This window comes from Kribbella yunnanensis (genome assembly GCF_039529655.1).
Lineage (GTDB): Bacteria > Actinomycetota > Actinomycetes > Propionibacteriales > Kribbellaceae > Kribbella > Kribbella yunnanensis.
In genome coordinates this window covers 240556-298226 of sequence record NZ_BAAANF010000020.1, presented here as the reverse complement: position 1 = coordinate 298226, position 57671 = coordinate 240556, and the positions used below count along the sequence as shown (strand labels likewise).

The following is a 57671-nucleotide window of genomic DNA, read 5'->3' as shown; positions in this document are numbered from 1 at the left end:
CGCGAGTGGGGGCTGGATTGTGGTGGCGAAACCGCCTAGCTGGGCGGCTGGGATTGCCCAGATCTCCACTTCGATCTCGGATCCTGAAGCGGCTGGGGTTAGCGCCGGGCGGGGGCCGGGGACGAGATACATGCGGTACGTCGATGCGGTGCGGGCCGGCTCGACGAGTCGGGCACCGCGTCGTACCAGCTCGGGGTTGAGGGGCTGGCCGGTGAGGTGGGCGCCGGCGACTGCCAGCAGGACCTCGTCGGTCCACTGGGCCGCGAGGTCGATGAGGACGTGATCGTGACCGGCAGGGGCGATCAGTTGGACGCCGAAGGGCAGGCCGTCGGCGCGGTCCGGTCCGGGGAAGGCGACAGCGCAGAGGTCGAGCAGGTTGACCATGTTCGTGAAGCGGCCGAGCCGGCTGTTCGTACCGATCGGATCGGCGGCGACCTCCGCGAGGGTCGGGTGATTAGGTGTCACCGGCAACAACAATGCGTCCAGCGACGTCCACATCTGCTCGCTCGCCCGGGCCAGGGAGGCGAGCCGGTCGAACCCGGCAAAGGCGGCTGCTGCGGTCAACTCCGAGCCGCCGCGGACGATCGCTCGTACGGTCGGATCGACCTCGGGAACGTCGTCGAGCTTGTCACCGAAGGCCAGCCAGCGTTCGGCCAGCCACGGGCCGGAGTACAGGAGGTCTGCGGCCTCGAGCAACGGCTGGATGTCAACCGCGACGACTTGCCCGAGCCGATGCGCCTCGGCGAGCATCTGCTGCCAGGCCTTCTCGTGCAGCGGATCGAGATCCAGATCGACATCCGGTACGCCGATCACCGGAGGACCGACACGGCCTGGACGACTGTGCGGCAGCGACTCGAATCGCCGCGACCACGCGTCGTCCGGATCGAAGCCGACCATCACCTCGAACGCGCGGCGCGCAGTCTCGACCGACCGCGCCATCACGGTCACGCAGTCGAGCGATCGACAGGCCGGTACGACGCCACGCGCCGACACCAGACCGCGGGACGGCTTGATCCCGACGAGGCGGTTGAAGGCGGCCGGCACTCGACCACTCCCGGCCGTATCCGTACCGAGGGCGAAGTCGACCTGCCCGCTCGCGACCGCCACCGCGCTCCCCGAGCTCGATCCACCCGAGATGTGGTCGGCCGAGAAGACCGAGTGACAGGCACCGTACGGCGATCGGGTGCCGACCAGGCCGGTCGCGTACTGATCCAGGTTCGTCTTCCCCAGCGGTACGGCGCCGGCCGCGATCAAGCGGTCGACCACGAAAGCGTTCGACGCGGCCGGTTCGGTCGTCCGCGGATCACCGGCGGTGGTCGGGACACCGGCCAGGTCGATGTTGTCCTTGAGCGCCATCGTGAGTCCACGCAACGGTCCCGGCTGCGGTTCGACCGGGTCCACCCGGGTGATCCATTCCGCGTTGCTCATGCTCCCCACCTTGCCCGTTCCGCATCGAACGCCGCCCGGCGCCGTGCCCTCAGAGTTGCGATGTCCACCGGTGCTTCGCGCTCGATCCGCCGTACGTCGGCGATCGAGAACGTGGCCGGGAACACGGCGAGGTCCGCCCGACCGGCCGCGATCTCAGCCCGCTCGTGCGCCAACTGCTCAACACTCACCGGCGTGAAGCGGAGCAGATCGAACTGCCGCAGCAACCACGGCCGCTCGTCACCGAGTCTCCACACCGGCACGGTCCGCCCGACGAGTTGATACCCACCAGGCCCCTCCATGCCGTACACACACAGGTAGATCCCGCCGATCCCGACCGCGTTCTGCGGTGTCCAGGTCCGGGCCGGGTTGTACTTCGTCGTCACCAGCCGATGCCGTGGATCGATCGGAACCGCGACCGGCGCACCGAGGTAGACATCCCCCAGCCCGACCACCAGGTACGTCGCCTGCTGGACGATCTCGAACACCTCATCGCGCTCGTCCAGATCGTTGACCCGCCGGATGAACTCGACGTTGTCCGGACACCACGGCGCATCCGGCCGGACCGAGGTCGCATACCGGCGCATCGCCTCGTGCGCTTCCGGATGGTCGAACGCGATCGGCAGCGTCACCTCACGAGCCGGCAGTACGACGGTCTCCGGATCTGCCAGGTCTGACGCCAGTTCCGCCAGGTGGTCGGCCAGCTGGATCGGTCCGAGCCGGGTGGTGTCGATGGCGATCAACAGCGACCGCACACCCTCGACGATCTCGGTCACCCCGGCGGGCCGGTGTTCGCGCAATGCCTGGGCGAGCAGATGGATCCACACCCGGACGGTGAGGTCGAGTTCCGCGGATCCGGCTTCGACGAGCAGATGCCGTTCACCGGCACAACGGATCGTGTACGGCGGTTGGCCGTCCGCCTCACGCAGTACGCCGGGCCGGGCCGCCGTACCGGGGTTTGTTGCAGCAGGCAACGGCTCCTGCCGCAGGTCGGCCAGCCAGCTTCGGCGGGCCTCGATCGCCGCGGTCGCGACCTCGATGGTCACCGGAACCAATCGGACGTTGTCCCCGGCTTGCAGTTGGCCGAGCATCCAGCGGTCGGCCTCGATCACGACAGCCGGTACGACGAACCCGCCGAGCGACGGACCGTCCTTGCCGACGATCACCGGGGTGTCGCCGGCCAGCATGATCCCGCCGACCGGGTACGCCGAGTCGTGCACGTTCGACGGATGCAGGCCGGCCTCGCCACCGTCGCTCCGGGCCCATCCCGGCAGCGGCCCTTCCAGCCGGACACCGGTCCGATCGGAACGGTGGTCGACGGTCCACTCGGTCTCGAAGAACGCGTCAACACCTGTCGTGGTCAGGTGTTCGGGCGCGCCGTGCGGGCCAGGGATGACCCGCAGCTGCCAGCTGTCGGTAATGACCGGCAACTCGACGTTGATCGGGCTGAGCAGATTCTCGCGCCGGCCCAGCGGTAGCTGGTCAGCCGCAGCGAGCGGGCGTCCGTGCTGACCGCCGAAACCGCCGAGCACGAAGGTGGATCGGCTACCCAGCACAGGCGGTACGTCGATCCCGCCTTCGATCGCGAGATAGCCGCGCATCCCGTCGAGCGGACCGAGGTCCAGTACGGCGCCGGCCGGCAGCATGACCACCAGACCAGGCCGCACCCGCCATCCGTCGATCGTCGCCTGCTTGGCCGCACCTCCGACGCAGATCAGCCTCTCCTCGTCGAAGGTTAGGACTGGTCCGGTCTGGACGAACTCCAGCCCGGCTGCGGTGGACGGATTGCCGACTGCCGCGTTCACCAGTGCGAAGGTGAGTTCGTCGGCCGCGCCGGACGGCGGTACGCCGACATCCCACAGGCCGGGGCGGCCGGCCAGGTCCTGCACGGTTGTTTGCAGCCCAGGGCTGATCACGGTGACTGCCGCCATCCGTCACCACCAGCCCAGGAGCTGTACCGGGGTCGGGTTCCAGCCGTTGCAGGGGTTGTTGATCTGCGGGCAGTTGCTGATCAGTACCAACAGATCACGGCTCGCCGTCACCTCGACGTACCGGCCGGGCGCCGACAGACCGTCGTCGAACTTCAGATCGCCTGCTGGGGTGACGGGGACGTTCATGAAGAAGTTGACGTTGTGCGTGAGCTGCCGCTGGCCGATGCCAGCGTGGGCGCCGAGGGTGAGGAACGTTTGCCGGCAGGCGTGCTGGTGCCGGGTGTGGTGGCCGTACCGGATGACGTTGCTCTCCTGGGAGCACGCACCCCCGACCGTGTCATGCCGACCGCAGGTGTCGTCGGAGATGACCCCGAGCTCGTCACCACGCGTCGAGATCAGCCGCGATCCGGTGGTCAGGTAGACGGCTCGCTGAGCCCGGATCGTGTCGAATGCCGAGTAGCGGTTGTTGATGTCGTGCGCGTCGTAGAACAACGTGTCGACGGCTTGGTTGCCGTGCAGATCGACGATCCGCAACCGCCCACCCGCGGGGACAGTCAGCAGCGCGCCCTCACCTGGTTGCACAACCTGATCCAGCGCACTCATCGAACCAACTCCAACGCGCGCAACGCTTCCGGCCGCAACCCATCCGGATCATCAGCCTCCGCAGGACCAACCTGTACGCCGACCGCTCCAGCCGGGCTGGTGGCAAATGGGTGCGGTGCCGTGGAGATGAACACCAGCAAGTCCTGCTCAGCCCGAATCGTCACACTGTCGCCAACAGTCGCGTGACCAGGAACGAACGCGAGCCCAGCTTGCGTATCGATTCCAATTTTCGTGAAGAAGTTGATGGGGCCGTGGAGGTCGGCTTCGCCTAAGCCGTGTTTCCTCAGTTCCAGCAGTAGAAGGTGGCTGGAGATGAAGCCCGTCAGGCAGTCGTGCCAGTCGAGGGTGGAGGCGGTGACTGTGGCGAGGGCTAGGCCGCGGTCGGACATCAAGACCAACCCAGCGTGGATGCGGGCTGTCATCTGGGACTTGAGGGTGTCGGGGATATTCAGACGATCTAGGCGGTCGGGGCCGATGATCAGGACCGAGGCGTTGGCGTTGTCGGCCAGTGCGGTCAGGGTGAGCGCGCGGCCGGTCCGGACCGGGATTGAAAGTGCCGCGTCGCCGGGGATCTCGTGCTTCATGCGCGTACCTCCGCAAGGTAGGCCGTGCGCTGGGCACGGTAGGCGATCAGACCGCCGATCCCGACGATCGCCAACGTGATCAATGGAAGGTAGTGCAGGTACCAGCCCTCACCTGCCGGGTCATACACATCAGCGCGCGGCCAACCGAGGTTGATTGTCATGGCCAGTCCGTAGCCGACGGCAACTATGTTGACGACTACTCCGAAGCGGCCGAGCGAGAACAGCGGGCGGCCGTTCTCGTCGGTTCCGCCGGACAGGCCGTTGCCGGTGAGGCGTCGTACCAGCAGGGGTGTGGTGACCATCAGGTACGCGATGTAGAGCAGCATGATGCAGACGCTGGCGAGGCCTAGGAACAGACCCGCGTTGCCCACGTTCACGACCAGGCAGACAGCGGCCAGAACTCCCGGTACGACGGTCGCGGCGACCGGCGTACCGGTTCGTGGCGAGACGCGGCGCAGCCACGGCGAGGCGGGCAGGACGTTGTCGCGGGCCATCGAGAAGATCATCCGCGCGGCCGCGGTCTGGATCGCCAACGTACACACGCAAACCGCGAGCGCGACGTCGAGCAGCAGCAGCTTGCCCGTCGTCGTACCGAGCCGACTCGTCAGCACATAAGGCAGCCCCTGTGTCGCCAGATCGCCGTCGGTCACGGACGGCGCGGCCATCAGCGCGGCGATGATCAAGAACGCGCCACCGATACCGGACGCGATGACAGCCCGGAGGATCGTCCGCGGGGTGGTCGCGCGCGGCTTGTGCGTCTCCTCGGCCAGCTCGCCGGCGCTGTCGAAACCGACCAGCACGTACGCCGCCATCAACGCCGAGATGAGCAACGGAACGACGTACCCGGTGCTGTTGTCGAGGTTGGTGGTGTGCAGGACGACGGACGGTCCGCGCTCGGCCTTGCTGGTGAGGAGGATGACGATCAGCACGACACCGACGAGTTCGCAGGTCACGCCGATCGAGTTCACCACGGCCACGATCCGCACGCTGGTCGCGTTCAGGATCGTGGTCACGGCGAGCAGGATGCAGCCCAGTACGACGGCGTTCGCGGCGCCGTCCTTCGTCGACAGCGCGGGGTCGGTTCCGATCAGCTGGAACCCGGACCAGACCGCGGGCAGCACGACCTGCAGCGCGATCGCCGCGGCCGCGAGGGTGATGATCTGCGCGATGACCATCGTCCAGCCCGCGAACCAGCCGACAACCGCACCGCCGAGACGCCGCGCCCACTGGTAGATCGCGCCGGAGAGCGGGTAGCGCGCGGCCAGTTCGGCGAAGCACAGCGCGACCATCAACTGGCCGGCCAACACCGCGGGCCAGGTCCAGAAGAACGCCGTACCGCCGAAGCTGAAGCCGAGCCCGAACAACTGGAAAACAGTGGTCAGGATCGAGACAAAAGAGAAGCCGGCAGCGAATGACGCATAGCTGCCGACTCGACGAGAAAGTTGTTGCGCGTAACCGAACCTGCTGAGGTCCGTCGCGCCGGGATCGATGGTGGATGCGTCAGGAGCAGCTGACATTCCGGCCTCCCTCGGTTGGCCCGGAATGCTACGGCAGCCCGGGGCCTCTGCGGCCTCCCGGGCTTTTGTCCCGCCGTGGAACGGAGCCAAGGCTCCGTCTCCCCTCTCGGACCAGACCCACCGGATGGCAGCGGAACCCTAGGGGCGCCCCGCCGTTCCGGCGGGTCTGTTCCAGTTCAGGACCCAACGGTTTCAGTCACGCTCTTCAGTTGTTGCGAGCAGGTAAACGACTTCTCTCACTGCTTGTTGAGATCAGAGAGGGTCTTGGGAGCTTTGCCCTGCTCGACCCACTTCACCAGTGCGCCCAGCGGATCGGTCGGGGTGTTGGCACCGACGCAGTGGCCGGCACCGGGTACGAGGAACAGGCGGTAGAAGCTGTCGACGCGGCCCAGCTCGCGCTCGACGCGCTTGCGGTAGTCGACCGTGCCCTGAGCCGGAATGAGGGTGTCCGCGAGTCCGTGCCAGGAGAGCAGCTTGCCGCCGGAGCGCTTGAACGCGGACAGGTCGGGGTTGTCGCTGCCGATCACCTTGTTGTACTGCGCCTGGGATTGCCGGAACAGCTTGTAGTACTGGGCATACGTGAGCTTGCCGGTGTCGAAGCTCGGGTCGAGCTTCAGGAAGTTCCGCACCCAGCTGTCCGGTACGACGAACGGTGTCGCATGCTGCCCGTCACTGACCGCGAGCCCGTCGAACGGCGTCCCGCGGGTGAGCCCGTACCAAGGACCGCCGTCCCAGATCTTGCGGACCACGCGCGCATCCGCGGCGGTGATCGTCACCGGCTTGCCCTCACACAGGATCGTCTTGCCGATCAACCGCTCCGGCGCCCAGTGGCACTTCTGCGGCGCGTCGATACCGCAGGCCTGGATCGCGGCCTTGGTGAACTCGTCGAACTCACACTTCGTCGGGTAGGTGTGCTCGTTGTTCATCACCACGGCCGGCCAGATCGCGGCGACCGTCCAGCGGTCCCAGTTGATCGCGGGTGAGGCGGCGAGGATGCCGTCGAAGTCGTCCGGGTGCTGCTGCGCCTCGACATACCCCTGACGACCACCGGTCGAGCAGCCGTTCCAGTATGAGTACGACGCCGCGCGACCGTAGTACTGGTTGGTGACCGCCTTGCCGACCTCGGCCAGGTCGTGCAGCGATCGGGAGGCGAAGTTCTTCAGCAAGCCCTGGTTGACCTGGCCGTCCTTGAGCGCCCAGTTGTCCGCGGTGAACGGCGACGGGCCGACACCCGCGTCGGTCGAGGCGACGGCGTACCCGGCCTTGACCGCGTTCGCCCACGGCGCGCCGAACTCACCGGCCCAGTAGCCGCTGCCGCCGAGGGCCTGGAAGCGACCGTTCCAGCCGGTCTTGGGCAGCCAGACCACGGTCTTCACGTGGTCCCCGGCGCCCGGATGGCTGAGCTGGACGGTGACCTCGCAGTACGCCGGTACGTCGGCGACCGGGTCGTTCGGGAACGGCGGGGTGGGCGGGAAGGTGACCGTGCCACCGGGCTGGTCGACCGCCGTGACGGAGTCGACGTGGGCACCCTGCGGCGCCTTGACGGAGAAGTTGGTGCAGGCGCTCGGCTCAGCGGCCTCGCTGCTCGAGAGCGGGACCAGCGCGGCGAGTGGGACGATCGCTGCCGCCACCAGGGTCAGGATTCGTTTCATGGTCCCTACCGAACCAAGACCGCTCAGAGGCAACCAGGGATACTTTGTCCTGTGATCCAGGGCACAGGACTGAATCGGGCGATGCTCGCCGACTTCCTCCGCAGCCGGCGCGCGCAGCTGCAGCCGGAGGATGTGGGCCTGCCGCGGGCCCCGCGCCGCCGGTCGGACGGCCTGCGCCGCGAGGAGATCGCGGAACTGGCCGGAGTCTCGGCCGACTACTACAGCCGGATCGAGCAGCAGCGCGGTCCGCGACCGTCAGAGCCGATCCTGAACGCGCTCGCCGACGGTCTGCGGCTGACCTCTGATGAGCGCAACCATCTCTTCCGGTTGGCCGGCTATCCCAATCCGCCGCGGCACCTGCATGACCGGCCGGCTCAGCACCTGCTCCGGGTCATGCATCAACTGGAGAACACACCCGCTCAGATCTGCAGCCACCTCGGCGAGACCCTGCGGCAGAACGAGCTTTCGATCGCGGTCTTTGGTGATCATTCGATCTTCGAGGGGATCGAACGATACTGGGCGTACCGCTGGTTCCTGATCGCTTCTGAGCGTTCGCTCTACGCCGAACAGGATCACGACCGAATCTCGCGAGCGATCGTCGCGGAGGTGCTCGCCACGCACGCCGGGTCGGACCCGCAGGCTGCCGTCCTGGTCGAGACCTTGCTCAGCCAGAGCCCCGAGTTCGCCGAAGTCTGGGCCGAGCATCCGGTGTTCGAGCAGGACTGGCCGCGCCTGCACCTGAACCATCCGACCGCTGGATGGCTCGAGCTGAACAGCGACTATGTGCTGGACTCCGACCGCTCCCAGTTCCTCGCCATCTTCACTGCCGATCCGGGGAGTGAAGATGAGGAGAAACTGCGGACGCTGGCGCAGCCGGCAGACGACTTCGTCTGGTAGTTAGAGAGCGGTCGCCTTGGCGTTGCGCTCGAACTTGGACCAGATCGCCGAAGTGCAGTTCGTGCACGACGGGCCGAAGAACTCGCCTCGGGCCTGCTCGTCACCCAGTAGCCAGTACCGGAACCAGGCGGTGATCGCACCACGGAACTGCCCACCGTCGGGGCTCACCACGAAGTGGTCGGCACCCTTCAGTTCGGCGTAGATCGCGGGCACGTGACTGCTCTGCGCGTACCGGTCGTGCACCACCGACGGCCACACGACGATGTCTGCAGAACCCGCGAAGTACAGGGCCGGACCGTGCAGCTTCGCCGGGTCGTTGAACGGACCACCTTCGAGCGGCGCCACCGTGTCCACCCGCGGATCCGCCCCCGCGCCGACGGCTGCGCCACCACCTAGCGAGTGACCGGTCGCCCCGACATGCGCCAGATCGACCTTGCCCGCGAACACGCTGCCCGCCGTACCGTTCTGGGTCGTGAGGTAGTCGAGCCCAGCCAGCAGCGGCGCCGCAGAGCTCGACCGCCCCTCGCCCGCGGCCACGATGAACCCGTGTGAGGCGAAGTGCTCCAACAACGGCTGGTACGTCGAAACTGTCGCGGCCGCGCCGTTGCTCCACAGGATCACGGGGTGCTTGGCGCATCCGAGCGTCCCGAGCTGAGCCGGCCGGATGATCGTCGTGCCCTGCCCGTTGGATGCCGACGTCACGGCGAACGGACCGGGGCCGGCCCAGTTCTTGTTGACCGACGGGCAACCGGCCGCCTGGGCGACGGGCGTCAGGTTGACGACCAGAGCAGCGGCTGTGACGACAATCGCGAGCAGACGTTTCACTGCGTCTCCTTCGAGGCGTAATTCGAGGCGTACAGAGTGTCCAGGGAGTGGGCGTACTTTTCCCGCACCACGGATCGCTTGAGCTTCAGCGTAGGCGTCAGCTCGCCGGAATCCGTGCCCCAAAGGGCATCAAGCAGAGTCCAGCGTTTCACCTGTTCGACCCGCGACAACCGCTCGTTCCCGCTGCGGACCGCTCGCTCGATCTCGGCCCGTACGGCGGGATGCGTGGCGGCGTCGGTCGGACCGGTCACCTCGATGTTGCGTGCCGTGCACCACTGCCGCCAGCCGGAGTCGAGAGTGATCAGGGCAACCAGATAAGGCCGGTTGTCGCCGTGGACGTAGACGGAACCGATCAGGTCGGAGGCCGAGGAGAGGGCCTGTTCGACGTTGGCCGCGGAGATGTTCTTGCCGGCCGCGTTGATGATGAGTTCCTTCTTGCGACCGACGATCGAAAGGTAGCCATCGGCATCGATCCGGCCGAGATCGCCGGTGTGCAGCCAGCCGTCGACGAACGTGTCGGCGGTCGCGTCCGGTCGGTTCAGGTAGCCCGGCGAGATGATCCGACCTCGGGCGAGCAGTTCGCCGTCGTCGGCCAGGCGTAGTTCGACCCCGGGCAATGCGCGGCCAACCGTGCCGAGTCGTGGTTCGCTGAGAGAGTTGAGCGTGAGGACAGCGGAGGTTTCGGTCATCCCGTACGCCTCGACGATCGTCACGCCGATCCCACGGAAGAAGATCAGCACCTCCTGCGCGATCGGCGCTGCGCCGCTGACCGCGACCATCATCTGGTTCAACCCGAGCGCGAGGCGGATGCGCCGGAAGACAAGTCGCTCGAAAATCGCGTGCTGCAACCGCAGGGCCAGTCCGGCGCCCGTGCCCGCGCCCGGACCGGCGCCCATGCCCGCGCCGGCTCCCGTGTCGGCTCCTGCGCCGAACCGGGCTCGGCCGACTTGCCTTGCGACGACAATTGCGCGTCGGAGCAGCGCACGTCGTACTGGGGATTGTTCGGTGACGGTTCGTTCGGTGACGGCACCTAGCAGCTTCTCCCAGACGCGCGGTACTGCTAGGAACACGTGCGGCTGGATGTCGGGCAGGGTGTCGGCGAGCGCGTCCAGGTCGCGGACATACGTGACCGTCGAGACGAGCGCCGTACCGAGGTAGTGGGTGATCATCCGCTCGGCCAGGTGGGCGAGCGGTAGGTAGGAGACCTGGGTTCGGCCTGGCTCGGGGAGCTCGCCGAGATCCTCGACCACGCGGGTGAGGATGCCGGACAACACCGTGCAGATTCCGGCGTGGGTGACGAGCGTGCCCTTCGGTGGACCCGTCGTACCGGAGGTGTAGATGATCGTCGCCGGATCGTCTGGCTGCACCTTGGCCGCGGCCTCGTGAACCTCGGCAATGCGCTCCGGGAGCGACGCTCGGGCGGCTGCGGTGAGTACCTCGAATGACAGAACACCGGCCGGTGCCGGGCCGGGGCCGATCACGACGAGCGTCCGGAGCTCGGGCAATCCGTCCCGAATCGCCAACCAGGTAGGGAGAAACTCCATGTCGACGATGCACACCTTGCACGCCGAGTCGGCCGCGACGTAGGCGAGCTGCTCGGCGGCAAGCGTGTTGTAGTACGACGACGGGGTCGCGCCGGCGAGCATTGCGCCGACGTCGGCGAGGACGTGTTCGGCCCGGTTCACCAGTTGCAGGCCGACCACGTCACCGGGTTCGATCCCCAGATCCAGCAGGACGAGGGCGATCGCCTGGGCCTCGCGTTCGTGCTCGGCCCAGGTCAGCCGCCGGTCGCCGTCGACGATCGCCGGCACGTCACCGTGCTCGGCCGCGTTCCGGCGTACCAGATCGAGGATCGTGTCGTGCATCAGCAGGATGTTCTCGCGGGCCGGTTCTGGAAGCGGTCGCCCAACCAGTTGAGCGCATTCGTGCCCCAGAGGGAGACCGTCACGACATGCCCGCCGCCGGGGATCACATGCCACTCGAGAGTCGTCCCGGCTGCGCAGTAGCGGTCCTTCAACTGCTGGGCTCCCTGGTACGGGATGAGCTCGTCGAGTGTGCCGTGGTAGAGGTACACCGGAGCGGACGGCTTGACGTTGCCGAGCAGGTTCTCGGTGAGCCGCTTCTGCCAGCGCGGATCCTTGATCACATTGGGAACCGTGGTGAAGTCGTTGAGCCTGCGGCCCGGCGCCAGCAACGCGATCTCGGCGACACAAGCCTGCTTGATCTTCGCGAACAGCTCCTTGCCCTGCGCTGTCAGCACCTCGTCGAGCGGCACCTCCGGGTACGCCGTCGCCAAGCCCGCTGCGGCAGCGGCCACCAGGCCGAATCCGATGCCGCCATCGTTGCTTGCGGCAACCAGTGCGAGGTCGGCGGGCACCCCTCCGGTCGCCGTACCCACAACTTTGAGATCCGGCGCGTACGACGCCGCCTGCTCGGCCGCCGCGGCCGCTGCCTGACCGCCTTGGGAGTAGCCGAAGACGCCGATCGGCGCGGTCGGATCCAACCCGGCGGCCGGAAGACGAGTCGCCGCGCGGGCGACATCGAGGAGCGCAAGGCCCTCCGACTTGGCAGTCGCGTAGGTGTGCGTTCCAGGCGTACCGAGCCCTTCGTAGTCGGTCAGCGCGACCACCCAGCCCTTGGTGATCGCCTGCGCGATGAAGGCGACCTCGACCTCGGTACCGGTCCGGATCTGGTACGACGGGGCGCACTGGTCACCGAGTCCTTGCGTACCCATCGCGTAGGCCACGACTGGGCGTTTCCCCGGGCCCGGCCAGGCGGTGAGCGGCGTGATCACCGTGCCGGAGACGGCATTCGGCGTACCGGTGGCGGAGGTCGAGCGGTAGAGGACCTGATCTGCGCGGGTCGGGACGGGGAAGAGGCGGAGGATGTCGACGTACAGGTCGACGTTCCGGGTCTTGAGGACATCGCCGGCCTTTCCGGCGGGCAGGGGCGACGGCGCGGTGTAGAAGGGGTCGTTCTGGGGTGTCGGCGGGCGGGTGTCAGCCGCGGCCGGCGCGACGAACGCGCAGGTCAGGGCGGTGACGGTGAGCCCGGTGACGAGTCTTCGGAGCACGATGGTTACCTCCGTGGGGCGGATAGTGGTAACGAGGATTACCCGAATATAGGGGCCGGGATAGGCTGTGACAATCCCTCGATCCCTGGAGGTTCTGTTGTCTGCAGGGCGCAGCTATGGCGGTGTGCCGTTGGCCCGGCGCCGGGAGGACCGCCGTGCGCGGCTGTTGGCGGCGGGGGTCGAACTGTTCACCTCGACCGGTTATCAGCAGACGAAGATCACCGAACTGTGCGCCGCGGCGGGGATGTCGAACCGCGGCTTCTACCAGGAGTTCGACACCAAGGAAGCCTTGCTGCTCGAGCTGTACGTCCGGACGAATCAGCTCGCCTTTGACCACGTCAGCCAGACTCTGACCACTCTGGAGACCAGCGATCCGGCTGGGCGGATCGACGTACTGATCGACGTTTACCTGGCCGCGGTCACGTCGGATCCACGGCTCGCTCGGTTGAACTACGTTGAGGCAATCGGTGTCAGTCCAGCGGTCGAGGCGCTGCATGTGGAGTGGGTCGGCCGGTGGAGCGAGCTGATCGAGGGCGAGGCCGACCGGGCCGCCGAGGCCGGGTTCGCACCGCGCCGGGACTTCCGGCTGACCGCGATCATGATCGTTGGCGCCATCACCGGCCTACTCCGCGAGTGGCAGAACCACGCGGCCCGCTACCCCACCACCGAGATCGCCGCCGAGGCCAAGGCCCTGATCCTGGCCTCGATCACGCGTCGGGTTTGACTTTGAACGTGGCGGCGAAGAGGTAGGGCAGGGTGTAGACGCTGCCGAGCACGACGGGCAGCGCGAGCAGCCGCCGTACACCCCGTTCCCGGTAGGCGATCCAGGCCATGATCAGCAACAGGTGCAGGCCGAAGTCACCGTTGATCTGCGCCCGCCACGGATGGGAGAAGTCGGTGATGAACACGCTGCCGGCCGACAGCCCTTGCGTGCTGATCGCACGCACAGTCAGGGCCATAATCGCCAGCCAGGCAAGGATCAGCGCGCTCCTGACAACCAGGATCGTCCTCATGAGGCGAACTCGACGATCCGGCGCATCAGCTCCTCGGGTTGATCCTCGGGGATGAACGACCACGAGTCTTCAATCGTCGCGATCGTTGCATTGGGCAACGTCGCGGCCAGACGGTCGAAGAGATGTGGTTTGAAGATGCGGTCGTCGGCCGCCCGCACCAGAAGCACCGGCTTGGTGAAGTCGGCCAGCTTTGTCGCCGCGGCCAGCGTGTATTTGTTGTCGACGGCACCGATGAAGCGGGTGGCGTCCCGACGAATCTCGGCGCTGTCACGCATCGGCTGCACGTAGGCCTTGAGTACATCGGCCGGGATCCCGCGCTTGGCTAACCACCCGAAGGCGTTCGGCTGCTGTTGAACGGCCGGGAGCTGGAGGAGGTAGCTGGCGAGCCAGATCGCGCCCGGGATGCGCGCCAGCTTGGGCATCCGATCGAAGGGCTTCGGGAAGAACTCCTCGAACGCGTCACACGGGGTGAGTACTACTCGCCCGATGCGCTCGGGATGGTTCACCATCAGGATCTGCGTGAGCGCGCCACCGGTGTCGTTCGCGACGATGGTGACGTCGGTCAACTCGAGTGCTTCAAGGAACTCGGCGATCAGCCTGGCAACACCCGGCGGAGTCAGATCAGCATCAGCCGACATCGGTATGCGGTGGGCGCCGAGCGGCCAATCCGGAGCTATACAACGAAACCCGGCCGCCGCCACCTCGGGCAGGACCTTTCGCCACAGCGCGCCGTTGACCAGCAGTCCATGGACGAAGACGACCGCCGGCCCGGTTCCTTGTTCGACATAGCTGATCTCGCCACTCGACAACTGTGCTGTGCTCATACGTGCCGCCAGCTCTCGACGCCCAGCGACAGCGCCTCCATCGCGACCTGCCGACCAGTCTGTACGGCGGCGCGCAGCGGCTGCGGTCGGCGCTCGGTTCGGCCGATGCTCAGACTGTCAGCGGGCGGGCGGATCTGGATCGTCGCCGGATGCTCGGCCAGCAAGGCCTCCTCTTCAGCCCGGATCTCGACGCGACGCAACCACGGGTCGAGCGCGCCCGGTGCGAATCGGGCGAACCACCGGTTCAGGAACAGGCGCTCCGCACGGGACGGCGCGGACTGCTTCTCATTCAGCCGTCGGGTGCGCAGGGCGACGACATGGGTCGCGTTCTGGGCGAGCGCCGTACGGATGGGGGTGCCTTCGGTGACGCCGGCGTCGACGTACGCGCGGCCGTCGAGCTCGACCGGCGGTCCGGCCAGGAGTGGCATCGCTGCGGATGCGCGCAGGGCGGTTTGCAGGCTGGCCTGGTCGTGGAGATGCGGATGCAGGTCGGTGGACTTGCCGGTCTGCGCGTCGGTGGCGACCGGGTGGAACTCGACCGGGTTGTCGAGGACCTCTTGGAACCCCATCGGCATCACCTCGGTGTAGACGGTGTTGACCAGATAGTGCGTGTCGACGACCGGTTGGCGACTCAGCAGTCGGCGCGGGCTGATCGTCGTACCCATGATCGTCCGGTCCCACCAGGCATGTTTGGTGCTGTCGGCGCGACCGCACAGCAGCCAGGCGCCGTTGAGCGAACCGGCCGAGCTGCCGTAGACCGCGTCGAACAGCGGCAGCAGGCCGAGCTGCTCGATGGCGACCGTCATCCCGCTGGAGAAGGCGCCGCGGGAGCTCCCGCCCTCGATCAGCAGAACCAGGCGGGCATCGTCCGTCCGGCGCCCGGGCAGGCTGCCTTGGTCTCGGCGATCCAGGAGCAGTTGACGCACTGAGTCGTTCACGATCCGAATCGTATCATCGTTCCGTATCAGCGTTACATAACGCCGATCTGCTACCGTCGTCCGGTGCCTCGAGTGAAACAACGGACCGACTCCCTCCAGGAGCGCGGCCTCGCCAGCGCCCTGGCCGTACTCGACGAGGAGGGCGTCGCAGGCCTCACCACCCGCGCCGTCGCCCGGCGCGCGGAAGCGTCCGTCCCGGCGATCTACGAGGTCTTCGGCGACAAAGCCGGCATCGTCCGCGAGGTCTTCTTCGAGGGCTTCCGAGTCCTGGCCGAGCGTCTCGAAGCAGTCCCGGCAACCCCGGATCCGTTGGAAGGTCTGCGCCAGCTCGCCGAAGCCTTCCGCCGCTTCATCCTCGACCACCCAGTCCTCGCCGAGGTCATGTTCGCCCGCCCCTTCGCCGACTTCGACCCCTCCCAAGAGGAGATCCGAGCCGGCCTCCAGGTCCGCAAAATCTTCGTCACCCACGCCCGCAACGCCGTAAACAGCGGCCACCTCACCGGCGACCCCACCGACATCGCCCTCGTCTTCTTCACCATCACCGAGGGCCTGGCCACCGCCGAAAAAGCCCACCGCCTAGGCAACTCCCCCCAATCCACCAACCGCCGCTTCCGCCTAGGCATAAACACCCTAATAACCGGCTTCACCCAGCCCTAACTCGTGGAGTCGCGCCACCCGGAGCCCATCTCATGGGTCCCCCCAAGGCCGGTCGATCAAGGCCTCACCACGAGCCGGTACGACGTTGTGCACGGATCAACCATGTCCGCGCGTCGAAGGTGGTTGACGGGTGCTCAAGGTGCGCTGGTCGGGGCGACCTTGAGCACGGTTCAACCGTTTCGGCGGGTCCCGGATGGCTGGTGGGTGCTCAAGGTGATCACCGGCCCGCGATCTCGAGCCCCGGGGGATATCTGGCGCGTTGATCGGAACATTTTCGGCGCCTGGACCCGAAAATGCTCCGACTAACGCAAGACCTCGTGCCGCACGCACCTCAGCCACAGCCCGTCAGCCCAAGACGACGCGCAGCCGCGGTCGCCGGGCCTCGCCAACCAGCCCAGCCACCCGCTTGGCCCGCCCTCTTGCTCTGTCGGCCGCCTTTGGTGGTCGAGTCCGGGGTACAGGTCCGAAAGGACTCGGCCGGGGTCGTTCGCTCTGGCTGATCGCCGCCTCCGGCCGACTAAAAAGACAGCGTGGCTGAGCGCCGCGGTGGCTCAGGTGGATGGCGAGGCCGGTGACCGCGGCTCCCGTCGCCTGGGGTTGCCGGGCTGTGGTTGCCGTGCGGGACAGAGGCCTGCTGGCAGCTGACCCACCCCGCACCTCACCAAACCGCGCCTCGCCAAACCACCCCACGCCTCACCAACCACCGCACGCCTCGCCAAACCGCGCCGCACCTCACCACCCCGCACCTCACCAAACAGCACCTCACCAACCGCGCCGCGCCAAACCACCCCGCGCCTCGCATCGCCAACCACCGCACGCCTCGCCGCGCCAAACCACCGCACGCCTCACCACCCGCGCCGCGCCTCACCACCCGCGCCACACCAAACCACCCCGCGTTTCATCAACCACCCTGCGCCTCACCTGACCGCGCCTCACCAAACCACGTTGCGCCTCGTCGTGTGTGCAGTGCGGTGATGCGTTGGACGGTACTTTTTTCGCAAATAGCCCCCAAAGTTACCGAACAACGCAATCTCCGCGGCTAACGTCCGATGGTCCGGAGACGGGGGCTGCGTGTTATGTCTCAGGACATCGGTAACAGTTGATGTCTCAGGACATGGGTGACAGTTGTGGGGTCAGGTGGGGTGTGGTTGGTAGCGGCGGGTTCGGTCGATGGTGAGGTCGCGGACGAGGTGGTCGCCGTGGAAGACCACGACGTGGTCGCCGGTACGGAACACGGTGACGGTGGCACCGGCGTAGCGGCGGCTGAGCCCGATTTCGGTGTTGTCGACACCGATCGCGCCGCGAGGGCTGACCGTAGGGTTGGACATGATCGGCGGGGCAGTTAGAGGCTGCCCCGCCGGTCCGGTCTTTTCGGCCAGGTCGTATTTTTGTTGCGGGGTGAGTCCGTGCAGGCCTTGGTGGCGGCGGTTGTTGTAACCGAGACGGTATTCCTCCAGCAAGGCCTGAAGCTGGCTCAAGGTGGCGGCCGGGGGCCGGGCTGCCAGCCATTGCCGGGCGGTGCGGTGACTGCGTTCGTTCTTCCCGCAGGTTTGCGGGTGGGCCACCGACGAGGCGATCTGGTGGACGCCCAGCGCCAGGAGGCTGGTCTCGAACGCGGTCGTGAAGCCGCGGCGTTTCCCGGTGAACGCGGTGCCGTTATCGCTGACCAGCTCGGCCGGCAAACCGTAGCGGCTGGTGGCCAGGCAGAAGCATTTCCAGGTGTCTGCACCGTTCTCGCTGACCGCGGCGTAGTCGGCCAGATCAAGACGGGAATGGTCATCACTCAACGACAACACCACCACAACCGTACGGTCGGCCAACGCGTACTCCCACCCGTCCAGCTGCCACAACTCGTTGGCCCGGGACCGCTCGAACCGGCGCATGGCCCGCCGCGGACGCTTAGCGGGCTGTGGCACCACCAGCCCCCGCCGGACCAAGATCCGGTGGATCGTGGCCCGCGACGGCACCCTCGACAGATCGCCGAGGACCTCTTCCAGCCGGTACCCGATCGAGATCGCGCCATAATCCCAGCCGGCACCCGCGAGCTCCTTACGAGCGAGCACGATCTCGTCCTCGACCTCGGCTGGGGTCCGTGCCGGGCTGTGATGAGGCCGACGCGATTGCGGGAACAATCCATCCAGCCCCAACACCTCGAACTGGGCCAAGTACTTATAGAACGTCTTCCGGCTCAGCCCGGCTTCCCGACACACCTCGCTGACGTTGACCTTCTCGCCACGCGACCTGGCAAACACCGCCGCCGCCAACACGGGGTGAACCGCTACCCCATCTCTGCTCATCCACCACAGTCAGACGCCTCACCCAGGCCAACCGTTACCCCTGTCCTGAGACTTCGGACTGTTACCTATCTGATGAGACTTAAGAGGAGACGGGGGCTGCGGGTTCTTCGGACGTTGTGGCATCGCGGATCCCGGATGCGGCAGAGGCGAGCGTTGACTGACCGGCATTGGGTTCACCCACCGAATGGGGTTCGCCTGCGGACGGACAGGACGTATGGGGGTGTTGGGGTCGAACGGGTGCGGGTGGTGAGCGGGGCGGTGGCGGGTGGTGGGGGTATACGTCCTGTTCGTTGGAGGATGGGTGGGCGTGGGAGCATCGGGCGAGGGTCGAGGAGGGGCGATGGAGTGGAGAGATCTGCCGTTGGCTGAGTGCTTGCGCGGGGGTGAGGCGGAGATGCTGCAGTTCGCGGTTGACCGGGCGCGGCGGCAGTTTGCGTGGAAGACGGGTGGCTTGACTGCTTCGCAGCTCCGGCAGGAGCATCTGCCGTCGACGATGACCTTGGCTGGTCTCGTGAAGCACATGTCGTTTGTCGAGGCTGGGTTCACGGCTCGGGCGGCTCAACGGCCGATCGGTAGGCCGTGGGATGTGCGGGACTGGGTTGCGAACGATAGGTGGGGCTGGGAATCCGCGGTCAGCGACGAACCGGAGGAGTTGTACGCGCTCTGGTACGGGAGTGTGGAGCGGTCGCGGGCTACCTGGGTTGAGTTGGCGGCTGACCTCGATGTGGAGGTCGACGAGGGGGACCCCGACTGGATTACCAGTCGGCGGCGGATCCTCGTCGACCTGCTGGAGGAATACCTCAAGCACACGGGGCATGCCGACGTACTGCGGGAGGCGGTTGACGGGCTGCGGGGGAACGACCCGGACTAGTAGGTCTGGTAGTAGATGAGTTGGCCGGATTCGCCTGCGGCTGCGCCTTCGCTGGGGATGAAGAGGGTGATGACGAAGGCGTTCTGGCCGTTGGGGGCTTTGAGTGCGGTGATGGTCGGGTTGGCGAACGCTGTGCTGCCGCCGTTGGTGCGGATGGTGGTTCGGTCGGCGTTGCCGGTTTGGTAGTCATAGACGAACGTGCGCCAGGAACCGAAGTCGCCCTTGGTGTACTGGCCTTCGATCAGGCCGAAGGTGTATCCGCGGAAGGTGGTTTGGTCGCGGTCGCCGATGTTGCCGCCGACACCCCAGTGCAGCAAGGCGTTGTCGAAGTTCGGCTGGGCTGCGGTGGACCAGGAGTTGAAGTTCTTCAGGGTGCCGCGTTGCTGGCGGTCGCGGTCGCAGTTCCACCAGTAGTGTCCGCCTAGGTCGATCGTCGAGTGGTCGATGTCGGGTGACAGCGTGACGCTGTAGATATTCGGCGTACCCTCCGCGCAGGTCGACAGCCGGCGGGGTGCGTCGAAGGAGCGATTCACCTTGCCTGCCAGGAGATCCGCACGATTGGCGAAGTACCGGAAGGCGAGGTGGTTGTTGCCACCGCCCGCCTGTTCCTGCTCCCACGCGAGTACGAAACCGCCGTTCGACGCCTGCGCGATCGTCGGCTGCGAGGCCGGGCCGGTGTTGCTTCCGGCAAGCTCACGAACCCAGTGCCAGTTGAGCAGATCGGTTGACGTCGCGAGATTGACCCGGAAGTGCCCGTCGGAGCCCAAGTGATGCGAGACGGCGAGATACCCGCCGGTCGAGTCCTGGATGATCTTCACCGTATCCATCACATGGCCGGCATCGTCCTTGGTGTTGTAGCGCTTCCCGGTCGCACCGGAGACGTTCTCGACGATCGCCCGCAACTCGGCCCGGGCCGGATCGGAGGCCGCGGTGGTCGTCGCGGAAGCAGTACCGGCACTCAACGCGGCAAGTGTGGTGACAAGCAGGACAGCAAGAGCTCTGGGCATGGGCGGCACCCCTCGCAGTCAGTTGTTCAAGGCCCTCAGGCTAGCGAGGTCCCGGCCGACCCGCCCAGATCAGCGTGTGCCCACTGTCCCCCTCAGGCACGAACTCCTCGTGATCGATCACCAGCCCGGCGTTCTCGATCCATGTGCGGGTGGTCGCGGTGTCCGCCTGACTCCACCACATGGGTACGTCGCCGCCCAACCAGTGCTGCTCTGACCCGGTCCACGCGGCCGCCCCGATCGTCGCCACGAAGGTACCGCCCGGGCGCAACCAGGTGCCGATGCGTTGAAGGAGCGCTTCCTGCTCGTCCAGCGGGATGTGGATGAGCGCGTAGAACGACAGGATCGCGTCGAAGGAGTCCGCCGGTAGGTCGAGCGTGGTCGCGTCCGCCTGCAGGAAGGTCGCCGCGGGCACCCGCTCGCTCGCCCGGGCGACCTGCACCTCGCTGATATCGACGCCGGTCACGATATGCCCGGCCTCGGCCAGGACCTTCGCCACCGGTACCCCGGAACCGCACCCGAGGTCGAGGACCTGGGCGCGGTCCGGGAGTTCGGTCAGGAGCAACTGCAGCCAGTCGGCGTACTTCGTCTCGCCGCCGAACGCCTCGTCGTACCGGGACGACAGTTCGTCGTAGCCGCGTCGTACGAGGTCCTTGGCCTCGTCGTTGTCCATATAACTGAGGTTAGGCGGATCTGTGCCACTCACCAACCTCCTTTTGGGGCGCTCCGAGGGCGTGCGCTGAGCGTGAATCGCAGCGGTCGCGCGGAGTTGGTGAGTGGCTGGGGTCCGCTATTGGCGGTCGCGGGCGTGATGGAGGGTTGCGGCGGCGGCTAGGCAGACTGCGGCGGGGACGGTGAGGGCGGCGGCGGGGGTGTGGAGGGTGGCTACGCCGGTGGCGGCGGCGAGGGTGAGGGTTTCGACGGTCATGCGGGTGGTGCTGAAGAGGGCGGCTCCGGCGCCGCCGCGGTGGTAGGGGACGTGTTTGAGGGCTTGGCCGTCGGGGACGCCTTCGGTGAGGCCCAGGCAGATGCCGAGGATGGCGGCGCTGGCGAAGAGAGCGATCGGGGACTTGGTGAGTTGGAGGGCGAGCGCGGTTACGGCGCAGATGATGAGTGCGTGGGTGACCAGGGGTGCCGCCCAGCGGCGAGCGATGCGGGCGGCTAGGAGCGGGAGCACGGTCGAGGGGATCGTAAGCAGGCTGAGCAGGAGGCCGACCTTGCCTGCGCCGAGGTGTGCGCCGAGTTGCGGCAGGGCGGTCAGGCCGACGACCAGGATTCCCATGAAGGCACCGGTACCGAGGGCATAGGCCCGGTACGTCGGGATGCGCAGGAGGTCGAGTGGGATCGCAGGATCCGTCGTACGGCGTTCCACCCGGATCAGCAGCGCGGTTCCGCCGGCGGCGGTGAGCAGCAACCCGACAGTCGCCCAGACCGGCAGGGCGAACCCGAAGGCGGTCACCGCGGCTGCGATCGTCAGCCCGAAGATGACCGCACCGGCTAGGTCGAACTCCTTCGGCAGGTTGTTGGTGCGGAGGCTCGGGAGGCCGATCGAGGTCAGGACCGCGATACCGGCGACGGCCGCTGGTACGACGAACACCATCGGCCAGCCGCCGACCGCCATCAGGCCTTGGGCGGCGAAGGGACCGAGCGCGAGACTCGTGCCTAGTACGGCGCCGACGTACCCGTAGACGCGGTGTCGATCCTCAGGCGGGTAGACGGCCAGCACCATCGCCGAACCACCGGCCGCACACATCGCCGCGCCGACACCCGCCAGCACGCGGAGTGCGACGAGGGTGCCGAGGTCTGGTGCGAACGCGGAGAGTATTCCGGCTACCGCGACCACGATGTTGCCTAGAGCAAAGAATTTCGTGCGTGAGGTGCGATCGGCGAGAACGCCGGCCAGCAACAGCGCAGCGGCGAACAGACCGTTGTATCCGACAACGATCCAGGGGCCGAGGCCATCGGCCCCGGACAGGTCCGCGGTCGCCGCGGGGACGACGGCGGTCGAGCCGGTGATCGCGAGTGGGAAGACCGCGGTGGAGATGAGGTTGGCGACGAGTACGCGCCGACGGTGACGTACAGACAGGTGAAACACGGTATGCGCTCCGGAGTCAGCAGATTCCGAGCGCCACGAGGGCGCTCCTGACGGAAGGCCAGGAGCGACGGCGAGTTCTAGGTGTTATGCGCCGCCGCTCTTAGCGTCGGCGCACCGTGTCTGTCTTGGGCACGGGCCGAGGGTAGCAACGGGCCCGCCCCGGAAGCACGGGGTTTACCAGAGTGAGCCGGTGGCGTCCCAGTGCCCGTGCGGACGCTCATCGGTGAACGGCACCAGCCACTCGACCGGCACCGTCAACGTCTGCACCCGCGGCAGCACGATCGGCGTACCGTCCGCGGTCCGCAGGTTCCCGATGATCTCGTACTCCCCGTCCGGCAACCCGAGTTCCAGGCACTGCTCAGCCGTCAACGCAACCGCTGTAGTAGGACTCAGCACCGACCGAACCCCCTCGGCCGCCGACCCCTCCACCCCTGTCACAGTCAACGGAAAGGTCGCCCCTCGCAGCGCCCCGAACGTCAGCCGCTGGTCCCCCTCCAACACATGCGGGACCTCGACCAAATACGTCGTACCGACCTCGACCTCGCCGCTGAGCACCCCACCAGGCTCCGCGTTCCCCACCCCCTTTGTCCAGCAAAAGATCAGCAGTCGAGCTGGAAGAGGAGGAGCTTGCCGCCGCTCGAGTCACTCCAGAGGTACGAGAGGTGTGGACGGATCAGCCTGCAGCACCTGCTCCACCTCGTCGGCGGTGAGCCATTCGTCGGTCGCCTCGGTGTAGACGCGGGTTTTGTCGACGACCAGCTCGTCACCGTGGAGTTTGTTCGGGCGGTAGCTCAGCTCCGGGGCGGCCACCAGCAGATGCCTGATCACGTCTGGAGATTAGCGGCCGGGGAGGCGGGTGGTGATTTCTTGGAGGATCCAGGTGTTGTTGTCGGGGTCGGTGAAGGTCGCTCGGGTGCTGTAGGTGCGGCGTTCTGGGTCCAGGCCGGGGGTGAAGCCTTCGGCGGTGCGGTGGAAGTAGTCGGTGACGGGGGCGCCGGCGGCTACCAGGGCCTCGCGGGCGGTGACGATGTCTTCTACGACGAGGTAGGCGGTGGAGGAACCGGGGGCGGCGGGGGTGATGCCGGCGCCGAACTGGACTGAGGTGGCTGAGCCGGGCGGGGTCAGCTGGACCACGCCGGGCGGGGTGACGTCGAGACGCCAGCCGAGGCCGACGTAGAAGTCGCGTGCGACGTCGACGTCGGTGACCGGGATGATCAGGGCCTCGATGCGTTGTTCAAAAGTGCTCATGACCCCACGATCACGGGTACGGCGGGGTGTTCGCACCAGGGAAAGTCACTGGCGCGCAACTGCTGACGGGACGGGATGCCGACTTCGGCGAAAGTTTCTCTCCTGGGCGCTTGTGGCGAGCGCGACGACCGACCGGCAGTGTGGCCGGGACCACGATAGTTGCGTTTTGCCACGAACTCCGGAAGGGTCAAAAGGCAGTCCAGTCCGAATCTAGCGAAAAGTGGAGGCGCGCCGAAGCGAGGCGTGATTCAGCTGTGGCGATCGATTTCGACAGCCAGCAAGCAACTTCTGACCACGCAAACGAGCATCCCGCGCTCGCGGCACCACCACCTCCCGGCAGCCGAAGTTCCGGCTCAGGGCTCGACAGAATTGTGTTCGGCATCACGGCTGTCATCGCATTGGCCTTTGTGGCTTGGGGATTCGCCAATGCCACCAGCCTCGGTACGGCGTCCACTTCGGCGCTGACCTGGGTTGAGACGAACACCGGCTGGCTGTTCGTACTGCTGGCCTCGGGTTTTGTCGTGTACGTGTTGTGGCTGGCCGCGGGCCGGTACGGGCGGATCCCGCTCGGCGCGGACGACGAGGAGCCCGAGTTCAAGACCGTGTCCTGGGTCGCGATGATGTTCAGCGCCGGGATGGGGATCGGGCTGATGTTCTACGGCGTGAGCGAGCCGTTGTCGCACTTCATGGCTCCGCCGCCGGGCACGGTGCAAGGCGGCACGGACGCGGCACTGCAGACGGCGATGGCCACCACGCTATTCCACTGGACGTTGCACCCGTGGGCGATCTACGCGGTCGTCGGCATTGCGATTGCCTATGGCACCTTTCGGCGCGGGCGTTCGCAGTTGATCAGTTCGGCCTTCGCGCCACTACTCGGCAAGCGGACCGAAGGACCGATCGGCAAAGTGATCGACAGTCTGGCGATCTTCGCGACACTGTTCGGTTCGGCGGCATCGCTCGGGCTCGGTGCGCTGCAGATCGGGTCCGGCGTGCGGATCCTCGGCTGGCTCGACAAGACCGGAAACGCCGTGCTGGTCGGAGTGATCGCCGTACTGACTGCTGCGTTTGTGGCGTCGGCGGTGTCGGGTGTTGCCAAGGGCATCCAATGGCTGTCGAACATCAACATGGTGCTCGCGGTGGTGCTGGCGGCCTTCGTGTTCGTGGTCGGGCCGACCGTGCTGATCCTCAACCTCGTGCCGACCGCGATCGGTGACTACCTGCGGGACATCGCCGACATGGCCGCCCGGACCGAGGCCAGTGGCGGCGATTCGATGGCGACCTGGCTGTCCAGTTGGACGGTCTTCTACTGGGCATGGTGGATCTCGTGGACGCCGTTCGTCGGCATGTTCATCGCGCGGATCAGCCGCGGGCGGACCATCCGGCAGTTCGTCACCGGCGTACTGCTCGTTCCGTCGCTGGTCAGCCTGGTCTGGTTCTGCGTGTTCGGCGGCGCCGCGATCGACACCCAGCGGCACGGCGTCGACATCGCCGGCCAGTCGACCACCGAGGGGCAGCTCTTCGGTCTCCTCGAGCACTTCCCGCTCGCGTCGCTGACCACGATCCTGGTCGTCGTACTGGTGGCGATCTTCTTCGTCTCCGGCGCGGACGCGGCCTCCATCGTGATGGGCACGCTGTCGTCGCGGGGAGCGCTCACGCCCCGCAAGTCGGTCGTCGTGTTCTGGGGTGTACTCACCGGCGCGGTCGCCGCGGTGATGCTGCTGGTCGGCGGCGGAGGCGCGAAAGCCCTTCAGGGCTTACAGAATCTCACCATCGTTGCCGCGCTCCCCTTCGCCATCGTCATGGTCGGCCTGGCCGTTGCCCTTGCCAAGGACCTGCGCACCGATCCACTGATGCTGCGCAAGGCCATGGGCACCGAGGCGATGGAAGCCGCCGTCATCGAAGGCGTCACCGCCCATGGCGACGACTTCTCACTGGTTGTCTGCGGCAACGGTGACGACTCGCAGTCAGTCGGTAGGGCCACGCCATCCGACGATGCGAAGTGAGTACGTCGCGTAGGTGGTCTTGAGGTCCTCGATCGTGCGATCGGGGCCCATCCAGGTCTGGACCTCGGCGGCGAAACCGGCCGTCGGGTCCGTGGTGTGACCCTGCGGCCGGTACCAGACCGCTAGCCGGATGCCGAAGCCGGCGATGGCGGCGATCGCGGTCCAGGGGTCCGCACAGTCGAAGGCGCCGAGGTCGTTGCCGCGGTCGATGACCGCCCGCATCAGGTCGATCGCCTCCTTGCGACTGGCGGCGACGCGGTGCAGCGCGGACTCGGTGAGACTAGCGAAATCGTTGTGGGCGATCGTCGCGAACAGCGGGTACGTCGTGTGGAACTCGACGTTCGCATGTGTCAGAGCGGCCAACTGCGCCGCGGGATCCGGCCCGGCCTCCAGCAGCCCGGCGCGCATCCGGTCCCGGATCTCCTCGTTGGCGAGGAACACCAGCTCGCTGAACAGCTCGGCCTTCGACGCGTACTTCGCGTAGAGCGAGCTCGGCTGCACACCGAGATGCGCGGTCAGGTCGCGGACCGAGACGCCGTGATACCCCCGCGCGGCGAACAGTTCGACCGCCGCCGCCAGCAGCCGGCCCTTGGCGCCGTCCGCCGCAAGCTGAGGCGGCAGCAGCGCGGGCACATCTGAAGACATCTCACCTTCCTTAGAACGATCGATCCATAAGTTATCAGAATTTGCGCTTGACACCAGCTTCGTGGATGCTCAGAGTAATGTAACAAGCGTTCCACTGGAGGGGTTGGATGCGCACAGCAGCAGGGATCTGGTGGGAGAGCACCGGCGCAGGTGAGCCGGTGCTCCTGATCAATGGATTGGGGACAGCATCAACGTCATGGTTCCGCTTGCTCCCGGGCCTTCGCGGCTACCGGGTGATCACGTTCGACAACCGCGGTGTGGGGCGTACCGGGTCCTCCCCGGAACCGTTCGACCTCGCCACGATGGCGACCGACGCAGTCGCCGTCCTCGATGCAGCCGACGTCGACCGGGCACACATCCTCGGCCTTAGCATGGGCGGCCTGATCGCCCAGGAACTGGCGCTCAGCCACCCCGGCCGCGCCAGTTCCCTGATCCTGGTCAGCACCCACTCCGGCGTACCGCACCTGACCGTCGCGGCCTCCGCCGTAGCCACCACCCTCAAACAGATCGCCGGCCTCCCGCCGGCCGAACGCAGCCAGGCCCTGGCCCCGATCCTCTACGTTGACCAGACACCGGCCGCCGAACGAGCCCGCGACGACGAGATCGGCGACACCATCCCCACCACCCCCGAAGGCATGCGCAGCCAACTCCTGGCCGCCACCCCCTGGGACCGCCACACCGACCTACACCAGCTAACGGTCCCCACCCTCGTCCTCCACGGCCGAGAAGACCGCTTGGTCCCCCTGTCAGCCGGCGAAACCCTGGCCGCCGCCATCCCCAACGCCGACCTCGTAGTAATCCCCAACGCCGGCCACCGAATCTTCACCGACCAAACCACCCCCTCAACCCAAGCCATCACCACCTTCCTCCACCGGGTAGCCCACCAATCCCCCCAACGACAGGACGTATAGCTGTGCTGGGCGGCTCCGCCACGCCCACCACCGCCTGCCGGGCAGGGCGACACGCATATACGTCCTGTCCATCGGAAGATCCAACCGGCCGGCGTCCATCGTGGGCGGTCGCGGTCGGGAAGGACATGTGGTGGTCGGGTCCGACGGCCTCGGTCACGCTTGGGACCACGTGCGAGATCGTGTTCGGCGGGACTATGGCGACGAGACGAACTGGCGACCACCTGACCGCAGCCGGTCGCCAGTACGTCCGCGACCGCGGTTGACGCCAACACTTCCCATCACCACAGTTCCTCGCCGAATGCGTTGGGCGGGACCGCGCGAGGCGGTTGCGCCAAGGCGCCAAAGGGCTGTCGCCGCCGGAGGCGGTGTCCTTTCTCGCCAGGTATCCCACCAATCCCCCGAACGACAGGACGTATAACCCACCAACCACCCCCGCCCCGTTCACCACCGCCTGCCGGGCACGGCGACACGCATATACGTCCTGTCCGTTGGAGGATCCAACCGACCGGTGTCCTCCCGTGTCGGTGCAGAGATGGTCGGCAACGACATGGGGTAGTCCGACCACGCGCGCTCAGCCACGCCTGCGCCCCGCCGCAAGGTCACCGCCAACGCCACCACGTCATGTGCTTACCGACAAGACGAGGCGCACAGGCGAGGTGGCCGGTCGGCTGGCGGTCAGACGACGCGCCGAGGTGAGTTGGTGGGTGGACCGCGGCTGCCCAACACTCCCCTCGACCACGGTTGCTCGCCGAATGCGTTGGGCGGGACCGCGCGAGGCGGTTGCGCCTGAGGCGCCAAAGGGCTGTCGCCGCCGGAGGCGGTGTCGTTTCTCGCCGGAGGCGACTGGAAGTTCCGGAACCGGGGAGGGGGTGTGCATGCGCATTCCGGCGCGTAGGGTCGCGGAGAGTAAGCGCTTTCCGGGATGATGGTGGGAGGAATTTGTGAGGCGAAGTGTTGGGGTGGGTGTGACGGTGGTGGCTTTGGGGGTGGGGCTGCTTACTGGTGGGGCGCCGGCTAGTGCGGGGCGGGCAGCGGTGACCGGGACGTATTCGAGTGGGTCGGCGCAGCAGTGGCAGGCGTTGCCTTCGGCGTACGTGGGGAACGATCGGGGTACGACGCCGGACGCGACTGTGGTGGTTGATCCGAGCACGTTGCGGCAGAAGTACAGCGGGGTGGGGTTTTCGCTGGACGAGACGAGTGTTTCGAACCTGTGGAAGCTCACGCCGACTGAGCGAGACCGGGCGATTCGGTTGCTGGCGGATCCGAAGAGTGGGGCTGGGTTCGATCGGTTCCGGTTGACGATCGGGAGTCCGGATCTGATCGAGCATCTGCCGTTCTGGTCGTACGACGAGCTCCCGGCGGGCGTGACCGAGGACTTCGGGCTCAAGTACTTCTCGATCAAGCGTGACCTGGACACGCATATCGTCGAAACCGCCAAGCTGATTCAGCGGTACAACCCGAAGGCGACGTTCTTCGCTTCCGCGTGGAGTGCGCCGGCCTGGATGAAGACCAACAACCGGTTCACCGGTGAGGTTGCGCTCAAGCCGGGCAGTACGTCGTACTACCAGGTGGGCAAGCTTCGCGACGACTGTATCGACGTCTTCGCGCAGTACTACGTGAAGTACATTCAGGCGTTCGCCAAGCACGGGATCAACGTCGACGCGCTCACGCTGCTCAACGAGCCGGGGATCGACGTCGTCTACCCCGCGATGGACATCAGCGTCGAGCAGCAGCAGAAGCTGGCCGTCGCGATCAAGCGGGAGGTACGGCGGGCCGGGCTGCGGACCGAGCTCTATGTCCACGACTTCAATTTCTGGGACTGGCGCGACCCGAACAGCACCGCGACCAAGAACTACTACCGGATCTTCAACGACCCGGCCACGAAGAACGCGAGTGACGCGATCGCGTTCCACCCGTACTGGGGTGATCCGACCGTCATGCGGGACGCCTACGAGCAGACCGGTAAGCCGGTGCACATGACCGAGACCAGCAACCTGTCACCGGACACGATTCTCAGCTACTTCCGGCTGGACGCTTCGTCGTACGTGATGTGGGCGCAGACGACCGATCAGGACGGCGGCACGCTGCACTGGACGCCGGCGCGCGACAACAACATCGACTGGGCCGAGGTCGGTCGCACCACCAAGTGGCCGAACCGGCTGGTCAAGGTCGACACCACCGCTCGCACCTTCACGGTCCGGGACGAGCTGTACGCGATGGGCCAGTTCGCCAAGTACCTCGGCCCGGAGCACACCCGCGTCGAGTCGAGTACGACGACCAACGGGATCAGCAACGTGGTCTTCAAGGACCGCGGCGACAACTTCGTCGCGATCGTCGGCAACGCGAACGCCACGTCGAGCCAGGTCCGGGTGTCGATGGCCGGAAAGACGTTCACCGTCACGGTTCCCGCGAAGTCGTTCGCGACCTACCGCTGGCACGGCGAGGTCCCGTCGCAGCACGGAAATCACGCGCCCGTGCTGAACGACGTACCGGATGTCGTCGCCGACCAGTACGGCGCCACTCAGGTTCAGCTCGCGGCGACGGACCGGGATCGGGACAAGCCCGCGTACTACGCGACCGAGCTTCCGGCCGGTGTCAGCCTGGATGCGCAGACCGGTCTGCTCACGCTCCGCCCGACCGTCGCCGGCACGCAAACGGTGAAGGTCCGCGTCACCGACGGCGCCGCCAAGGACGAGGTGACGATCAACGTCACCGTGAGACCGCACGGTACGCCGGTCGGTCAGAACATCGAGGCGGAGTCGTACGTCGCGCAGAGCGGCTGGACGGATGGCGGCGCGAACTTCGTCGAGTCGAACCCGTCGGCCAGTGGCGGTAAGAACATCGGCTGGACCGACACCGGCAAGTGGTTGCAGTACCGCGTCGACCTGACCAAGGCGGCCACATACAACCTCGAGCTGCGGGTGGCCAACGGCACCGGCGCAACCGCCCCGGATGCAATCTCGATCCGGGACGCAGCAGGCGCCGTACTAGCGAAGGTCTCGGTGCCGGCCACTGGCGGCTGGGCGACGTACCAGTCGATCAGCACCCAGGTGATATTGCCGGCCGGCGACCAGAACATCACCGTCTTCTGCGAGAGCGGTGGCTTCAACCTCGACTATCTGAAGCTCACCGAATGACCGAGGCGGGGAGGGACCGGCGGGGTCCCTCCCCCCTCTTCAACGAAAACTAGTTCCAGGGGTCGAACGGGATCCCACTCGGCTTGGACGCGTTCAGTAGGTTGCGGAAGCGGTCGTCCTTGTCGGTGATCTTGATGGTGGCCGAACCGAAGTTGGCGTTCATCAACGTCGTGCGCAGGTTGGTGTTCGGCCAGCCGTCGTAGCCGACGAGCGGCGGATAGCGCCAGTTGTGGTAGTGGTTCTCGGGCGGTTCGTCGTTGCTGTTGGCGAGCCGGTAGAAGTGCGTGCTGGCTCCGTCTTTGTGGTAAACGATCTTGGGATGAGTGCCGTCGAAGCGGACTTGCGAGCGCGGGTAGGTGACCTGACTCGAATGCTGCGTCGTGGTCACGAACTCGACCTGGTTGGACGACTGGTTGATCCAGGAAATGACGTGCTCGAAGTCGTGCCGGTGACCGCCGAGGCCGCTACCGGCCACGGCCTGGTCCTTCTCGAAGTAGCCGGCGTACACGACGGCACACCAGCCGTTGTTGCACTTCGAGCGTGAGTAGGTCTGGGAGTTGTCGAGATCGGACTGGTCGCGGCAGTTGCCGTTGACCGCGCCGGTGGTGTTGAGGCCCGGATTCAAGGTGCCGTCGGCACCGATCGCCGGGACCTGGTAGCACCCGTCACCGTCGTAGTCGAAGGCGGGTGAGAAGGATTGTTCGTAGCCGTTCGCGTTCTGCGGGAGACTCGGTGGCGGCGCTGCGTACGCCGCGACTGTCGTCGCCACCAGCAATGTCGCCGTACCGATCGCGATCCCGGCGAATCGTCGGCGGGCGCGGGCATGATCTGTCATGGTCGCTCCTTGGGGCGGAAGGACAACGCTCCCGACGATGACAGATCAGCCACTTGTTCGTACATAGTTCACCGTCGAAAGAATGGCCGAACTTCAGGCATACGCGTCGAACGGGATGCCACTCGGTTTGGACACGTTGAGCAGGTAACGGAAGCTGTCGCCGTTGTCCCTGATCTTGATGGTGGCCGACCCGAAGTTGGCGTTCATCAAGGTGTCCCGCAGACCGGTGTTCGGCCAGCCGTCCCAGCCGACGATCGGCGGATAACGCCAGTTGTGGTAGTGATTCTCCGGCGGTTCGTCGTTGCTGTTCGCGATCCGGAAGAAGTGCGTGCTGGCGCCGTCTTTGTGATAGACGACCTTCGGGTGACTACCGTCGAACCGGACCTGTGAGCGCGGATAGGTGACCTGGCTCGAGTGCTGCGTCGTGGTCACGTACTCGACCTGATTGGACGACTGGTTGATCCACGAGATCACGTGTTCGAAGTCGTGCCGGTGACCGCCGAGGCCGCTGCCGTCGACCGCCTGATCCTTCTCGAAATAACTCGCATAGACGACCGCACACCAACCGTTGTTGCACTTCGAGCGGGCATACGTCTGCGAGTTGTCGAGGTCGGACTGGTCATGGCAGTTGCCGTTCACGGCACCGGTCGTGTTCAGGCCCGGATTGAGGGTCCCGGACGGGCTGATCGCGGCGACCGGATAACACCCGTCACCGTCGTAGTCGTAGGCTGGCGAGAAGGACTGCTCGTAGCCGTTCGCGTTCTGCGGCAACGTCGGAAGCTGGTCGGCGTACGCGGTGGCCGCGGTGCTCACCAGAAGCATCGCGGTCACCGCCAGTACGCCGAGGATCCGGCGCGGACTGCGGGAGTCGGGGGGAAGCGGATCTGTCATGGTCGCTCCTTCAGGCGGATGACAACGCCGTCGAACCGTGACAGATCCACCCCGGTCTGGTAAATACTTCACACGATAAAGTTTTCTAGAAACCCGAGTTTCCCGAGCCCCGGTTGAGAACGAAGCCGGCGGTGTTGTTCAGGCCGCCCGATGGCGTGCCGCTGACCGTCACGTAACTGAAGCTCCCACTACCGGCGACCTGTACGTCGATGCCGTAGGTGCCGGTGTTCTGGACCTTGACGTGGTCGAAGGTGATGTTGCTGACCGTCTTCTGCCAGGACATCAGGATGCCTTGATAGGTGCTGTCGATGATGTCGACGTCCTTGATCAGGATCGGTGCCGTGATCTCGCGGGCTTCGGCGTAGATCCACAGCCCGCCCTGACTGCTGTTCCAGTCGGTGTTGAAACCTCCGGCACGGGTGATCGTGTTGCGCTGGACAACCGTCGTACCGCCGAACGGTTGCGCGGAATGCCAGGTGCTCAAAGTGATCCCGGATGCCGTGTACACCGTGTCGGACAACAGGTTGTCCTCAATCCGGTTGTTCACGCCGCCGTAGATCGCGGCCGTGTTGGCGAGCGCCGGAAGAGTTGCGGTGTTGAAGGTGAACGCGCAGTCGGAGACGGCACTGCTGAACGACCACATGGCCATCGCGTCGTCGCCGGTGTTGCGGAAGACGCTCTGGTCGACGCGGGTATTGCGGACCGGGCTGCCGTCGCCGCTGAAGGTGTTCAGGTTCAGGCCGTCGGCGAACTGGTCGCGGATCCGGACGCCGACGATGTAGAGCCCGTTGGTCCCGCTGTTGGCCCAGATCCCGGTCTTCGAGTGCTCGATCCAGACGTTGTGGATCAACGATCCGGTGCCGAAGTTGCCTTCGATCGCGGAGTCCGTCGTCACCTGGCCGTCGGGATCGCGGTACCGGACATCACCAGCGAAGGTGAAGTCGGCCAGCTGCACATTGCTGCCGGTGGCGAACAGCCCACCACGTCCGGCGTTGCCACGGATCGTCGAGTACCACATGCCTGCGCCGCGCACGGTGACGTTGTCGACATTCACTCGGGCTGTCAGGTCGAAGACGCCCGCGGGGATCCACAGCGTCTTGCCGGCCGACTTCGCCGCGCTGATCGCCGAGTTGAACGCAGCCGTGTCATCACCGCCACCCGACACCGCCCCGTACGCCGTCAAATCAACTGAGTTCGCGGGTACGACGTACGCCGGGGCGACGACCTCGGTATCGATCAGGTCGATCGTGATCGGCGTGGACGTGTCGTTCTGCAGTCGGAGGACAGTTCCTGCGGCGTACGACGGGAGCGCCGTACGGGCCTCGTCGTAGAAGCGGTGGCCGCCACCGAGTCCGGGGTCGTTGGGGAACGGGTAGTTGCCGTAGACCCAGCTGTACGCCGAGGTCAGCTGCAGGTCCTTGACCTTCGAGCCGCTGTTGTAGATCCCGAGTGGGGCGGTGATCCCAGTACCGGCCGCGTTGTCGGGGATCGAGTAGCGGACGACGAGCGAATTGGTCGGCTTGGTGAGGGTGAAGTCGACGTACTTGCCGGCGTTGTCGAGCCGAACCGCGCGACGGCCGGAGGACTCGGAGGCGACGGTCCGGTACGTGCGGTCTGGGCCGATCGCGACGCCGTTCGTGCTGGCGTTCTCCGCTTCGTATTCGGTGTACGGGACGGTGGCTCCGCGGGTGGCGAGGTTCGCGGAGCCGGTGACTGTGAGGTCGTCGAGCTCTACGTTGCCGCTGTCGCCGGCGTCGTACTGGTAGCCGATGAGGTTGAGACCGGCGCGCAGGGTCAGCGACTGCTGGATGGTCGTCCAGCCGGTGGTTGCGGGGAGCGAGAGTTGGCTGGCTTTGACGCCGTTCGCGTAGGTGCTGAGGGTCTTGGTGCTGCCGGTGGAGTTGTTGTAGCGAAGGGTTGTGGTGGCCGCGCCTGCTGCGGTGAGGTTGACGGTTCGAATGGCTCGTGCGCCGACTGCGGTGAAGCCGGCGACGTAGCCGGTGCCTGCATAACCAGCGATCGAGGTGGCGGCCGTGGTGCCGCCGGATAGGAAGGCGTTCTCGAGGGCGGGGCCGCCGGAGGGAGGCGGTTCCGTCGCGTCGGTGATCGTGAGGCTGTCCAGATTGACATTGCCGGAGTCGGTGGTGTCGAAGCGGTACGCGATGCTGTTGCTGCCAGCAACCAGCGTGACGGCTTCGGGCGCGGTTCCCCAGGTATCCCAGTTCGCCGTCGCGGGGAGGGTGATTTGGCGCAATCTACTACCCGCGACGTACAACGAGAGTGTCATCGGAGCGCCGGTGCCGTTCGCGTAGCGCAGGGTGAGGGTCTTGAGGCCGGCAGTTGCAGGAACGGTGAAGGTGGTGGCGGCGGTGCCTTTGGTGGCGTCGGTGTAGCCGCCTACGAAGCCGGTGCCGGTGTAGCCGGGGTGGTCCGATTGGGCGACTGCTCCACCAGAGAGGGCCGCCGATTCGGCTTCGTAGACACCGTCCGCCGGGGCGGGCGCTGTGTCGACCACGACGCGATCCAGGTTCACGTTGCCGGAGTCGGTGGTGTCGAAGCGGTAGGAGATGGTGTTGGTGCCGGCGGCCAAGGTGACGGACTCGACGGTCGTTCCCCACGTGTCCCAGTTGGCGGTGGGAGGCAAGGTGAGCTGCCGGAGCCTCGTGGCGCCGAGATAGAGCGAGAGGGTTTTGGATGAGCCGGTGCCGTTGGCGTAGCGGAGGGTGAGGGTGGACGGGCCGGCGGTCGCGGTGACGGACAACGTGACGGCGGCGGTGCCTTTGTTGGGGTCGGTGAAGCCGCCGATGAAGCCGGTGCCGGAGTAGCCGGGGTGGTTGGTTTCGACTACGGCGCCGCCGGAGCGGGTGCTGTTCTCTAGTTCGTAGGTGGTGGGGGCCGCGGTGGCGGGGAGAGTGAGCAGAGTGAGGAGGAGGGTGAGGGCGGAGAGGAGCGCGAGGCGGGGTCTGGACATGGCGGGGCCGTTCTTCTGGGCGGGTGGGGTGTGGGCTGGGTCAGCCCTTGACTGCACCCTGGAGGGCGCCGGTCTTGAGGAAGAAACGTTGGAAGACTGCGAACAGCACCACCGGGATCACCGTGGAGATGGCCAGCGCGGCGAGGAAGACGTCGAGTTCGACGAAGCGTTGCAGCGCTGGTAGCCGGACCGACAGCGGTTGCAGGTCGGGATCCGGGAGGACGAGCATCGGCCAGAGGAAGTCCTTCCAGGCGGCGATGATCGCGAACACCGAGACCACGCCGAGGATCGGACGGGACATCGGCAGCACCACCGACCAGAACAGCCGGAACGGACCGGCGCCGTCCACGCGCGCCGCCTCGAAGACCTCCCGAGGCAGGTTGTCGAAGAACCGTTGGACCAGCAGGATGTTGAAGGCGTTCGCCCCGGCCGGCAACCAGACCGCCCAGAACGAGTTGATCAACGATGCCTTCAGCAACGGTGGGTCGACGATGGTGAGGTAGAGCGGTACGAGCAACACCACCGACGGGACGAACAGGGTCGCCAGCACGACGCCGGTGATCACCTTCCCGTACCGCGGCCGCAGTACCGAAAGCGCGAAGCCTGCTGTCGTTGCCACCAGCAACTGCACCAACCACGAGCCGCCCGCGAGGACGACCGTGTTCAGGAAGTACTTGTCCACCTCGACGCGGGTCCAGGCGGTCGCGAGGTTCGCCCAATCCATGCCGTGCGGCCAGAGCGCGAGCGGCGACCGGAGGGTGTCCTGGGTCGGCGTAATTGCCGCCTTCGCCAGCCACAGCATCGGCCCGAGCCCGATCACGAACAACGATGCCAACAGTACGGCGTGCAACCCGCGGGTCGTCCGCCGGATGCCCGGGCGCAGCCACTCGCTGGGTGACAGGATTCCGCGACTCATGACTTGCTCCAACCACGCGTCAGCCGGAAGTACACCGCGGACAGCAGACCGAGGACGACCGCCAGCATGATGCTCAACGCGGTCGCCATCCCGTACTGCCCGCCCAGGCTGTTCGCGAAGGCGTAGTCGTAGATCAGCAACAACAGGGTGGTGGTCGAGTTCGCCGGGCCGCCGCCGGTGAACAGGAACGGCTCCAGGAACACCTGCGCCGTACCGACGATCTGCAGGATGAACGTGATCAGCAGGATCCCGCGCAACTGCGGCAGCGTGACGTGCCAGATCTTCCGCCAGATCGACGCGCGGTCGATCTCCGCAGCCTCATACAAATCGGTCGACACCCCGGTCAGTGCGGCCAGGTAGATGATCACCGTGCCACCCGCCGCGGCCCAGGTAGCCTCCAGCACCAGCGACGGCATCGCGATCGCCGAGTCCTGCAACCAAGCGACCGGACCAAGACCGACCATCCCGAGGATCGTGTTGAAGACCCCGTTCGGTCCGGCGTCGTAGAAGAACTTCCACAGCAGTACGGCGACCACCGGCGGCACGACGACCGGCAGGTACGCGAGCGCGCTGTACAGCCCCTTGACCCGGCGGACCTCGCTCATCACGACCGCTGCGAGCAACGGCACCGGGTAGCCGAACAACAGTGCGAGAAACGCGAAGTACAGGGTGTTCTTGATCGCCGTCCAGAGCAGCGGATCAGCCAGGACGTCCCGGAAGTTCTGCAGCCCGACGAAGGTGGACGGCGTGACCAGGTTCGTCTCCTGGAAGCTCATCAGGACCGCCCGCCCGATCGGGATCCAGGAGAAGATCCCGAAGACGAGCAGGAGTGGAAGCAGGAAGACGAGCGTGCTGAGCCCGCCACGAGTCCGCATCGATCAGTTCCGGTCCAGCAGCGCTTGGGCTTCGGCGTCGGCCTTCTTCAGCAGGTCCGCGATATCCGCGTCCTTGTTGGTCAGCACCGACTGCACCACCGGATCCAGCAGCTTGTAGACCTCCTGGGTCGACCGCACCGGCTCAGTCACCAGTTGTTGGTCGAACATCTTGTCCGTGTAAGGCTTGAACTGCTCGAGCGGCACGTTCACGTACTGCTTGACCCAGCCGAGAGACTCGTCGTACGTCGCCCGGTCGAACACCGGCAGTTGCGGAGCGCCGACCGGCTGCTTCGAGGCTGCCGTGGTCTTCGCGTCCAGCGCGGCCGCGTCCTTGTTGGTGAGCTTGTCCAGGTAGAAGAAGTCGATCCACTTCACCGCGGCCGTCTTCACTGCTTCGTTGGCCTTGGCGCTGACCGTGGCGAGCGTCCCACCACCCAGTACGCCGGCCTCCGGCTTACCGGCGAGCGGTAGCACAGTGACGCCGTACTCGGCCGGCTTCAACGCGTTCTGCGTGACCAGCGAGCCGTAGTTGCCGCCGCCGGAGACGTACATGCCCACCTGGCCGGAGGCGAACGCCTGGTTGATGCCGCCCCAGTCGTAGAGGAAGTTCGAGCCCATGCTGTTGTCGGTCCAGCGCAGGTCCTTCAGCCACTGCAGAACCGCGGTCAGCTCCGGGGTGTCCAACTCCGCGGTCGCCTTGTCACCCTCGATCTTCTCGGTGCGGCCGCCGTACGCGTAGTCCAGCGTGGTGAGGATCCAGCCGCCAGTGTTGTCCGTGGTCAGCTGCGCATACCCGGCCTTGCCGGTCTTGTCGGCGATCTGCTTAGCCGCAGCCCGTACGTCGTCCCACGTGGCCGGCGGCTTGTCCGGATCGAGCCCGGCCTGCTTGAACAGCGTCCGGTTGTAATGCAGGGCTTGCCCGTACGCCGCGATCGGGACGGCCCACATCTTGCCATCCTCGGCTTGTCCGGCCTTGGCCACGTTCGCGTTGAACTTGTTTGCGTACGGCAAGCTCGCGACCAGCCCGCTGATATCGGCGATCTGCTTGCGCTCGATCAGGCCGCGGCCGTCGGTGAAGGGCACCGTAAAGACGTCGGGCAGTGTGCCACCGGCTAGCTGAGCGGTGAAGGTCGTGGCGGTCCAGTTGTACTCCTGCGGCGCGATGTCGATCCCCGGATTCGCCTTCTCGAACTGGGCGACCCGCTCGTCGAACGCGGCGATCGCGCCCTTGTCGAGACCGGGATCCCGGGCGACGTTCAGCGTCACCGGGCCGTCGGCCTTGGGTTCGTCGGCAGAACATGCGGTCAGAGCGGCCGCCAGGGCGAGTACCACGGCAATCGTCTTCATGGTCATTCTCCTTGCAGCCGCACCCAGGCGGCAGTGTCAGTGGGCAGATCGCCCGTCAGGGGAGCGCTGGCGAGCAGCACGGTGGAGCCTTCCGGCAGCGGCCTCGATGGGCCGAAGTTGACCAGGCAGAGCACGTCGCCGCGAGTAAAGGCGAGCAGGTCCTCGCCATCCAGGGGATGCCAGGCGAAGTCCATGGCGAGGTTCTTGCGTTCGGCAAGCATCGAACGATAGAGCGTGAGCATCGATTCGGGATCGCCGTCCTGGGCCTCGACCGATCGCGAACCCCAGTCCGCCGGTTGCGGCAGCCACGGTCCGAAGCCGTGCGAGTTGAAGCCGAAGGTCGAGCCAATCGTTGTCCAGGGCAATGGAACCCGGCAACCATCACGACCGGGATCGACACCTTCGGAGCGGTAGAAGATCGGGTCCTGCAGGGCGGCGGTCGGAAGGTCTTCCACTTCGGGGAGACCAAGCTCGTCGCCTTGGTAGATGTAGAGCGAGCCGGGCAGTGCGCCGGTGAGCAGCGCCGCAGCGCGCGCCCGACGGTTGCCTAGCGCAAGGTCAGTCGGTACGCCGAAACGCTTGGTGTCAAAGGCGAATGACGTGTCCTCACGGCCGTAGCGCGTGACCGGACGTGTCACATCGTGGTTCGACAGCACCCAGGTGGCCGGCGCATCGACGGGTGCATGTGCGGCGAGCGTCGTACGGATGGAGTCTCGCAAAGCTGTCGCGTCCCACGGGCGACCCATCAGGTCGAAGTTGAAGGCGGTGTGCAGTTCGTCCGGCCGCAGGTAGCGGGCGAATCGCTCCGGATCCGCGAGCCAGATCTCGCCGACCAGCATCCGCGGCGGATCGTAGGAGTCGGCGACCGTGCGCCAGCCGGCGTAGATCTCATGCAGGCCGTCGCGATCGACGTACGGGTGGTCGGAGGTGGTGCCGAGGTCGGGGAGCGATGGGTCCTTGACCGGCATGGTCGCGCTGTCGATGCGAACCCCGGCCGCCCCGCGGTCGAACCAGAACCGCAGTACCTCTTCGTGCTCCCGCCGTACGTCGGGATGGTTCCAGTTCAGGTCGGGTTGTTCGGGAGTGAACAGGTGCAGGTACCACTCGCCCGGCGTACCGTCCGGGTTCTTGGTGCGGGTCCAGGTCTCGCCGGAGAAGCTGGAGAGCCAGTTCGTCGGCAGATCCTCGCCATCGCAGAACCAGAAACGCTGGCGCTCCGGCGAACCCGGCCCGGCGGCCAAAGCGGCCTTGAACCACTCGTGCTCGCTGGAGACGTGGTTGGGGACGATGTCGACGATCGTGCGGATGCCCAGGGCGGCGGCGTCCGCGATCAGTTGCTCAGCCTCCGCCACGGTCCCGAAGGCGGGATCGATGGTGCGGTAGTCGGCCACGTCGTACCCGCCGTCGGCCAGCGGGGACAGGTACCACGGGGTGAACCAGAGGGCGTCGACGCCGAGGTCGCGCAGGTAATTCAGACGCGATCGGACGCCGGCCAGATCGCCGGTCCCGTCACCGTTCCCGTCCGCGAAACTGCGCGGATAGACCTGGTAGATCACCGCGTCCCGCCACCACTGCTCCATCCTCGGAACCCTTCGTTTATGGTAGGTTTAGCGCTCCACCTTCACCGGAAGGTAATCTCCGGGAAACGAAACTGTCAACAGTTCGAGGGAGGCCGCGTGCGGGTCACGCTGAAGGACATCGCGGACGAGGCCGGCGTCAGCATCATGACGGTCTCGAACGTCGTGAACGGCAATCGCGCCCGGGTCTCGGCCGAGACGATCGAGCGGATCCAGCGCATCGTCGCCGCCCGCGGCTACGTGCCGAGCGCGTCGGCGCGCAGCTTGGCCGCGAAGTCGTCGCGGATGATCGGCCTGCTGGTCCCGGCCGCGGACGAGGACAGCTTGATGATCAGCCCGCACAACGTCGCGATCCTCGGCCAGATCGAGCGCCAACTGCGCAAGAGCGGGTACCACCTGCTGCTCCGCGGGATCGCGCAGCCGAGTGAGGTCGGCGAGGCGCTGAAGTCGTGGAGCCTCGACGGCGCTGTCCTGCTGGGCTTTCTCGATGAGGACGTCGACCGCTTGACCCCAGGTGCGGTCGGAAATGTCTCGCTGCTCGCCGTCGACAGCTACTCGGACAACCCCCTCACCACTGGCGTCCGCTCCGACGACTACACCGGCGCGCTACTCGCCGCCCGCCACCTGATCGGCCTCGGCCACCGCGAGATCGTCTTCGCCGGTCCTGCGTTCACCGGCGCCGGTGTCGTCCACCAGCGGTACGCCGGCTTCCGCGCCGCGTTCACCGAGGCCGGTCTGACCTGGACCGAGCGAGTGATCACCGTGGAGACCACGACCCACAGCACCGGTCGCAACCTCGGTCGACGCATCCCCACCGAGCACCCCGAGGCCACCGCAGCCTTCGCCACCGCCGACATCCTCGCCATCGGCATCATGGAAGGTCTGAACGACACAGGACACGCCGTACCGGAAGACCTCTCGGTCATCGGTTTCGACAACCTCGACCTCAGCGAGTACGTCACCCCCAAACTCACCACAGTCGCCCAAGACATCCCCCAGAAGGCCGCCCTCGCAGTCGAACGCCTCCTAGCCACAATCGAAAAGCAGGAACACCCCGACTCCCCCATCACCCTCGACGTCCAGCTGATCGAACGGGCGTCGACCGGCCCGGCCCGCTAATCCCACCCCCACCCGCCCGCCGACCTGGCGTCCAGCCGGCCACTACTCGGGGGTGCGGAGCCCCCACGGTGGGCGTGAACAAGAAATGACCTGTTCAACCCCACCACGTCCTGTTCAAACCCCCGGTTGTTGGCTCGGCCCGGGCAGCAGGCCTCAACCACCGCGACGGATCACCCAACAGGCCGCCCCATCCCTCGACAGCAACCCAAGCCCGGAAGCCCAGGCGACGTTCACCTCTGCTCGCCGACCTCGCCAAGCAGCCCAGCCCCAGACCCGGCCAGCCACACCTCCTCTGTAGAACCGGCCGCAGCGGCGAGCAACCACCGCCGTAGGTCCCCGGCCACATCCGAGCGAAACCCCAGCCCGCCCCGCCGTACAAACCAGAAGGTGGGTGCACCCACCAAATGGGAGGCTCCCACCCCGGAGTTTGGTGGGGGAACCTCAAGGCCGGTTAGTTAAGGCGGCTCGGGCGACGCTAACCGAGCCAGCAGCGACCCAACTCCCCAAACCGGTTCGGGGAGCGCCAGCGCACCGCCCGTAGCCATTCGGGGAGGATCCACCCCCCGAATACGACCGATATCCACCCCACACCAGTTCAACCCCGGCCGGCATCCTCCCCAAACCGGTTTGGGGAGGACCCACCACGCTTTCCACACGACCGGGGAGCCCTACCCGCCGATTCGGTGGGGTAGCGCTCCCCAGCCTCGCCGTACAGCACCGCTCTTGACACCACCCCCGAACGCTTAACTAACCGGCTTTGGGGGGAACCTCCCAGCGGATGGGTGCACCCACCAAATGCGGTCGGGGGCAGGGCGGGGGCTGGTGCGGGGGTGGGGGTGGGGAGGTCAGCGGGTGACGCGGTCTATGCGGAGGCCGTGGCGGTCGAAGAGGTAGACGCGGCTCATGTCGACGGCGAAGCTGACCTGGTCGCCGGGGACGTGCGGCGTACTGGAGTGGAGCTCGACGACTAGGTCGGCTCGGCGGTGGGTGGGGGCTGAGGTTTCGGGGAGCGCTGCGCGGGCCTGGTCGCGGCGGTGCAGGATGCCGGAGCGCTTGGTGGCGCGGGCGGCTCGGCGCCAGAAGGAACGGCGTGAGTGGTTGGAGATGCGCTCGGGTTTGCGGCGGCCGACGAGGTCGGGGTTGACCATGTCGATGCCGGTTTCGACGTACGCGATCCACTGGTGACCGTGGTACTCGAGGGTGCGCAGTCGGCCGGACACGCGGTTCGGCTGGGCCTCGCCGTCGAGGGTGAGTGCGTCGCTGCGGACGCCGATCACGATCTCCTCACCGCCGCGGCGGAGCAGGAGCGTCGTACGGCGATCGTCCGGCGCGAGGTGGAGTGCCTGGCCGCCGCCGAGGACCAGGCTGACGCGACCGCCTTCCGCTCGGACTGAGCTGGACAGGAGGTTGATTCGTGGGGTGCCGAGGAACCCGGCGACGAAGGCGGTGGCCGGGTCGTCGAAGACCTCGGCCGGCGTACCGACGTCCTCCAGGCGGCCGTCGCGCATGACGGCGATCCGGTCAGCGAGGGTGAGCGCCTCGACCTGGTCGTGGGTGACGTAGACGGTGGTGATGCCCATGTCGCGGGTCATCGCGCCGATCTCCTGGCGGAGTTCGGTGCGCATCGCGGCGTCCAGGTTCGACAACGGTTCGTCCATCAGGAACGCCGAGGGCTGCCGGACGATCGCTCGCCCGATCGCGACCCGCTGCCGCTGCCCGCCCGACAGAGTCTGCGGGAGGCGGTCCAGGGTCTGCTGGATTCCGAGCACCCCGGCCAGCTGATGGGCCTTCTCGTTGGCCTCTTCAGGCTTCTCCCCGGCCATCTGCAGCGGGAAGGTGATGTTCCCGCGGACCGTCCGGTTCGGGTACAGGGCGCCGCTCTGGAAGACCATCGCGACCCCGCGGTCGCGGGCCCCGATCCGGTTGGCGAACACCTCGTTGAAGTACAGCTCCCCGGCGGTGATCTCCTCCAGCCCGGCCATCATCCGCAGGACGGTCGACTTCCCGCACCCCGACGGCCCGAGCAGGACCATGAACTCACCGTCCGCCACGTCCAGGGAAAACTTGCTCACGGCAAAGTGTTCCCCGTCGTACGACTTCGAGATCGAGTCGAGTCGGATCGAACTCATCGACGTACTCCCAGGTGGGGCGGCAACTTAACGGGGGCCTAACGTATAGCCGAGCCTCCACCCACTGTCCAGGGCAAAGCAAGCGATTCACCGCGACCACTCCGCTACGCAACGGAGTCGGGACATTCCGTAGATATTCGGCCAGTGCCCTGGGCACTAGGGCGGCCGGCAGTTGTCCGGACCTTCCGCTGTCCCGCCAGATAGATGCTTCAGGCAAGCAACCGGGCGCCTCCGTCAGCCGCGGCGGTGCAGGCGGAAGGCGCTCCGGAATGAATCGAGGACGTAGCTCGGGAAGCGGAGGCCTTGTCGCTCCGCCCAGAGCATCTCGAGCTCGACCTGGCCGACCTGCTGCGCGTACTTCTGGATGCCGATGTCGCCCTCGGCGGTAATGCCGAGCGCCTCCATCACACCGCCGAACTCGGTCCGCTGCCGCTTGTTGTAGGCGCCGACGACCTCGAAGGACTGTTTGCGGAGCAGCCGGGTCAGCCACTTCTGCCAGGGGGCCATCTCGTCCCACAGGCCGCGGGCAGCGATCTTGTAGTACGCGAAGTGGCCCGGCTCCTGGCGGCGGATCGGCGCGATGATCGTCGACGCGACCGCCTTCTCGCCGAGGTCCAGCAGGCCCTTGTGCAGCAGGTTGTAGGCCAGAATCGCGGACTTCTCGGTGGCGACGCCGGTCAGGTAGTAAAGCATCCGGCTGATGTCCTGGATCACCGGCAGATGCGCGAGCGCACCGAGGAAGCGCAGCTGGAACGAGATCTTGTCCACGTTCGGCGCCGAGACCGGCAGACCGGCCAGGGTCTGCAAGCGGTCCAGCAACAGACCGTGATGGATCTCCTGCGGCGACCACACCTCGGCGTAGAAGAGCTTGTCGACCGGCGGCGGGTCCGGGAGCAGCAGGTTCAGCTCCAGGACATTGCGCTCGACCTCCAGCTCGACGCGGGTCATGTAGGCCACCACGCCACCGAACCTGCTGGCCAACAGGTCTGGTCTTTTCATGCTGAAATCCGCACTGTCCAACGGGATCGGCGGATGCTCCTCGCCGAGTCGCTCGACATGCTCGAACAGCCGTGCCTCGACCGACTCGTCCCGGCGTGGACGCCGGTACCGCACGCGTGATGTCTCCGCGGCGGTCATCGGGTGTCAACCTCTTGCCAGCCGCAACTTCGCTTGTCCCGGCCTACCACCACGACGGATCCCCACCCCTTCGGGCCACAGCTATTGGTCGGTCAACGACTTGTCCGTCCAGGCTAACCGCGCCCGGTCCGGGATCTGCCACCCTTTGCGGAGAAACCTCGTGTGGCCTTGACCTCACGAGGCGGCGCCGGTGTCCGCGAAAGCAGCCACCTTCAGAGTACCGGCTCCCCCGGACAGAAACCTGTCCTCCGCAGCACGCAACGAGTCGATCCATGCCCTGTCTTCGGAGCCGATGCGCGTCCGGACAGTCCGGACTTCGCCCTTTCGGGAAGGTTCCAGTCTGCAAACGGCGGACCAGTGGGTCTTGCGTTGTTCCGAGTGGCTATCGCATCCTGGCGGAGCTCACGGGGGGCGTGAGGATTAGTGGGGCTGGGGGCTTGTTTCTATGCGTTTTTCCGCCGATGCGCTGCGGCGCGTGCTGGCTGTGATCTGTGTGTCACTGCTGGTGCCGTTGGTGGCGACAGGATCGGCGCGGGCCGTGGCCGCGCCGAGTGGTTTCACCGAGCAGACCGTGTTCGACGGGTTGAGCAATCCGACGAACGCGGCCTTTTCGCCCGACGGCCGGGTGTTCGTGGCCGAGAAGAGCGGGCTGATCAAGGTCTTCGACTCGCTCGACGACCCGACGGCGAGTGTTTTCGCCGACCTGCGGACCGAGGTGCACAACTTCTGGGACCGCGGTCTGCTGGGGCTTGCCCTGCATCCGGACTTCCCGGCCGATCCGCGGATCTACGTGCTCTACACACATGACGCGCTGATCGGCGGCCAGGCGCCCAAGTGGGGTACGGCGAATGCCACCGACGACCCGTGTCCGTCGCCGCCCGGGCCGACCAGCGACGGTTGTCAGGTCAGCGCGCGGCTCGCCGTACTCACGCAGACCGGTTCGACGGTCTCCGAGCAGGTGCTGGTCGAGGACTGGTGCCAGGTCTTCCCCAGCCACTCGATCGGCACGATCGCGTTCGGCCCGGACGGCATGCTGTACGCCGGCGGCGGTGACGGCGCGAGCTTCACCTACGCCGACTACGGCCAGGACGGTTTCCCCTCTTCGGACGCGACTCCCGACAACGCTTGCGGCGACGGCACCGCGCCGGTTGGCGCGACGCTCACCTCACCGACCGCCGAGGGTGGAGCATTGCGTGCGCAGGACCTGCGTACGCCCGCCGACCCAGCGACGCTGGACGGCTCGATCATCCGCATCAACCCCGACACCGGCCAGGCCGCGGCCGGCAACCCGCTGGCGTCGAGTGCCGACCTGAACGCCCGCCGGATCGTCGCGCAGGGGCTGCGGAACCCGATGCGGTTCACCTTCCGCCCGGGTACCAACGAACTCTGGGCCGGCGATGTCGGCTACGCGACCTGGGAGGAGATCAACCGGATCGCCGTACCGACCGCCGGTGTCTCGAACTTCGGCTGGCCTTGTTACGAAGGACCCAACCGCCTCAACTCCTTCGACGCCGCCAACCTGAACATCTGCGAGGGCCTGTACGCCGCCGGCCCGGCCGCGGTCTCCGCGCCGTACTACACCTACAACCACTCGGCCCACGTCACGCCCACGGAGACGTGTTCGGTTGGTAGCTCCTCGATCTCCGGACTCGCGTTCTATGCCGGTGGCAACTATCCGGCCGAGTACGACGGCGCGTTGTTCTTCAGCGATTACAGCCGCCGGTGCGTCTGGGCGATGCTGCCCGGCACCAACGGTCTGCCGGATCCGGCGAACATCATTCAATTCGCTTCCGGCTTCGGGGCTACCCGTCTTGTCACAGGTCCGGCTGGGGATCTGTTCGCAGTTGACTACGACAACGGCGCGATCAAGCGCTATGTCTACAGCGCAACGAACAACCCGCCGACCGCGGTGATCCAGTCCGATCGGACCAGCGGCGATGCCCCGCTCCTGGTGAAGTTCGACGGGACCGCCTCCAGCGATGCGGACAACGATTCGCTCAGCTATGCCTGGGATCTGGATGGCGACGGCCAGTACGACGACTCCACGGCCGCCACGCCGCAGTTCACCTATCCGAGCAATGGGCCGAGGACCGTTCGGCTGAGGGTGAGCGATGGCAACGGCGGTACGGCGACGACGTCGACGCAGATCAATGTCGGCAACACGGCACCGACCGCATCGATCACCTCGCCCGGACCCGCCACGACCTGGAAAGTCGGCGACACGATCTCGTTCTCCGGCTCGGCGAGTGATCCTGAACAGGGCTCATTGCCCGGGTCCTCGTTGAAGTGGTCGCTCATCATGCATCACTGTCCGAGCGACTGCCACGTGCACCAGATCACCTCGATGAACGGATCCAGCGGCTCGTTCGCAGCACCGGATCACGAATACCCGTCGTACCTGGAACTGAAGCTGACCGCGACGGATGCCGATGGTCTGACCGATGTGAAGAGCGTGCGGCTGGACCCGAAGACGACCAAGCTCAACTTCGCGACTCAGCCGTCCGGGCTGCAAGTGACCTACCTGGACAAGAAGCTGAAGGCTCCGGCGACCGAGACCACGATCACTGGATCCGGCGGTTCGGTCTCGGCGGATCCGGTCCAGGTGGTTGGGACCGGTCTGCACAAGTTCGCGTCCTGGTCCGACGGTGGGGCGCGGAACCACAACTTCGTCGCGCCAGATACACCGGCCACCTACACGGCGACGTACGTGCCGAAACGAAACTTGGCACTGAACCGTCCGGTCACGACCTCGAGTGTCTACGGCAATCGACCGGGTTCGCTCGCGGTGGACGGCAAGGGTACGACGTTCTGGTCGAGCAACCGCAGCGATCCGCAGTGGCTGCGTATCGACCTCGGCCGGGTGCAGGTCGTCAACCGCGTGCTGCTGAACTGGCTCTCCACGTCGTACGCGAAGTCGTACCAGATCCAGGTCCTGGAGAGCGGCCGCACGTGGCGAACCGTCTACTCCACGACCACCGGCGACGGCTACACCGACAGCCTCGGCTTCACCTCGAGCCGAGCCCGCTTCGTGCAAATCAACATCACCGCCCGAGGCGTAGCAGGCAGCTACAACGGCCTGTGGGAAATGGGCGTCTACACCGACGAAGGCGATATCACCGGCCTAGCTGGCAAATGCGCCGACGTAGCAGGCTCCCAAACCACCGATGGCACCACCGTCCAGCTCTACACCTGCAACGGCACCACAGCCCAACGCTGGCTGGTCCTGGACACCGGAGTCATCCGCTCATCCCTAGGCAAATGCCTAGACGCCCGCGGCACCGCCGCCGGAACCCCAGCCGTCCTCTGGACCTGCGACGCCACCACCCCCGGCCAACGCTGGACCCCAAGAGCCGACGGCACCCTCCTGAACGTCCACTCCGGCCTCTGCCTAGAACCCCTGAACGCCCAAAGCACCGACCGAACCAAACTAATCATCAACCCCTGCACAGCAGCCACCGCCCAAAAGTTCGCGATGCCGTAAGGGACTCGGACGGATTTCGGCGGGGTTCACCAGGCGGCCAACCGGTGTTCACCGGTGGCGGCGAGGGTCGCGGCATGTTGAGTCGGATCGCTTGGGTGGGGACCGCGGCGTTGACCGCGGTGGCGTTGGTGGCGAGCGGGGCGCAGGCGCATCAGCCTGCCCAGCCGGAGGTGATCGGTACGGCGACGCTCCCAGACCTCGGTCTGGGCGCGTTCTCCAATGCACTGATCAAGAACTCGGTCGGCAACGACCGCAAGATCGACCTGGGCGGGATCGGCAGCGACATCTACCCGGCCGACCGGCCCGGTGAGTTCTGGACTGTCACCGACCGCGGCCCGAACGGCCAGATCAAGATCGACGGCACCAACCGCCGTACCTTCCCGGTACCGGGGTTCGATCCCGCGATCGTCAAGGTGAAGGCGGTCGGCGACAAGCTGAAGGTGCTGTCGGCGATCCCGATCACCACGCGCCACGGCGCACCAGTCACCGGGCTCTCCAATCAGGAGAGCCGCGACGAACTGCCCTACACGTACGACGCCTCCACCCGGCTCGCGGTCAACCCGAACGGACTGGACACCGAGGGCCTGGTTCGTGCTCACGACGGCACGTTCTGGCTCGTCGACGAGTACGGCCCGTCGCTCGTGCACGTGTCCGCCCGCGGCCGGGTGCTCAACCGCTACGTGCCGAAGGGCCTGAAGCTGACCGGGGCGGACTACCCGGTGATCGAGGCGCTGCCGTCGATCTTCCTGACCCGCAAGATCAACCGCGGCCTCGAGGGCCTGGCCCAGCTACCCGGTGGCGACCTGATTCTCGCCCTGCAGAGCCCATTGCTTAACCCCAGCAAGAAGATCGGCGAGGCGTCCCGCACGACCCGCTTGGTCCGCTTCTCGCCGCACCGCGCCAAGGTCACCGCGGAGTACGTGTACCGGTTCGACCCGGTCGATGTCGTGGATCCCGGCGAGACCGACACGTCCGCACTGAAGATCTCCTCGGTGATCGCGGTCGGCCGCGAGACCCTGCTCGTCCAGGAGCGCACCGACAACGCCGCTCGCCTGCACCGCGTCGTACTGCGTGATTGCGACAACATCCTCGGTACGGTGTGGGACGACACCGCAACCACGCCGTCACTCGAAGCCCTCGCCGACCCGGCCGCGGCCGGCGTACCGGTTCTGTCGAAGAAGCTCTTCCTCGACCTGAACACGATTGCCGGCGTACCGAAGAAGATCGAGGGCGTCGCACTCACCTCGAAGCACACGCTCGTCGTCATCAACGACAACGACTTCGGGATGACGGACGGCCCGGCCGCCTTCGACGCGAACGGCGACCTCGTCGACAGCACCATCGAGACCAAGCTGGTGACGATCCGGATCCCGTGATGTGACCTGGGTCACACGAGCAGGTTGTCACACGCAAGGCCGCAGCGGCGTCACGTGAGCATGACATTTGATGAGCTGCGGCAAGCGTTCGGTGGCGAGATTGTTGAGGCAGGTACGGCTGGGTACGACGCAGTCAGCGGGACCGTGTTCGCGACGGGGAGCCCGGCCGGTGTGGTCCGGCCGAAGAGTGTGGCGGACGTTCAGGCGGTAGTGCAGTTCGCCGCGGCGACGGGGCTGGCGCTGTCCGTGCGCGGTGGCGGACACGCGTTCGCGGGATTCGGGACGAACGACGGTGGCGTCGTACTGGATCTCGGTGGGCTCGCCGATGTGGAACTGCTCGAGGAAGGGCGAGTCCGCATCGGCGGTGGCGCGACGTGGGGCCAGGTTGCGGACGCGTTGGCGCCGCACGGGCTGGCGATCTCGTCGGGTGACACCCGGACTGTGGGAGTCGGCGGGCTGACGTTGGGCGGTGGGATCGGGTGGAAGGTACGCAAGTACGGTCTCGCGCTGGATCAACTGGTGGCCGCCGAGGTGGTGACCGCTGACGGCGATGTCGTGCAGGCGTCCGCCGATGAGCACCCGGAGTTGTTCTGGGGGCTGCGTGGCGGTGGCGGCAACTTCGGTGTCGTGACGGCGTTCGAGTTCGAAGCGCACCCGACCACGGAGGTCTTCCACGGGAAGATCGCGTTCCCGGCGGCTGAGGCAGCCGTCGTACTGCATGGCTGGGCGGACTACGTTCGTACGGCGCCCGCCGAGCTCACGACGATCGTGAACTTCGCGAACCCGTTCCTGGGTGGGCCGAACGCGCCGGTCGAGATCCAGCTGACCTATGACGGCGACGACGAAACGGCGGCTGCGGCCGCGATCGACCCGATTCGCGCGCTCGGTACGGTGATCGCAGATGATGTCGCACTGACGCCGTACGGCGAGGTCCTGGTGGCCGGGCAGACTCCACCACCGGGGATCCAGCTCGTGACCCGAAGCGCCTTTGCTGACAAGGAATCCGTATCCGAGGTGCTCCAGCTCCTGGCCGAGGCCGGAGCGATGCAGGGGTCGCCGATCATCGCCGTACGGAGTGTCGGGGGTGCGGTGGCGCAGGTCGCCGCCGACGCCACGGCGTACCCGTATCGGCAGGCAGAGTTGATGTTCGTGACGACGCTGATCGGACCGCCTCCGGTGATCGCAGCTGCTCGCCCGGCGTTCGATGCGCTGTGGGATCGACTGGGTCCGCACAGCACCGGCGCCTACGCCAACTTCCTGGCGTCGGCCGACGAAGCCGATGTTGCCGCGATCTACCCGGCGCAGACCTATCAACGACTCGCTGCGGTCAAGCGCGACTACGACCCCGGCAACCTGTTCCGCGGCAACCACAACATTCGCCCGGACGAAGCCGCCGGTGTCAGCTGAGCAGCTTCTCGTAGGTGTCCGCGGACCAGCTCGCCGCCGTCTTGGTGACGAGCTTGGCGCCGAGGCGTTCGTAGAACCGGTAGCCGGCCTCGTTGCTCAGCCGCAATCCCCAGCTGATCGGCAACCGGTCCGGTAGCGCCAGCCTGGCCAGCTCGAGCATCAACGCGCGCCCGATGCCACCATCTCGGAACTCCGACCGGACATACAGATCGTCGAGCGCCAGTTGGTCGCCGCCGACCCAGAGATACGGCCGACGGAGCGCGGAGACGTATCCGGCCGGCGTCCCGTCGACCTCGGCCAGCAGCACGACCACCTCCGGACGGGACAGGTAGTCCTGCCAGTCCGGGACGGTGGCCGTCACGTATTTCGCCTCGTCCTGGTAGCCCGCCAGCTCGAGCATCAGCGTGAGCACAAGCTCGGCGTCGGCGCGGACTGCGCGGCGGATCGATGTGGGCACGCCTACTCCAGCCAGGTGGTTTCGAAGGTGGGATTGGCGTGGATGTGGAGAGCCTCGTAGCCGCCCGGGCCGGTGCGGAACTTGTGCGGCGTCTCAGCCGGTACGACGAGGATCTGGCCGGCGTGGCCGACCACCTCCTGGTCGGCGACGGTGAACGTCGCGGAACCGCGCCGGATGATGAAAGTCTCGGCGTACGGGTGCAGGTGCAGGCGCGGGCCGACACCCTCTTTGGTAGTCGATTCGAGGATCAGTGACACACCGGCACCGCCTGGTAGCTCGGTGTAGTTCTCTTCCCAGCCGTCCCCGTCGGCCTGCCCGTCGGCGCGATTGATGACGAAGGCCCCGGTATTCGCGATCTCGGTCATGTAACCCTCCCTCGGTTGTCCCGACACCGTAGCCAAGCAAGAGGTTCTTTTCGATCCGCAGCTAATGGGTACCAGGGTCTTGACGGGTTGAGCAGACAGCCCGCGGGTGGGGGCTCGGGGCCCCGGCACAACGTGCCCCGAGTTCCTTCCGCCCGCAATCAGTCCACTCGTACGACGGTCTCTGCGTGCCGCCGGGCGAGATCGTGGTACACGGCCGCGTTGTGATCGACGAACAGCTTCGCCGTTCCTTCCAGCGGGACGATCTTCTTCGCCGGACTCCCCATCGCCACCGACTCGGGCGGAATCACCGCTCCCGGGGTGACAGTCGCGCCGGCCGCGACCAGCGTGCGAGCACCGACCACCGCGCCGTCCAGGACGATCGCGCCGTTACCGACGAGCGCCTGCTCACCGATCGTGCAGTCGTGTACGAGGCACAGGTGCCCCACTGTTGCATCGGGCCCGATCTCACATCCAGTGTGGCCGGCATGAATCACGGTGTTGTCCTGGATGTTCGCCCCGGCCCGAACGGTGATCGTGGCCAGGTCGGCCCGGATCACCACGCCGTACCAGATCGACGCCCCGGCCTCGACCACGACATCGCCCACCAGCGTGGCCGTCGGCGCCACCCACGCCTCGGGATGGACAGTCGGGCTCTTACCTTCGAACGAGAACATCGGCATGGTGTGCATGCTATGCGTGCCAGCGATACCTGCGTTCTGGACGGCCTGTCGTGCCGTAGCGGAGGGCAACGACTGCCTGGTCACGGGTGCAGAAGAACTCGAGGTACCGGCGAGCGCTGACTCTCGACAGACCTACTTGCTCAGCACATTCGGCCGCACTCAGGCTGTCGGCGGCCTTCAATGCGGTGGACACCAGATCGGCGGTCTCCTGGCTGAGCCCCTTGGGCAGGCGGTTCCCGGTCGGCCTGGTCGGCGTGAGAACACGATCGACATCGGCCTGGCTCGTCATCTGCTCGGGCACGCTGGCCCGCTGCCGCGCGTACTGCTGGAGTCGCGACCGCAGATCCTCGAAACCGAAGGGTTTCAGCAGGTAGTTGACCACCCCTTGCCGCACAGCACCCCGTACGGCGTCCGCCTCGCGGGCCGCGGTGATCACCAGGATGTCGCAGTCGGGTTGCGCGGACCGCAGTTGCGCGATCAGGTCGATCCCGAATGTGTCCGGGAGATAGAGGTCGAGCAGCACGAGATCCGGCCGGAGTTCGCGGATCGCGGTCAACGCCTGCTCGCCGGAGTTCGCTGTACCGACGACCTCGAAACCGTCCACGCGATCAACGAACCCGCGGTGGATCCGCGCCACCATGAAGTCGTCGTCGACCACCAGCACCGTGATCATCGCGCGGCCTCCGAGGGCAGGGGTTGAATCGACATCCGCGCGACGAACGCGGCGCCACCGTCATCCAGATTGGTGACCGCGACCTCGCCACCACGACGTCGGCAGATGAGGCGGATCATCGCCAGCCCGATCCCGCGCTCACCCTCGGCTGCGGCCTTCGTGGTGAAACCGTGCGCGAAGACCTCTTGGGCCAATTCCGGTGCGATACCTGGCCCGGAATCGCGGACCTCGATCTCGATACTGGTCGCGTCCTGCCGCAGTTCGACCTCGACCCAAGCCGGCGACAACGGCGTACCGGATTGGGCCGCGGCGTCGACCGCGTTGTCGACCAGGTTGCCGACGACAGTTGCGATATCGGCGGACAGTTCCGGTGGAAGTCGCTGCAGAGTGGTGCGTTCGGAGACTCGGAGTTCGACACGGCGTTCGGCGGCGACCGAGGACTTCGCCATCAACAGGGCGGCGACCGCGGTGTCGTGGACTCGCCTGGTGACGGTGAGGTCGAGGGATTCGCGGTACCGGTTCAAGGCGCCGACGTACGAGACGACTTCGTCGTACTCGCCGATCTGGATCAGCCCGGAGATCGTGTGCAACTGGTTGGCGAACTCGTGGGTCTGCGCGCGGAGCAATTCGGCCGAGCTGCGGAACGAACCCAGCTCGCGCTCCAGCTGGGCCAGCTCGGTCCGGTCGCGCAATGTGGTGACCGAGCCGAGCGATCGGCCGTCCTTGGCGACATCCATCCGGTTCATCACCAGGACGCGGCCTCGCCGTACGACGACGGCGTCGCGCGCGGCATCGCCGTCGTGCTCACCGGCCAGGACCTCCCGCAACCGACCCTCGATGCCCAGCTCACGCAGGCTGCGGCCGACCGCATCGGTCGGCAGATCCAGCAGCCGGCGGCCGACGTCGTTCACCAGGGTCACCCGCAAATGGGGGTCCAGGGCAACGACTCCCTCGGCGAGGCCGTAGAGCATGGCCTCGCGATGCTCAGCCAGTCCGACGATCTCGCGCGGTTCGAGACCGAGCGTCTGCCGCTTGATCCGGCGGGCCAGCAGCCACGACCCGAGCAGTCCTAGTAGGCAAGCGATGCCGAGATAGATCGCCAGGTACGACGATGCCCCGCGCAACCGTTCCAGTACCGACGGTGACCGCTCGCCCACCATCACCGTGCCGATCCGCGCCCCGAGCGAACCATCGGCCTTGCCGTCCAGGCCGGTGCCCTGGCTCAGCACCGGCACCTGCGAGACCAGCTCCTGCTCCCTGTCCACCCGGAACTCACCGGACCAGCCGCGTCCCTCATCGACGCCCGGACCCAGCGACAGGTCCTTGCCAATCGCGCTGACGTTGGTGGCGGCGATGACCCGTCCTTTCGTGTCCGCGACGGTGATCGACGTGACACCCGACTGGATGAGCGTGGTTTGCAGCAGCGGCGCCAGTACTTCGGCCGGGGCGGGGTGCCGGATTCCGAACCGCAGCGTCTGGTTGCCGGCCAGTTGCTCGGCCAGCGCGGTCACCCGCCGCCCCTCAACCCGGTTGAAGGTCGCCGCCGACTGGGCAAGCGAAACCGCGGCGACGGCGACGAGCACCACCACCACGATCGCCAACTGCAGGACCAGCAGTTGGCCGGCCAGAGTCGGCCGCTTCCCGATTCGCAAGGCCACGGCCGCATGATCACCGGTGAAACCCGTCCAAGGCCACCCTTCAGCCCCGATCGAGTCGTGACCACAATGAACTCAACCACCGCTGCAACCACAACACAGACGCCGTACCCGCCTAACCACCACCATCTCGAACAGATCCCCTGTGTGATTGGAGTCCTGATGAGGTCGAAGATTTGGGTGGCGGCGGCGACAGTGGTCGCGCTGGTGGGTACTGCGAGTTGCGGCGCGACTGCGGAGAAGAAGGACTCGGCGGATTCCGGCGGCGGGAAGCCGGTGACCGGGTTGCGGCTGATGGTGCCGAACACGGCGGGTGGCGGTTACGACACGACGGCTCGGGTCGCCGCGAAGGTGATGGACGACGCGAAGATCGCGTCCGGGATCCAGGTCTTCAACCTGCCCGGTGCGGGCGGGACGGTCGGTCTGCAGCGGACCGTGAACGAGAAGGGCAACGGGAAGCTCGCGCTCCAAATGGGCCTCGGCGTGGTCGGCGCGACGTACACGTCCAAGTCGAAGGCGACCCTGGCCCAGACGACTCCGCTGGCCAAGCTGATCGAGGAGGCCGGGGCGATCGTGGTCCCGAAGAACTCGCCGTACAAGACGATCGGTGACCTGGTCGCGGCCTGGAAGGCGAACCCGAAGGGGCTCGCGGTCGGCGGCGGTTCGTCGCCCGGTGGACCGGACCACCTGCTGCCGATGCAGCTCGCGCAGGCGGTCGGGATCGACCCCAAGCAGGTCAACTTCGTCTCGTACGACGGTGGTGGCGAGCTGCTCCCGGCGTTGCTGGGCAGCAAGATCGCGTTCGGGGCCAGCGGGTTCGGTGAGTTCCTGGATCAGGTCGAGAGTGGTCAGGTACGGGTGCTGGCTGTTACCAGCGAGCAGCCGGTCGCGGCGCTGAAGGACGTGCCGACACTCAAGGGTTCCGGGATCGATCTGGTCTTCACCAACTGGCGCGGGATCGTGGCACCGCCGGAGATCAGTGCCGCCGACAAGCAGGTCTGGATCGATGCGCTGACCCGGATGCACGACTCACAGCAGTGGAAGGACGAGCTGGCCAAGCACGGCTGGACGGATGCGTTCGTCGCCGGTGATGCGTTCGGCACGTTCTTGACCGAGCAGGACAAGGCGGTCGCGGACGTCCTGACCAAGCTGGGCCTGGCGGCGTGACCATGGTCGAGGCTCCGGTTGAGACTCGACGCGACAAAGCGCAGTACGGCGTCTGTGGGTTCCTCGCGCTCGTCGGCGGTCTGGTGATCGTCGACGCGCTGCGAATCCGGCACATTGCCAACAGCAACGATCCGATCGGGCCGAAGCCGGTACCCATCGTGCTCGGCGTGCTGCTGCTGGTGATCGCGGTCCTGTACGCCGTCGATGTCGCGCGCGGTGGATCCGGCGAGGCGGAGGGTGGTGAGGACGTCGACCCGACCTCCGCGGTGGACTGGAAGACCGTGCTGCTGCTGATCGCGGCGTTCGTGGTCAACCTGGTGCTGATCGAACCGGCAGGCTGGGTGATCAGCGGATCGGTGCTGTTCTGGGGCTCGGCGTACGCGCTGGGTAGTCGGCACTATCTGCGGAACCTGCTGATCGCGGTCGCGTTGTCGCTGATCACGTTCTACCTGTTCGCGATCGGGCTCGGCGTGAACCTGCCGGCCGGCGTACTGCAAGGGATTCTGTGATGGGTAACCTCTCAAATCTGCTGACCGGGTTCGGCGATGTGCTGACGCCGATGAATCTGCTGCTCGCGTTGCTTGGCGTGACAGTCGGTACGGCGGTTGGTATGCTGCCGGGGATCGGGCCGGCGATGACGGTCGCGCTGCTGCTGCCGATCACGTACGGACTGGAGCCTGTGCAGGCGTTCATCTTGTTCGCCGGGATCTTCTACGGCGGGATGTACGGCGGGTCGACGACGTCGATCCTGCTGAATACGCCGGGCGAGTCGGCGTCGGTGGTGACTGCGATCGAAGGCAACAAGATGGCGCGGGCCGGTCGAGCCGCGCAGGCGCTGGCGACCGCGGCGATCGGGTCGTTCATTGCCGGGACGATCGGGACACTGCTGCTCGCGCTGGTGGCACCGCAGGTGGTGAAGTTTGCGATCAGTCTGGGTGCGCCGGACTATCTCGCGATCATGCTGCTGGCGTTCGCCGGGGCGACCTCGGTGCTGGGCTCGTCGCGGATCCGCGGGTTCGCGGCGTTGCTGCTCGGGTTGGTGATCGGCCTGGTCGGGATCGACAAGGTGACCGGTCAGCAGCGGCTGACGTTCGGCATCCCACAGCTTGCCGATGGCATCGATGTGGTGGTGGTTGCTGTCGGCATCTTCGCAGTTGGTGAGGCGTTGTGGGTGGCCGCGCACTTGCGCCGTACGCCGGGGACCGTGATCCCGGTTGGGCGGCCGTGGATGGGTCGGTCGGACTGGCGACGGTCGTGGAAACCGTGGTTGCGCGGAACCGTGTTCGGGTTCCCGATCGGGGCGTTGCCGGCCGGTGGGGCGGAGATTCCGACGTTCCTGTCGTATGCGACCGAGAAGAAGCTGTCGAAGCATCCGGAGGAATTCGGGCACGGCGCGATCGAGGGTGTCGCCGGACCGGAGGCCGCCAACAACGCATCCGCGGCCGGGACACTGGTGCCGATGCTGGCGCTTGGGTTGCCGACCAACGCGACGGCCGCGGTGATGCTTGCCGCGTTCACGTCGTACGGAATCCAGCCCGGACCGCTGCTGTTCGAGCGCGAGTCGCGACTGGTCTGGGCGCTGATCGCCAGCCTGTTCATCGGCAACCTGATGCTGCTTCTGCTGAACCTGCCCTTGGCACCCGCCTGGGCGAAACTCCTGCAGATCCCCCGCCCGTACCTCTACGCAGGCATCATCTTCTTCGCCTCCATGGGCGCCTACGCGGTCAACGCCCAGCCCCTAGATCTCCTACTGCTGTTGTTGCTCGGCCTACTCGGCTTCGCCATGCGCCGCTTCGGCCTCCCCGTCCTCCCCCTGATCATCGGCGTCATCCTCGGCCCCATCGCCGAACGCCAAGCCCGCATGTCCCTGCAGTTGTCCAACGGCGAACTCCACGGCCTGATCGGCGGCCCAGTCTCCTACGTCATCTACGCAGTCCTGCTGGTTTTGCTGACCTGGCCGTTGATCTCGAAATATATGACGAAACGTGTCACCTATTCAGCGTCAAGCTGACGACATGACCACCATTGAGAGAGCCTGGCTCGCCGTCGTCTCCGCCGAACACACCCGCGGCGCAGTGGCCGGCGGCTTCGTCCAGCTCAACCACGGCAAACGCCCCGGTGTAGCCCGCCTCCACCGGGGCGACGGCTTCGTCATCTACTCACCCACCGACCAGTACGGCGACAAGACTCCCCTCCGCGCCTTCACCGCCCTCGGCATCGTCGCCGACGACGCCCCCTACCAAGCAGCACCCATGTCCATGGGCACCCACGGCACCGTCGCCCCCTGGCGCCGAACCATCACCTTCGAGCAACTCACCCCACTCCCCCTGGTTGACATCACCGCCGAACTCCACCTCACCTCCCAACCCAACTGGGGCTACCAACTACGCCGAGGCCTGGTCCCCCTCACCCCGTCAGACTTCGCCGTACTCCGAACAGCCATGACCCCCCGCAGCACCTAAC

Annotated in this window: 49 protein-coding genes and 1 riboswitch (1 of these 50 running past the window's edge); of the genes, 15 read left to right on the top strand and 34 right to left on the bottom strand. The window is 66.6% G+C overall.

Features of this window, described 5'->3' with window-relative positions; all coding sequences use genetic code 11:
* The 6 genes from ABD231_RS31365 to ABD231_RS31340 all read right to left on the bottom strand — a co-directional run.
* A protein-coding gene (locus ABD231_RS31365; RefSeq protein ID WP_344159946.1) for an allophanate hydrolase crosses the window boundary here: on the bottom strand, positions 1-1428 show its 5' portion. Its footprint begins 141 nt before the window's first position; 1428 of the gene's 1569 nt are visible here — the first part of the coding sequence; the start codon lies at positions 1426-1428; its stop codon lies off the left edge, out of view.
* On the bottom strand, positions 1425-3356 hold the full coding sequence (locus ABD231_RS31360) for a 5-oxoprolinase/urea amidolyase family protein (protein WP_344159943.1): 1932 nt from the start codon (positions 3354-3356) through the stop codon (positions 1425-1427). The genes ABD231_RS31365 and ABD231_RS31360 overlap by 4 nt, the downstream gene beginning before the upstream one ends.
* A gap of 3 nt (positions 3357-3359) precedes the next feature.
* Positions 3360-3959: an urea amidolyase associated protein UAAP2 gene (locus tag ABD231_RS31355; protein WP_344159940.1), complete on the bottom strand. Its 600-nt coding sequence runs from the start codon at positions 3957-3959 to the stop codon at positions 3360-3362.
* On the bottom strand, positions 3956-4543 hold the full coding sequence (locus ABD231_RS31350; RefSeq protein WP_344159937.1) for a DUF1989 domain-containing protein: 588 nt from the start codon (positions 4541-4543) through the stop codon (positions 3956-3958). The genes ABD231_RS31355 and ABD231_RS31350 overlap by 4 nt, the downstream gene beginning before the upstream one ends.
* Positions 4540-6060, bottom strand: a complete 1521-nt coding sequence (locus ABD231_RS31345; RefSeq protein WP_344159934.1) for an amino acid permease — start codon at positions 6058-6060, stop codon at positions 4540-4542. Before ABD231_RS31345 ends, ABD231_RS31350 begins: the two co-directional genes overlap by 4 nt.
* Before the next feature lie 52 nt (positions 6061-6112).
* Positions 6113-6213, bottom strand: a riboswitch (guanidine-I (ykkC/yxkD leader).
* A gap of 83 nt (positions 6214-6296) precedes the next feature.
* Positions 6297-7712: a tannase/feruloyl esterase family alpha/beta hydrolase gene (locus tag ABD231_RS31340; RefSeq protein ID WP_344159931.1), complete on the bottom strand. Its 1416-nt coding sequence runs from the start codon at positions 7710-7712 to the stop codon at positions 6297-6299.
* Between the two features lie 51 nt (positions 7713-7763).
* On the opposite strand from ABD231_RS31340, the gene ABD231_RS31335 reads away from it, so the two are divergent.
* Positions 7764-8609 (top strand): helix-turn-helix transcriptional regulator, encoded by an 846-nt coding sequence (locus ABD231_RS31335; RefSeq protein ID WP_344159928.1) that lies wholly within the window; start codon positions 7764-7766, stop codon positions 8607-8609.
* On the opposite strand, the gene ABD231_RS31330 is transcribed toward ABD231_RS31335, so the two are convergent.
* Genes ABD231_RS31330 through ABD231_RS31320 form a run of 3 tightly spaced genes read right to left on the bottom strand, consistent with a single transcriptional unit; the run spans position 8610 to position 12507 of the window.
* Positions 8610-9434, bottom strand: a complete 825-nt coding sequence (locus ABD231_RS31330) for a poly(ethylene terephthalate) hydrolase family protein (RefSeq protein WP_344159925.1) — start codon at positions 9432-9434, stop codon at positions 8610-8612.
* On the bottom strand, positions 9431-11299 hold the full coding sequence (locus tag ABD231_RS31325; RefSeq protein ID WP_344159922.1) for an AMP-dependent synthetase/ligase: 1869 nt from the start codon (positions 11297-11299) through the stop codon (positions 9431-9433). The genes ABD231_RS31330 and ABD231_RS31325 overlap by 4 nt, the downstream gene beginning before the upstream one ends.
* The gene (locus ABD231_RS31320; RefSeq protein WP_344159920.1) at positions 11299-12507 is read right to left on the bottom strand and encodes an alpha/beta fold hydrolase; all 1209 of its coding nucleotides are present in this window, start codon (positions 12505-12507) and stop codon (positions 11299-11301) included. Before ABD231_RS31320 ends, ABD231_RS31325 begins: the two co-directional genes overlap by 1 nt.
* A gap of 97 nt (positions 12508-12604) precedes the next feature.
* On the opposite strand from ABD231_RS31320, the gene ABD231_RS31315 reads away from it, so the two are divergent.
* Positions 12605-13231: a TetR/AcrR family transcriptional regulator gene (locus ABD231_RS31315; protein WP_344159917.1), complete on the top strand. Its 627-nt coding sequence runs from the start codon at positions 12605-12607 to the stop codon at positions 13229-13231.
* Here the strand turns inward: ABD231_RS31315 and ABD231_RS31310 are convergent.
* The 3 genes from ABD231_RS31310 to ABD231_RS31300 are packed head-to-tail and all read right to left on the bottom strand — an operon-like array spanning position 13215 to position 15282.
* Positions 13215-13520, bottom strand: a complete 306-nt coding sequence (locus tag ABD231_RS31310) for a hypothetical protein (protein ID WP_344159914.1) — start codon at positions 13518-13520, stop codon at positions 13215-13217. The genes ABD231_RS31315 and ABD231_RS31310 overlap by 17 nt on opposite strands.
* Complete coding sequence (locus tag ABD231_RS31305) at positions 13517-14344, bottom strand: alpha/beta fold hydrolase (RefSeq protein ID WP_344159911.1); 828 nt, start codon at positions 14342-14344, stop codon at positions 13517-13519. Before ABD231_RS31305 ends, ABD231_RS31310 begins: the two co-directional genes overlap by 4 nt.
* Positions 14341-15282, bottom strand: coding sequence for a patatin-like phospholipase family protein (locus ABD231_RS31300; protein ID WP_344159908.1), 942 nt, complete (start codon positions 15280-15282; stop codon positions 14341-14343). Before ABD231_RS31300 ends, ABD231_RS31305 begins: the two co-directional genes overlap by 4 nt.
* 63 nt (positions 15283-15345) lie before the next feature.
* Between ABD231_RS31300 and ABD231_RS31295 the strand changes: the two genes are divergently transcribed.
* On the top strand, positions 15346-15939 hold the full coding sequence (locus ABD231_RS31295) for a TetR/AcrR family transcriptional regulator (RefSeq protein ID WP_344159905.1): 594 nt from the start codon (positions 15346-15348) through the stop codon (positions 15937-15939).
* Positions 15940-17072: 1133 nt separating this feature from the next.
* Here the strand turns inward: ABD231_RS31295 and ABD231_RS31290 are convergent.
* On the bottom strand, positions 17073-18236 hold the full coding sequence (locus ABD231_RS31290) for a helix-turn-helix domain-containing protein (RefSeq protein WP_344159902.1): 1164 nt from the start codon (positions 18234-18236) through the stop codon (positions 17073-17075).
* A 340-nt stretch (positions 18237-18576) separates the two neighbouring features.
* On the opposite strand from ABD231_RS31290, the gene ABD231_RS31285 reads away from it, so the two are divergent.
* A complete protein-coding gene (locus ABD231_RS31285; protein WP_344159899.1) occupies positions 18577-19107 on the top strand; it encodes a mycothiol transferase in 531 nt (176 codons plus the stop codon).
* Here the strand turns inward: ABD231_RS31285 and ABD231_RS31280 are convergent.
* The 6 genes from ABD231_RS31280 to ABD231_RS31255 form a co-directional block, all read right to left on the bottom strand.
* Positions 19104-20114 (bottom strand): hypothetical protein, encoded by a 1011-nt coding sequence (locus ABD231_RS31280; RefSeq protein ID WP_344159896.1) that lies wholly within the window; start codon positions 20112-20114, stop codon positions 19104-19106. The genes ABD231_RS31285 and ABD231_RS31280 overlap by 4 nt on opposite strands.
* A 40-nt stretch (positions 20115-20154) precedes the next feature.
* Positions 20155-20784: a class I SAM-dependent methyltransferase gene (locus ABD231_RS31275; RefSeq protein WP_344159892.1), complete on the bottom strand. Its 630-nt coding sequence runs from the start codon at positions 20782-20784 to the stop codon at positions 20155-20157.
* A gap of 117 nt (positions 20785-20901) precedes the next feature.
* The gene (locus ABD231_RS31270; RefSeq protein ID WP_344159889.1) at positions 20902-22206 is read right to left on the bottom strand and encodes an MFS transporter; all 1305 of its coding nucleotides are present in this window, start codon (positions 22204-22206) and stop codon (positions 20902-20904) included.
* 174 nt (positions 22207-22380) lie between these two features.
* Positions 22381-22785: a hypothetical protein gene (locus ABD231_RS31265; protein WP_344159886.1), complete on the bottom strand. Its 405-nt coding sequence runs from the start codon at positions 22783-22785 to the stop codon at positions 22381-22383.
* Between the two features lie 63 nt (positions 22786-22848).
* A complete protein-coding gene (locus tag ABD231_RS31260) occupies positions 22849-23034 on the bottom strand; it encodes a hypothetical protein (RefSeq protein ID WP_344159883.1) in 186 nt (61 codons plus the stop codon).
* A 9-nt stretch (positions 23035-23043) separates the two neighbouring features.
* Positions 23044-23454: a VOC family protein gene (locus tag ABD231_RS31255; RefSeq protein ID WP_344159880.1), complete on the bottom strand. Its 411-nt coding sequence runs from the start codon at positions 23452-23454 to the stop codon at positions 23044-23046.
* 371 nt (positions 23455-23825) lie between these two features.
* Between ABD231_RS31255 and ABD231_RS31250 the strand changes: the two genes are divergently transcribed.
* Positions 23826-25457 (top strand): BCCT family transporter, encoded by a 1632-nt coding sequence (locus tag ABD231_RS31250; RefSeq protein WP_425554227.1) that lies wholly within the window; start codon positions 23826-23828, stop codon positions 25455-25457.
* Here the strand turns inward: ABD231_RS31250 and ABD231_RS31245 are convergent.
* Positions 25419-26102: a TetR/AcrR family transcriptional regulator gene (locus tag ABD231_RS31245; RefSeq protein ID WP_344159874.1), complete on the bottom strand. Its 684-nt coding sequence runs from the start codon at positions 26100-26102 to the stop codon at positions 25419-25421. The two genes, ABD231_RS31250 and ABD231_RS31245, sit on opposite strands and share 39 nt — an antisense overlap.
* A 107-nt stretch (positions 26103-26209) precedes the next feature.
* On the opposite strand from ABD231_RS31245, the gene ABD231_RS31240 reads away from it, so the two are divergent.
* Entirely contained in the window at positions 26210-27013 is an 804-nt protein-coding gene (locus ABD231_RS31240; RefSeq protein ID WP_344159871.1) for an alpha/beta fold hydrolase, read from the top strand.
* Between the two features lie 941 nt (positions 27014-27954).
* A complete protein-coding gene (locus ABD231_RS31235) occupies positions 27955-30150 on the top strand; it encodes a carbohydrate-binding protein (RefSeq protein ID WP_344159868.1) in 2196 nt (731 codons plus the stop codon).
* Between the two features lie 49 nt (positions 30151-30199).
* Here ABD231_RS31235 and ABD231_RS31230 read toward each other — a convergent pair whose 3' ends face one another.
* The 7 genes from ABD231_RS31230 to ABD231_RS31200 form a co-directional block, all read right to left on the bottom strand.
* On the bottom strand, positions 30200-30985 hold the full coding sequence (locus ABD231_RS31230; RefSeq protein WP_344159865.1) for an NPP1 family protein: 786 nt from the start codon (positions 30983-30985) through the stop codon (positions 30200-30202).
* 93 nt (positions 30986-31078) lie between these two features.
* Entirely contained in the window at positions 31079-31876 is a 798-nt protein-coding gene (locus ABD231_RS31225; RefSeq protein WP_344159862.1) for an NPP1 family protein, read from the bottom strand.
* Positions 31877-31961: 85 nt separating this feature from the next.
* The gene (locus tag ABD231_RS31220; RefSeq protein ID WP_344159859.1) at positions 31962-34847 is read right to left on the bottom strand and encodes a CBM35 domain-containing protein; all 2886 of its coding nucleotides are present in this window, start codon (positions 34845-34847) and stop codon (positions 31962-31964) included.
* A 40-nt stretch (positions 34848-34887) separates the two neighbouring features.
* On the bottom strand, positions 34888-35763 hold the full coding sequence (locus tag ABD231_RS31215) for a carbohydrate ABC transporter permease (RefSeq protein ID WP_344159856.1): 876 nt from the start codon (positions 35761-35763) through the stop codon (positions 34888-34890).
* Positions 35760-36638, bottom strand: a complete 879-nt coding sequence (locus tag ABD231_RS31210) for a carbohydrate ABC transporter permease (RefSeq protein ID WP_344159853.1) — start codon at positions 36636-36638, stop codon at positions 35760-35762. Before ABD231_RS31210 ends, ABD231_RS31215 begins: the two co-directional genes overlap by 4 nt.
* A 3-nt stretch (positions 36639-36641) precedes the next feature.
* Positions 36642-37985 carry an ABC transporter substrate-binding protein gene (locus ABD231_RS31205; RefSeq protein WP_344159851.1) on the bottom strand — a complete coding sequence of 448 codons (1344 nt, stop codon included), beginning with the start codon at positions 37983-37985 and terminating at the stop codon, positions 36642-36644.
* Between the two features lie 2 nt (positions 37986-37987).
* On the bottom strand, positions 37988-39565 hold the full coding sequence (locus ABD231_RS31200; protein WP_344159848.1) for a glycoside hydrolase family 13 protein: 1578 nt from the start codon (positions 39563-39565) through the stop codon (positions 37988-37990).
* 96 nt (positions 39566-39661) lie between these two features.
* Here ABD231_RS31200 and ABD231_RS31195 point away from each other — a divergent pair, with 96 nt between their 5' ends.
* Positions 39662-40681, top strand: coding sequence for a LacI family DNA-binding transcriptional regulator (locus ABD231_RS31195; RefSeq protein WP_344159845.1), 1020 nt, complete (start codon positions 39662-39664; stop codon positions 40679-40681).
* 845 nt (positions 40682-41526) lie between these two features.
* Here the strand turns inward: ABD231_RS31195 and ABD231_RS31190 are convergent.
* The gene (locus ABD231_RS31190) at positions 41527-42810 is read right to left on the bottom strand and encodes an ABC transporter ATP-binding protein (protein ID WP_344159842.1); all 1284 of its coding nucleotides are present in this window, start codon (positions 42808-42810) and stop codon (positions 41527-41529) included.
* A 234-nt stretch (positions 42811-43044) separates the two neighbouring features.
* Positions 43045-43947 carry a GTP-binding protein LepA gene (locus ABD231_RS31185; protein ID WP_344159839.1) on the bottom strand — a complete coding sequence of 301 codons (903 nt, stop codon included), beginning with the start codon at positions 43945-43947 and terminating at the stop codon, positions 43045-43047.
* A 445-nt stretch (positions 43948-44392) separates the two neighbouring features.
* Between ABD231_RS31185 and ABD231_RS31180 the strand changes: the two genes are divergently transcribed.
* The 3 genes from ABD231_RS31180 (at position 44393) to ABD231_RS31170 (ending at position 50211) form a co-directional block, all read left to right on the top strand.
* A complete protein-coding gene (locus tag ABD231_RS31180) occupies positions 44393-47428 on the top strand; it encodes a PQQ-dependent sugar dehydrogenase (RefSeq protein ID WP_344159836.1) in 3036 nt (1011 codons plus the stop codon).
* Positions 47429-47502: 74 nt separating this feature from the next.
* Positions 47503-48804, top strand: a complete 1302-nt coding sequence (locus ABD231_RS31175; RefSeq protein WP_344159834.1) for an esterase-like activity of phytase family protein — start codon at positions 47503-47505, stop codon at positions 48802-48804.
* 60 nt (positions 48805-48864) lie between these two features.
* Complete coding sequence (locus ABD231_RS31170; RefSeq protein ID WP_344159831.1) at positions 48865-50211, top strand: FAD-binding oxidoreductase; 1347 nt, start codon at positions 48865-48867, stop codon at positions 50209-50211.
* Here ABD231_RS31170 and ABD231_RS31165 read toward each other — a convergent pair.
* From ABD231_RS31165 to ABD231_RS31145, 5 genes are all read right to left on the bottom strand, one after another.
* Positions 50204-50668: a GNAT family N-acetyltransferase gene (locus tag ABD231_RS31165; RefSeq protein WP_344159829.1), complete on the bottom strand. Its 465-nt coding sequence runs from the start codon at positions 50666-50668 to the stop codon at positions 50204-50206. The two genes, ABD231_RS31170 and ABD231_RS31165, sit on opposite strands and share 8 nt — an antisense overlap.
* 2 nt (positions 50669-50670) lie before the next feature.
* On the bottom strand, positions 50671-51033 hold the full coding sequence (locus ABD231_RS31160) for a cupin domain-containing protein (RefSeq protein WP_344159827.1): 363 nt from the start codon (positions 51031-51033) through the stop codon (positions 50671-50673).
* Between the two features lie 158 nt (positions 51034-51191).
* Positions 51192-51713: a gamma carbonic anhydrase family protein gene (locus ABD231_RS31155; protein ID WP_344159825.1), complete on the bottom strand. Its 522-nt coding sequence runs from the start codon at positions 51711-51713 to the stop codon at positions 51192-51194.
* A gap of 10 nt (positions 51714-51723) precedes the next feature.
* A complete protein-coding gene (locus tag ABD231_RS31150; RefSeq protein WP_344159822.1) occupies positions 51724-52386 on the bottom strand; it encodes a response regulator in 663 nt (220 codons plus the stop codon).
* Positions 52383-54044, bottom strand: coding sequence for a sensor histidine kinase (locus ABD231_RS31145; RefSeq protein ID WP_344159820.1), 1662 nt, complete (start codon positions 54042-54044; stop codon positions 52383-52385). Before ABD231_RS31145 ends, ABD231_RS31150 begins: the two co-directional genes overlap by 4 nt.
* A gap of 159 nt (positions 54045-54203) precedes the next feature.
* Between ABD231_RS31145 and ABD231_RS31140 the strand changes: the two genes are divergently transcribed.
* The 4 genes from ABD231_RS31140 to ABD231_RS31125 are packed head-to-tail and all read left to right on the top strand — an operon-like array spanning position 54204 to position 57670.
* Positions 54204-55208, top strand: a complete 1005-nt coding sequence (locus tag ABD231_RS31140; RefSeq protein ID WP_344159818.1) for a Bug family tripartite tricarboxylate transporter substrate binding protein — start codon at positions 54204-54206, stop codon at positions 55206-55208.
* Between the two features lie 2 nt (positions 55209-55210).
* Entirely contained in the window at positions 55211-55717 is a 507-nt protein-coding gene (locus ABD231_RS31135) for a tripartite tricarboxylate transporter TctB family protein (protein WP_344159963.1), read from the top strand.
* Complete coding sequence (locus tag ABD231_RS31130) at positions 55717-57219, top strand: tripartite tricarboxylate transporter permease (protein WP_344159816.1); 1503 nt, start codon at positions 55717-55719, stop codon at positions 57217-57219. The genes ABD231_RS31135 and ABD231_RS31130 overlap by 1 nt, the downstream gene beginning before the upstream one ends.
* 4 nt (positions 57220-57223) lie before the next feature.
* Positions 57224-57670 carry an EVE domain-containing protein gene (locus ABD231_RS31125; protein WP_344159814.1) on the top strand — a complete coding sequence of 149 codons (447 nt, stop codon included), beginning with the start codon at positions 57224-57226 and terminating at the stop codon, positions 57668-57670.
* Position 57671 lies beyond the last annotated feature (1 nt).

What these genes read in the sequence shown, in the direction of transcription:
- ABD231_RS31360 (WP_344159943.1), bottom strand. Translation starts at nt 3,356, where the DNA reads ATGGCGGCAGTCACCGTGATCAGCCCTGGGCTGCAAACAACCGTGCAG.
- ABD231_RS31355 (WP_344159940.1), bottom strand. Translation starts at nt 3,959, where the DNA reads ATGAGTGCGCTGGATCAGGTTGTGCAACCAGGTGAGGGCGCGCTGCTG.
- ABD231_RS31350 (WP_344159937.1), bottom strand. Translation starts at nt 4,543, where the DNA reads ATGAAGCACGAGATCCCCGGCGACGCGGCACTTTCAATCCCGGTCCGG.
- ABD231_RS31345 (WP_344159934.1), bottom strand. Translation starts at nt 6,060, where the DNA reads ATGTCAGCTGCTCCTGACGCATCCACCATCGATCCCGGCGCGACGGAC.
- ABD231_RS31340 (WP_344159931.1), bottom strand. Translation starts at nt 7,712, where the DNA reads ATGAAACGAATCCTGACCCTGGTGGCGGCAGCGATCGTCCCACTCGCC.
- ABD231_RS31325 (WP_344159922.1), bottom strand. Translation starts at nt 11,299, where the DNA reads ATGCACGACACGATCCTCGATCTGGTACGCCGGAACGCGGCCGAGCAC.
- ABD231_RS31310 (WP_344159914.1), bottom strand. Translation starts at nt 13,520, where the DNA reads ATGAGGACGATCCTGGTTGTCAGGAGCGCGCTGATCCTTGCCTGGCTG.
- ABD231_RS31305 (WP_344159911.1), bottom strand. Translation starts at nt 14,344, where the DNA reads ATGAGCACAGCACAGTTGTCGAGTGGCGAGATCAGCTATGTCGAACAA.
- ABD231_RS31290 (WP_344159902.1), bottom strand. Translation starts at nt 18,236, where the DNA reads ATGAGCAGAGATGGGGTAGCGGTTCACCCCGTGTTGGCGGCGGCGGTG.
- ABD231_RS31285 (WP_344159899.1), top strand. Translation starts at nt 18,577, where the DNA reads ATGGAGTGGAGAGATCTGCCGTTGGCTGAGTGCTTGCGCGGGGGTGAG.
- ABD231_RS31280 (WP_344159896.1), bottom strand. Translation starts at nt 20,114, where the DNA reads ATGCCCAGAGCTCTTGCTGTCCTGCTTGTCACCACACTTGCCGCGTTG.
- ABD231_RS31275 (WP_344159892.1), bottom strand. Translation starts at nt 20,784, where the DNA reads ATGGACAACGACGAGGCCAAGGACCTCGTACGACGCGGCTACGACGAA.
- ABD231_RS31255 (WP_344159880.1), bottom strand. Translation starts at nt 23,454, where the DNA reads ATGAGCACTTTTGAACAACGCATCGAGGCCCTGATCATCCCGGTCACC.
- ABD231_RS31245 (WP_344159874.1), bottom strand. Translation starts at nt 26,102, where the DNA reads ATGTCTTCAGATGTGCCCGCGCTGCTGCCGCCTCAGCTTGCGGCGGAC.
- ABD231_RS31240 (WP_344159871.1), top strand. Translation starts at nt 26,210, where the DNA reads ATGCGCACAGCAGCAGGGATCTGGTGGGAGAGCACCGGCGCAGGTGAG.
- ABD231_RS31230 (WP_344159865.1), bottom strand. Translation starts at nt 30,985, where the DNA reads ATGACAGATCATGCCCGCGCCCGCCGACGATTCGCCGGGATCGCGATC.
- ABD231_RS31225 (WP_344159862.1), bottom strand. Translation starts at nt 31,876, where the DNA reads ATGACAGATCCGCTTCCCCCCGACTCCCGCAGTCCGCGCCGGATCCTC.
- ABD231_RS31220 (WP_344159859.1), bottom strand. Translation starts at nt 34,847, where the DNA reads ATGTCCAGACCCCGCCTCGCGCTCCTCTCCGCCCTCACCCTCCTCCTC.
- ABD231_RS31215 (WP_344159856.1), bottom strand. Translation starts at nt 35,763, where the DNA reads ATGAGTCGCGGAATCCTGTCACCCAGCGAGTGGCTGCGCCCGGGCATC.
- ABD231_RS31210 (WP_344159853.1), bottom strand. Translation starts at nt 36,638, where the DNA reads ATGCGGACTCGTGGCGGGCTCAGCACGCTCGTCTTCCTGCTTCCACTC.
- ABD231_RS31205 (WP_344159851.1), bottom strand. Translation starts at nt 37,985, where the DNA reads ATGAAGACGATTGCCGTGGTACTCGCCCTGGCGGCCGCTCTGACCGCA.
- ABD231_RS31200 (WP_344159848.1), bottom strand. Translation starts at nt 39,565, where the DNA reads ATGGAGCAGTGGTGGCGGGACGCGGTGATCTACCAGGTCTATCCGCGC.
- ABD231_RS31190 (WP_344159842.1), bottom strand. Translation starts at nt 42,810, where the DNA reads ATGAGTTCGATCCGACTCGACTCGATCTCGAAGTCGTACGACGGGGAA.
- ABD231_RS31185 (WP_344159839.1), bottom strand. Translation starts at nt 43,947, where the DNA reads ATGACCGCCGCGGAGACATCACGCGTGCGGTACCGGCGTCCACGCCGG.
- ABD231_RS31180 (WP_344159836.1), top strand. Translation starts at nt 44,393, where the DNA reads ATGCGTTTTTCCGCCGATGCGCTGCGGCGCGTGCTGGCTGTGATCTGT.
- ABD231_RS31175 (WP_344159834.1), top strand. Translation starts at nt 47,503, where the DNA reads ATGTTGAGTCGGATCGCTTGGGTGGGGACCGCGGCGTTGACCGCGGTG.
- ABD231_RS31170 (WP_344159831.1), top strand. Translation starts at nt 48,865, where the DNA reads ATGACATTTGATGAGCTGCGGCAAGCGTTCGGTGGCGAGATTGTTGAG.
- ABD231_RS31160 (WP_344159827.1), bottom strand. Translation starts at nt 51,033, where the DNA reads ATGACCGAGATCGCGAATACCGGGGCCTTCGTCATCAATCGCGCCGAC.
- ABD231_RS31155 (WP_344159825.1), bottom strand. Translation starts at nt 51,713, where the DNA reads ATGCCGATGTTCTCGTTCGAAGGTAAGAGCCCGACTGTCCATCCCGAG.
- ABD231_RS31150 (WP_344159822.1), bottom strand. Translation starts at nt 52,386, where the DNA reads ATGATCACGGTGCTGGTGGTCGACGACGACTTCATGGTGGCGCGGATC.
- ABD231_RS31140 (WP_344159818.1), top strand. Translation starts at nt 54,204, where the DNA reads ATGAGGTCGAAGATTTGGGTGGCGGCGGCGACAGTGGTCGCGCTGGTG.
- ABD231_RS31135 (WP_344159963.1), top strand. Translation starts at nt 55,211, where the DNA reads ATGGTCGAGGCTCCGGTTGAGACTCGACGCGACAAAGCGCAGTACGGC.
- ABD231_RS31130 (WP_344159816.1), top strand. Translation starts at nt 55,717, where the DNA reads ATGGGTAACCTCTCAAATCTGCTGACCGGGTTCGGCGATGTGCTGACG.
- ABD231_RS31125 (WP_344159814.1), top strand. Translation starts at nt 57,224, where the DNA reads ATGACCACCATTGAGAGAGCCTGGCTCGCCGTCGTCTCCGCCGAACAC.